Below are 56,244 nucleotides of genomic sequence, written 5' to 3'. Positions count from 1 at the left end.
GCCGCCGGCCCCGCCGGAGCCGGCCGCCGGGCCCGTGGCCGGTGCCGCCGGCGCCGAGCGCGGCCGCCGCGGCGACGAGGTGGGCCGGGAGCTCGGCCGCGAGCTGGGCCTGGGCCTCGGCCTGGTGCCGCAGCCGCGCACCACCCCGTACGGACGGTTCGGCCGACGGCTTCCGGAGCCGCCCCCGGAGCCCCCGCGGGGACGCTCCGACCCGCACGCCGCGCCGGGCCGGTAGGGTGGGCGGGCGTCGGACCGGGCGCCCGCGAGAGGGCCGTCCGGGTACCGGCCCAGCCCCCGTCGTCGCCCCGTCTCCGCGGGCGATCCCCGCCTCCGGAGAGGAACGCCCGGCCATGGCCTGCGACCTCTGGCTCGTCCCGCTGGTGGACGTGCTGAGCCAAAGCCCCGACAACCCCTTCCGGGACGACCTCGCGCTCTACAACGCGGTGCTCGCCTCGAACGGACTGCCCGAGGTGCCGGTCTACCGCTTCGTCCCGGGTATCAGCGGCACGGTCGAGCCGATAGCCGCCTTCGACTACGACGCGCTGCACTTCCTGCGCCGCGCCTACCTGTTGGGCCTCTCCGGACTGGACGTCACCCCGGTCGACGCGCTCGGCGGCGACTACGAGCAGCTGCTGGAGATGTTCGAGGCCGGCGCCGAACAGTCGCACCTGGTCTGGCACTTCGACCACGCCGGAGCGTACGTGCCGGTCGAGTTCGCGACGCCGCTGGTGGACGACACGCTGCTCGCCTCCGGCGGGCCGCTCGGCTCCAGCCACGGGCTGCTGCGCGAACTCCAGGCCGTCGCACCGCTGCTGGGCATCGATCCGCTCAACCCGCCGGGCCCGACCAGGCCGCTCGGCCCGACCGGCCTGGAGCAGCCGTTCGGGCCGCCGATCGACGACGTGCACCCCTTCGCCCGGGAGCGGCACGCCTGGGCGGGCCTGTACGCGGCGGCGACCAGGAGCGTCGCCCAGGGCTCGATGATCGTCTTCGCCTGACCCCGGCTCCCGGCCGCCGTCCCTGGTCCACGCCCTAGCGCAGCGGCCCCTCCGGCGGCCGCTGGCGCGGCATGGTGGGCCGGGTGCCCGGCGGCGGCAGCACCCGCACCTGGGCGCCCACCCCCGGCTCGCTGCGCCCGCCCCAGGCCCCGCCGGTCTGGGTGGGCAGCTGGGTCATCGAGGCGCGGAACTCCAGCATCCACTCCGAGGTCTCGGAGCGGACCATGTCCGAGACGTCCTCGCAGAACCGGCGCAGCACGCCCAGGCAGCGCTCGGCGGCCTCGCCCGCGGTGCCCTCCGTCGGGCCGAGCACCTCGCGCACGCACTCCGAGGCCCAGTCGAACTGGAAGGCCTCCAGCCGGCGTTGCAGGGCCTGCCCGGTGGAGACGTCCCGCATCCAGCCGGAGGTGAGGCCGAAGACGCGGTCGGCGGCCAGGCAGGCGGCGGAGAGCGCGAAGCCGACGTAGCCCCAGCCGGTGCCGTGCGCGAAGGCGCCGGCCAGCTCGACCAGCGGGGCGACCACCCCGCCCACCGCGAAGCCGGCCGCGCCGAACCGCAGCAGCCGCGCCCAGTGGCGCTTCCAGATGCGGTCCCGGCGGTACCACTCGATCGCCTCGACGGCCCGCTCCTCGGACCACCGGTACAGCTCCTCCAGCCGCTCGGCGGGCTCGCCCCAGTCCCCGAGCGGGAACTGTCGGGTGCTCAGATCGGCTCGGCGGCGGGTGGAGGCCCGCCGGACGACGGCGGCGGCGGGCGGGTCCTCCTCACCGATCTCCTTGCCCCAGGCACTCTCCTCGGGCTGCATTTCCGGCTGGCTCACCTGTGGGGCTCCCTGTGGCGGGCGGACTGCTGGTCTGTCGGCGCAACGGCTGACGTGGTGTCCGCCGGTGGTTCTCCAACAGCACTTCTTACCGCCAAATGGCTGACCGTGGGGGCGCTTCTCCGGTGATCGTTACCGGTTTCGGCCAACGGAGGCCGAGGTGGGCGGGTTGCGGGAGGCGGCGAGATTTCACCCGTCCGAGCGAGGCTCCGGTGACCGCCCGTCGTGACGCGGACACCCGCTGCCGAACCGGCCCCGCCGGGCTTGGAGGATCCTCCGACCCGCTGCGCGCACGGATTCTCCCGGCTGGAGGATCAGACGGGACCGGAGAGCGGTCGGAACAGGCCACCGACTACGCTGCCAGGCGTGAAGGTCCTCGTCATCGGCGGCGGCGCCCGCGAACACGCCCTGTGCCGCTCCCTGTCCCAAGATCCCGCAGTGACCGCACTGCACTGCGCCCCCGGCAACGCCGGGATCGCGCAGGTCGCGACGGTCCACCCGGTCGACCAGCTGGACGGTGCGCAGGTCGCCGCGCTGGCCGGCCGGCTCGACGCCGACCTGGTCGTGGTCGGCCCGGAGGCCCCGTTGGTGGCCGGCGTCGCGGACGCCGTCCGGGCGGCCGGCATCCCGGTGTTCGGCCCGTCCGCCGAGGCCGCCCGGCTGGAGGGCTCGAAGGCCTTCGCCAAGGACGTGATGGCCGCCGCCGCCGTCCCCACCGCCCGCTCCTACGTCTGCACCACCGCCGCCGAGGCCGCCGAGGCGCTGGACGCCTTCGGCGCCCCGTACGTGGTGAAGGACGACGGCCTGGCCGCCGGCAAGGGCGTCGTGGTCACCTCCGACCGCGAGGCCGCGCTGGCGCACGCCGCCGCGTGCGAGCGGGTGGTCATCGAGGAGTACCTGGACGGCCCCGAGGTCTCGCTGTTCGCGATCACCGACGGCACCACCGTCGTCCCGCTCCAGCCCGCCCAGGACTTCAAGCGCGCGCTGGACGGCGACGAGGGCCCCAACACCGGTGGCATGGGTGCCTACTCGCCGCTGCCGTGGGCGCCCGCCGGGCTGGTCGAGGAGGTCCTGGAGACGGTCCTCCAGCCGACCGTGGACGAGCTGCGCCGCCGCGGCACCGCGTTCTCCGGCCTGCTGTACGCGGGCCTGGCGCTCACCTCGCGCGGCACCCGGGTGATCGAGTTCAACGCCCGCTTCGGCGACCCGGAGACCCAGGTCGTGTTGGCCCGGCTGCGCACCCCGCTGGCGGGCGTGCTGCTGGCCGCCGCCAACGGCACCCTGGAGCAGCTGGAGCCGCTGCGCTGGGACGAGGGCGCGGCCGTCACCGTGGTCGTCGCCTCCGAGGGCTACCCGGCCGCCCCGCGCACCGGCGACCCGATCGAGGGCCTGGCCGAGGCGGAGGCGGACGGCACCGCGTTCGTGCTGCACGCCGGGACGAAGGCCGACGGGGACGGCCGGGTGCTGAGCGCCGGCGGCCGCGTCCTGTCGGTCACCGCGACCGGCGCCGACCTGGCCGAGGCGCGCGAGCGCGCGTACGCCGCGGTGGACCGGATCTCCCTGAAGGGCGGCCAGCACCGCACCGACATCGCGCTCAGGGCGGCCACCGCCTGAGGCGTCCGTGCCCGCCCCGCCCGCGGCCCCCGTACGAACCGCTCGTACGGGGGCCGCGGCGCGTCCCGGCCCGGTGCGGGCGGCCGCCGGCAGGCGCGAGCGAGGCTCGAACGCCCGAGCCCACCGGTCAACCCCATGGGCGCAGTGCCGCGGGCGTTTCGGGGCCGGAGGGGCGGTGGGGGCGGACGCACCGTTCGGCCGACGGATTCCAGCCCATCGGGTGACAGCACCCGCATCCGGCTGACGCAACCGGCTGCCCGGCCTTATGGTGCGCTGGATCGCGGTGCGCGGCGCCCGCGCGCCGGGGTCGCCGCCGGGTAGCGGTGCTCCCACGGGGGGATGCTGGACGGCGTCCGGTCGGGCGGTCCTCGGGTGCTTCGCACCGGACCGGCCGTCGGCGACCGGTCGGCGCCACCGGAACGTCCGGGCCGGCGTCACCGGGACGACCGGCCGGTGTCACCGGGACGAGTGGAAACCGGGGTGATCCGGAACGCCCACCCGGACCGGGGCGTCGAAAATGTCAGTAGCGCCACGCAGCATGCACTACCGGGGATCGGACACCTCCGCTTCCCGGTCGGAACTGATCGTTTCGAGTCGGCTCAGGGCCCGAAGCCGGGCGCCCGAGGGCTCCGAAGGGGGTGCCGCACCGTATGGCCGCAGTCGACAACGCGCGCGCTCACGCCCAGGCGGTCCTGCGGGTCCGAGGCCTCGCCCGGGCCGCCGCCGTCCTGCCCGCCGCCGTCGCGGTGGTCCTGCTCGCGGGCCGGTTCACCGGCCGGATCGGCGCGCCCGGGGCCGCCGACGCGACGGGCTGGGACGTCGTCCGCTGGGTGGTCTGCGCGGTCGCCGCGCTGACCCTGCTGGTGGCCGGGCTGACCGCCCGGGCCCTGCGCCGGGCCGTCCCGCCGCACACCCCGGCCGTCCCGCTGGACCGCGCCGGGGCCCCCGAGCTGTACCGGCTGATCGACGAGCTGGCGGACCGGCTGGACGTGCCCGCGCCCTCCGCCGTCGCCCTCACCCCGGACTGCGACAGCTGGCTGGAGGACGTCCCGGCGACCGGCCGGCCGTCCCCGTCCCCGTCCCCGTCCTTGCCTCCGGCGCAGGCGCCGGGCGCTGCGCGGGATCCCGCGGAGCCCGCCCCCGTCCTGGTGATCGGCTCGCCCTTCCTCTGGTGGATGCGGGCCGGCGAGCTGCGCGCCCTGCTGGCCCCCGTGGTGGCCGGCACCGCCGCCTCCGCCGACCCGGAGATCGCGGCCGCCCGCCGCTTCCTGCGCCGCCTGGACGCCTGCCTGGACTCCGGCGGCGGCGTGGCCCCCGGCCTCGGCGGCGGCACCCTGGCCGCTCCGCCCCGGCCGCCCCGGCGGGGGCCGGCGGGCCTCGCCGACCGGGTCGTGCGCCGAGTGGTCCGCCGCCTGCTCGGCGCCTGCCGGGGCCACTCCGCCGAGCTGGAGCGCTCGGTCGCGGCCTGGGCCTCCGAGCAGGCCAGGTCGGTCGACTACGGCCTGCGGATCGCCGCCCAGGAGCAGGTCGGCCTGGCCTACGCGGGCTGGGACCGGCTGCTCACCCGGGTCGCGCTGCCCGCCTGGCGGCTCGGCCGCCACCCCTCGCACCTCAACGCCGGCGTGGTCGCCGCGCTCACCGAACTGTCCCGGCGCGACCGGCTGGCCGACGGCTACGGCAGCCGGCTCGGCGACCGCCCCGCCTGCGACCTGCTGGAGGAGCCCGGAACCGTCGACCGGGCGGTCTCCCGGCTCGCCGCGGACCTCTTCTTCGGCCGCCCCGCGGCCGGCGGCTGGCACGAGCTGGAGTGGCCCGACTACCCGGCCGAGGTGGTGGACGCCGGCTGGCGGGCCGGCGCCGCAGCGCTCCAGACCGCGCTGGACCGGCTCGCCCCGCAGGCCCGCCCCGGCGCCCCGACCCTCACCCGGCTGCTCGGCCGGCTCGCCGAGGGCGACGGCGAACTGCTGGCCGCCGCGCTCACCGCCCAACTGGCCCGCACCACCGCCCCGGCCCCGCTGCTCGAACCCGACCGCAGCGGCCGCGACCTGCTGGTCGACCACGTCACCGCGATGGTCTGCTGCGCCGCCGTGGACACCGCGGGCGGCGTCCCCGGCCTGGACTGGCTGGACGGACCGGTGCTGCTGCTCCGCGGGGTGCGCCGCACCGACCTGGCCGGCCCCGTCGCCCAGGCCGTCGAGCAGGGGCAGGACGGCCCGCTGCGCGCCTGGCTGGACGCCGCCGACGTCCGCCTGGAGAAACCCGTCCGCCTCTGACGTCCCGGGCGTCCCAGGAGGGCGCTCGGGCCTGCGCTGCGCGCCCCCAAAAAGACCGGCTGCCAGGCGTCTTCGCAGGCCGGAGGCCCTGTCCGGGAGGCGCGTGAGATTGCCCGCACCAATCGCTACCGGAGGGTGACCTCGCGGCAGCACTCTGTGGTGTATTAGACCGCACGCACATCCGGGGGGCACGTGCCAACCGGGCGGAGGTGCACCTGGGAGGGGCGCGTGGGGACGGAACTCAACCGCCGCTGGGAGTCGGGGACGCACGCCTACAGCGTCTCGGACCCCTTCGGCCAGGGCCCGCTGCCCTGGCTGCGCAGCCCGGACCAGTACCTGGCCGGGGCGGAGGGCGCCGTCCCCTGGTACGTCTCGGTGGACGCCCCCGGCCAGCAGCCGCTCGCCGCGGGCACCCGCCCCAAGCCCTCGGTCGGCAGCCCGCAGGGCGCCAACGACGTGGACCAGCAGATCAAGGGCTTCGCCTCGGCCGGGGTGATCCGCCCCGGCGGCTCGGTGGACTTCCGGGTCACCGTCAACCCGCCCCGCGAGTTCACCGTGGACGTCTTCCGGATCGGCCACTACGGCGGCGACGGCGCCCGCTTCATGACCACCACCCCGCACATCGCCGGCCTCGCCCAGCCCGCCCCGCTGGTGGCGGACCGGACGGTCTCCTGCCACCACTGGTGGCACTCCTGGCGGCTCCAGATCCCGTCGCACTGGAAGCCCGGCGCCTACGTCGCCGTGCTGACCACCGCGGACATGCTGCACCGCAGCCACATCCCCTTCACCGTCCGGGACCCGGACGACCGGGCGCGCGCCGCCGAGCTGCTCCTGGTGCTCCCGGACGTGACCTGGCAGGCGTACAACCTGTTCCCCGAGGACGGGCGCACCGGCGCCAGCCTCTACCACGCCTGGGACGGCCGGGGCGGGCTGGTCGGCGAGCAGGAGGCGGCCGTCACCGTCTCCTTCGACCGCCCGCACGCCACCGCCGGGCTGCCGCTGCACGTCGGCCACGCGTACGACTTCATCCGCTGGGCCGAGCGCTTCGGCTACGACCTCTCCTACGCCACCGCCACCGACCTGCACGCCGGCCTGGTGGACCCGTCCCGGCACCGGGCGCTGGTCTTCCCCGGCCACGACGAGTACTGGTCCGAGCCGATGCGCCGGGCCGCCGAGCGGGCCCGGGACGGCGGCACCTCGCTGGTGTTCCTCTCCGCCAACACCATGTACTGGCGGGTCGAGCTGACCGCCGCCCCCTCCGGCGAGCCCAACCGGCTGCTCAACTGCCGCAAGCGCCAGAAGGTCCGGCCCGGCTCCCCGGCCGCCGGTGCGCCGGGCGCGGCCAGCGCGCTGTGGCGGGACGCCGGGGAGCCCGAGCAGCAGCTGCTCGGGGTCCAGTACTCGGGGAGGGTCGCCGCGCCCGTCCCGCTGGTCGCCCGGCACACCGCGCACTGGTTCTGGGACGGCACCGGCCTCCAGGAGGGCGAGGAGCTGCCCGGGCTGGTCGCCGGCGAGGCCGACCGCTACTACCCCAAGGTGGCGCTGCCCGAGTACGTCGAGCGGGTGCTGCTGGCCCACTCGCCCTACCAGGACCCGGCCGGCCGCACCCGCTACCAGGAGACCTCGCTCTACCGGGCGCCCAGCGGCGCGTACGTCTTCGCGGCCGGGACCTTCGCCTGGTCGCCCGCGCTGGGCCGCCCCGGCCTGACCGACGAGCGGATCCAGCGGGCCACCGCCAACCTGCTGGACCGACTCTGCAAGAACTAGCGCACGGGCGTCGTGAAAGACTGCGGGGGCAGTGACCTCCCCTTTCGCCGTGCCCCGCGCCGCGAACGACCCCTGAGGACTGAACACCTTGAGCGGATTTGTCACCAAGCCCGAGCCGGTCCAGGTACCCGGCCTGGTCCACCTGCACACCGGCAAGGTGCGCGACCTCTACCGCACCGAGGCGGGCGAGCTGGTCATGGTGGCCAGCGACCGGACGTCCGCCCACGACTGGGTGCTGCCGAACGAGATCCCCGACAAGGGCCGCATCCTCACCCAGCTCTCGCTGTGGTGGTTCGAGCGGATCGCCGACATCGTCCCCAACCACGTGCTCTCCACCGAGGTCCCGGCCGGCGCCCCGGCCGACTGGAAGGGCCGCACCCTGATCTGCCGCAGCCTGGACATGGTCCCGGTCGAGGCGGTCGCCCGCGGCTACCTGGCCGGCTCCGGCCTGGCGGAGTACCGGGAGAGCCGCACGGTCTGCGGCATCGCGCTGCCCGAGGGCCTGGAGAACAGCTCCGAGCTGCCCGCCCCGATCTACACCCCGGCGCTCAAGGCCGAGGTCGGCGAGCACGACGAGAACGTCTCCTACGAGGAGACGGCGCGCCGGATCGGTGCCGAGCTGGCCGCCCAGCTGCGCCGCACCACCCTGGACGTCTACGCCCGGGCCCGGGACATCGCCCGCGAGCGCGGCATCATCCTGGCCGACACCAAGTTCGAGTTCGGCCTGCTGGACGGCGAGCTGGTGATCGGCGACGAGGTGCTCACCCCGGACTCCTCCCGCTACTGGCCCGCCGACCAGTGGCAGCCGGGCCGCTCGCAGCCGTCCTTCGACAAGCAGCTGATCCGCGACTGGCTGGTCTCCCCGGCCTCCGGCTGGGACCGCTACGGCGAGCAGCCGCCGCCGGCGCTGCCGAGCGAGATCGTCGAGCGGACCAGGGCCACCTACATCGAGGTGTACGAGCGGCTGACCGGCACCAGCTGGGCCTGAGCCCGGCGACGGCCGCCCGCGGGCGCCACGGACCTCAGATCCAGCCGTGCTCGCGGGCGATCCGCACCGCCGCGTGCCGGTTCTCGGCGCCCAGCTTGGTGGCCGCCGAGGACAGGTAGTTGCGCACGGTGCCCTGGGAGAGCGAGGCGCGTTCGGCGATCCCGGCGATCGAGGTGCCGTCCGCGGCCAGCTCCAGCACGTCCGTCTCGCGCGGGGTCAGCGGGGTCTCCCCGGCACTGATCGCGTCGGCCGCGAGCTCCGGATCCACGTACCGGCCGCCGGAGCGCACGGTGCGGATGATGCCGGCCAGGTCCGAGGCCGAGACGGTCTTCGGCAGGAAGCCGCGCACCCCGACCTCCAGGGCCCGCTTCAGGTAGCCCGGGCGGCCGTGGCCGGTGACGATCATGCAGCGGCAGTCCGGCAGCAGCAGCCGCAGCTGGTCGGCCACCTCGATGCCGTCCCGGCCCGGCATCTGGAGGTCCAGCACCGCGACGTCCGGGCGGTGCGCCGTCGCCATCGCCAGGGCCTCCGTGCCGGAGCCGGCCTGGGCGACCACCTCGATGTCGTCCTCCAGCGAGAGCAGCGCGGCCAGCGCGCCCCGGATCAGGTGCTCGTCGTCGGCGAGCAGGACGCGCACGGGCGCGGCGTTCTCGGTCATCGGGCGGTTCTCTTCCTCGACGGGGGAGCGGGACGGTGGCTCAACGGGGGAGCGGGACGGTGGCGAGCATCCGGAAGACGCCCGCTCCGGCGGCCGGCACGGTCAGCTCGCCGTCGTGGGCGGCGAGCCGCTCGCGCAGCCCGTGCAGCCCGGTGCCGCTGCCCTGGGAGGGGAACGGGACGGCGGGCACCCCGTCATTCTCCAGCTCCAGCACGGCCCGCCCGTCCGCGGTGCGCAGCCGGATCAGGCAGCGGCCGGCCTCGCTGTGCCGCAGCACGTTGGTGGTGGCCTCGCGGATCACCCAGCCGAACACCGACTGGACCGGGGCCGGCAGCTCGTCGGCGTGCTCGCCGAGGTCGATCTCGCAGTCGATGTCGGCCGAGCGCAGCACCGCCCGGGCGCCGATCGCCTCGGCGTGCAGGTCGGCGGTGCGGTAGCCGCGGATGACGTCCCGGACCTCGCGCTGGGACTCCTGGGCGATCTTCTGCACCTCGGCCATCTGGTCGGCGGCCTCCGCGCGGCCCCGGCGGGCGAGCTGGACGGCGAGCTCGCTCTTCAGCGCGATGGTGGTGAGGTTGCGGCCCATCACGTCGTGCAGGTCGCGGGAGAAGCGCAGCCGCTCCTCGGCGACGGCCAGCCGGGACTGCGCCTCGCGGGCGGCGTCCAGCTCCCAGACCACCGAGGTCAGCCAGGCGAAGCTGCGGCAGGTCCCGCCGAGGAGGGGCAGCATGACCAGGGCGCCCAGCAGCAGTCCGGCGGTGCCGGCGACGCCGTGCCCGGCCAGCACCATCGCCGGCGCCACCAGCAGGAAGCCGCCCAGGGCGGCCAGCGCCGCCCTCGGCAGCGACAGCCCGACGGACGCCGGGCCGAAGGCCATGGCGAGCAGGAGCACCGTGATCGTGGCGGGGAAGGCCGTCCCCTGGGCGCCGTCCGCCCCGCCGGCGTCCGGCCCGAGCAGCAGGACGGCCCAGGAGCCGACCACCGCGAACGCGCCGCTGACGGCCAGCCGGCGGAGGTGGTCGGTGGGACGCCCCAGGTAGTGGTCGAGCGAGGCGCGGCAGGCCCGCAGGCCCAGCAGTGTCGAGGCGAGCGCGACCAGCAGGGTGGTCCGCACCGCCGGGAGGGAATCCTCCCGGCCGGCGTGCGCCCCGGCGACGACCAGCGTGCTCGGCAGCACCAGCAGCGGCATCGTGTAGAGCGACCAGCGGAAGTACAGCTCGGTGCGCTGGGGCTTGCTCAGGTCGGTCCAGCGCCGGAGCGGCGACCGCATTCTCAATTCCTCTGCCCCCAGTTCGACCACGATCCTGCTTTCGGCCTTCATATCAGAGGTCGGACCGGGGGCATTCCTTCGGATTGCCGCTCCATGGTCAGCGGCGGGGCTCCCAGCGGAAGTAGCGCACCGCGCCCCAGACCGCCAGGCCCAGCCAGATCGTCCCGGTCACCAGGTGCGGGCCGGCCGCGCCCCAGGAGCCGGCGAAACCGGTCGCGGCGGCCGAGCCGTCGGTGCCGAACCAGCCGACGCGGACCAGCTGGAAGGCCGGGGTGGTCGGCAGCAGGCGGCAGATGTCGGCCAGCTGCCTGGGCATGACCTCCAACGGCACGAACAGGCCGGAGCCGAGCTGCATCACCAGCATGAACGGCAGGGTGGTGATGCCCGCGCTCTCCACCGTCCTGGTGAAGGCGCTGGACAGCGCGGCCAGGGCGATCATGGTGGCCAGTGCCAGCAGCAGGCCGACCAGCATCAGCACCGGGTTGACCGGCACCGCCAGGTGCAGGCCGAGGCTGCCGCCGATACCGATCAGGGCGGCCATCAGCAGGGCGAGCGCGAGCGAGGGGACGGCGGTGCCGAGCAGGATCTCGATGTCCCGGGCCTCGCCGGTGCGCAGCCGCTTGAGGACCAGCTCGCCGCGCCGGCCGACGTAGGCGGCGGTCAGGTTGTAGTACACGACGAAGGCCAGGATCATTCCGACCGAGCCGTAGACCAGCAGCGAGTCGACGTCCAGGCCGGGGTTGGACTCGGCCTGCTGGGAGAGCGTGCTCTTCAGGGTGAAGACCAGGACCAGCGGCAGCACCAGGGCGGTGAACAGGGCCGTGCGGTTGCGCATCAGCAGGGTGGCCTCGGCCCGGCCGAGGGCGAGCAGTCGGCGGACGGCGGTGCTCCGCGGGGCGGTGGCGGTGGGGACGGCGGTGGTCATCGAGCGGATCCGATCAGGCGGCGGGCGGGGCGGTCGGCGGCGGCGGGCGCCTGCGGGGGGCTCTGGTGGGCGGCCTCGGAGGCGATCGCGAGGAAGGCCTCCTCCAGCGAGGCGCTGCGGGCGTCCAGGGCACCGAGCGCGATGCCGTGGTGGCGGGCCCAGCCGAGCAGGTCGGTGAGGACGTCCTGGAGCGCGAGGGTCTGCACGGTGACCTTGCGGCCGTCGATGCCGATCTCGGCCCCGGCCAGGACGGGCAGCGCGACCCCGGCGAAGTCGGGCAGTTCGAAGGTGATCCGGGAGGGCCGGCCGGCGATCACCTCGGCGACGGTGCCGGCGGTGACGACCCGGCCGCCGTGCATGATGGCCAGCCGGTCGGCCAGCTCCTCGGCCTCCTCCAGGTAGTGCGTGGTCAGCAGCACCGTGGTGCCCTGGGCGCGCAGCTCCCGGACCAGCCGCCAGACGGCGGCCCGCGCCTCCGGGTCGAGGCCGGTGCTGGGCTCGTCCAGGAAGAGCACCTCGGGGCGGCCGAGCAGGGCCATCGCCAGGTCCAGCCGGCGCTTCTCGCCGCCGGACAGCTGCTTGACCCGGACGTTCGCCCGGTGGCCGAGGCCGACCAGGTCCAGCGCCTCGGCGACGGGCCGGGCGCCGCTGGTCATGCCGGCCCAGGTGCGGCCGGTCTCGGCAGCGGTGAGCTCGCCGGAGAAGCCGCCCTCCTGGAGCATGATGCCGATCCGCGGGCGGACGGCGGCGCGCTCCCCGAAGGGGTCCCGGCCGAGCACCCGGACGCTGCCTCCGGTGGGGGCGGCGAGGCCCTCGATGACCTCCATGGTGGAGGTCTTGCCGGCCCCGTTGGTGCCGAGCAGGGCGAACAGCTCACCGCGGCGGACGGTCAGGTCGACGCCGCGGACGGCGTGGTACCCGGTGGTGCCGCCGCCGTAGTGGCGGTGCAGGTCGGTGACCTCGATCACGTCGTCGCTGGGGCGGGAGGGCCGGCTCGTTTCCATGCCCCAAGCCTTCCGCCGGCCGGGCCCCGCGGGCAGTGCGCGGTGTCATGACATCGCGGTGCGGACGCACGGGTCGGCGATGACAAATGTCATGGCCGATATCGCCGGGAGCCGGAACGGCAGTCGGAGCCGCAGCCGCCGTAGCCGGACTCCGAGTCCGAGCCGACTCCGGGGTGCCGGCTTCCGACGGGGAATGCCGAAGGGCCCCCTCGACGAGGGGGCCCTTCGGATCGGAGCGGACGACGAGATTCGAACTCGCGACCCTCACCTTGGCAAGGTGATGCTCTACCAACTGAGCCACGTCCGCAGGTCAAACTATTGAGTTGTGCTGTGCTCGCGCACTGCGAGCGGACGACGAGATTCGAACTCGCGACCCTCACCTTGGCAAGGTGATGCTCTACCAACTGAGCCACGTCCGCACGGTGCCTGGTGGGGCACCGGCCGCCTCTTCGGATCTCTCCGTTGCGGCGACGAGGAATACTCTACAGCATCGTTCGGGGTGGTCGCCCCACCCTTTCGGTCCGGGCGGGCGGGGCGACCGGGAGCGGGCTCCCGCGGGGCTCAGTTCGCCTCGGCGAACGCCTCGTACACGTGCTTGGGGATGCGGCCGCGGGCCGGCAGCTCCATCCCGCGGGACAGGGCCCAGGCGCGGACGGCGGCCGGGTCCGGGGTGAGGGCGGTCCGACGGAAGGACTTTCCGGTGCGGCTCTGGCGGCGGCCGGCGGCGACGAACGGAGCGAGGGCCTCCCGCAGCTTTTCCGCGTTGTCCACGGACAGGTCGATCTCGTACGACTTCCCGTCGACGCCGAAGTGGACGGTTTCCGCGGCGGCGCCGCCGTCCAGGTCGTCGGAGAGCGTGACAACTACACGCTGAGCCATGGGTGTCAATCCTCTCGGGCAATTCGGCCGCCGGTCCGAGGGGGTACCGGGGCCTGATGTGCACCAACTCGCGCAAGCACGTACGGGCGGGCCGGGCGGCTCGCCTGATACGCAGCACTTGCCGCGACAGGTGGCCCTATTCTGCACCCGAAGGGCGCCGAAATCGAAGAGTCCGGCATTCTTTTCCGGATATTCACGTCTCTTCGCGGGGATCCTTGATACCGGCGTGCGGGACGGGCGGATCTGTCCCCAAGTGCCGTATTCGGGTGTTCTCCGGAGGTCCGGGTTCCGAGTGCCGAATCCCGGGAAACCCGGTGGTGCCGGCGGGCGGTGAGGGGCCCGGATCCCTTGCGGCGTAAGGGTCTCGGGTCTACGCGCGTCGCTATGCCCGGCCAGCAATCCTGCCCGAAACCACCGGTAGTCTGGAGTTCCCCCGCCTCACCGAAGACACCACCGGGAGTGCCAGTGGCACGCGTCGTAGTCGACGTCATGCTCAAGCCGGAGATCCTCGACCCCCAGGGACAGGCGGTGCAGCGCGCACTGCCCCGTCTCGGATTCACCGGGATCGCCGACGTCCGCCAGGGCAAGCGTTTCGAGCTGGATGTGGAGGGCCCGGTCGACGACGCGGCGCTCGCCCGTATCCGCGAAGCCGCCGAGACCTTTCTCGCCAACACCGTGATCGAGGACTTCACCGTCCGGGTCGAGGAGGAGGGCAAGTGACCACCCGCGTAGGCGTCGTCACTTTCCCCGGCTCCCTCGACGACCGCGACGCCCAGCGGGCGGTCCGCCTCGCCGGCGCCGAGCCGGTCGCCCTCTGGCACCGTGACAAGGATCTCCACCAGGTCGACGCCGTCGTCCTGCCGGGCGGATTCAGTTACGGCGACTATCTGCGCTGCGGTGCCATCTCCCGCTTCTCGCCGGTGATGGAGACCGTCATCGAGCAGGCGAAGCTCGGAATGCCCGTCCTCGGTATCTGCAACGGCTTCCAGGTGCTCTGCGAATCGCACCTGCTGCCCGGGGCGCTCACCCGGAACGACTCGCTGCACTTCGTCTGCCGCGACCAGAAGCTGCGCATCGAGAACGCCGGCACCGCCTGGACCGGGGATTACGCCGAGGGCCAGGAAATCGTCGTGCCGCTGAAGAACGGCGAGGGCCGCTTCGTCGCCGACGAGCGGGTGCTGGACGAGCTGGAGGCGCAGGGCCGGGTCGTCGCCCGTTACCTGGACGTCAACCCGAACGGTTCGTACCGCGACATCGCCGGCATCACCAACGCCGCCGGAAACGTCGTCGGCCTGATGCCGCACCCGGAGCACGCCGTGGAGCCGCTCACCGGTCCGAGCACCGAGGGCCTGGGCTTCTTCACTTCCGTCCTGAAGCAGCTGGTGAACGCCTGATGAGCCTCGACACCGTCAAGAACGCCGAGCAGACCCCGGACGCCGCCCAGCCCTGGGCCGAGCTCGGCCTCAAGCAGGACGAGTACGCGCGCATCCGGGAGATCCTGGGCCGCCGCCCGACCGGCGCCGAGCTCGCCATGTACTCGGTCATGTGGTCGGAGCACTGTTCGTACAAGAGCAGCAAGGTCCACCTGAAGCAGTTCGGCGAGAAGAAGCCGGACTCGGACGCGATGCTCGTCGGCATCGGCGAGAACGCCGGCGTCGTCGACGTCGGCCAGGGCTACGCCGTCACCTTCAAGGTCGAGTCGCACAACCACCCGTCGTACATCGAGCCCTACCAGGGCGCGGCCACCGGCATCGGCGGCATCGTGCGCGACATCCTGGCGATGGGCGCCCGCCCGGTCGCCGTGATGGACCCGCTGCGCTTCGGCGCGGCCGACCACCCGGACACCCGCCGGGTGCTGCCCGGGATCGTCGCGGGCATCGGGGGCTACGGCAACTGCCTGGGCCTGCCGAACATCGGCGGCGAGGTCGTCTTCGACTCCTGCTACCAGGGCAACCCGCTGGTCAACGCGCTGTGCGTGGGCGTCATGAAGCACGAGGACATCCACCTCGCGCAGGCCTCCGGCGCCGGCAACAAGGTCATCCTGTACGGCGCCCGCACCGGCGGCGACGGCATCGGCGGCGTCTCGGTGCTCGCCTCCGAGACCTTCGACGACACCAAGCCGGCCAAGCGGCCGGCCGTCCAGGTCGGCGACCCGTTCCAGGAGAAGCTCCTGATCGAGTGCACCCTGGAGATCTTCCGGGAGAAGCTCGTCAAGGGCATCCAGGACCTCGGCGGCGCCGGCCTGTCCTGCGCCACCAGCGAGCTGGCCTCGGCCGGCTCCGGCGGCATGCGGATCGAGCTCGACGCCGTGCACCTGCGCGACCACACGCTCTCGCCGGAGGAGATCCTCATGAGCGAGTCGCAGGAGCGCATGTGCGCGATCGTGGAGCCCGACAAGGTCGACCGCTTCCTGGAGATCTGCGAGAAGTGGGACGTCATCGCCAACGTCATCGGTGAGGTGACCGACGGCGAGCGCCTGGAGATCTTCTGGCACGGCGAACTCGTGGTGGACGTCCCGCCGCGCACCGTCGCCCACGAGGGCCCGACCTACCAGCGCCCGTACGCCCGCCCGAGCTGGCAGGACGCCCTCCAGGCCGACGCCCCGACCGCCGAGCGGCTGGCCCGCCCGACCACCGGCGAGGGCCTCAAGGCCGACCTGCTGAAGGTCGCGAGCCACCCGAACCAGGCCTCCAAGTCCTGGATCACCGACCAGTACGACCGCTACGTGCTCGGCAACACCGTGCTCTCGGTCGGCGAGGACTCGGGCATGATCCGGATCGACGAGGAGACCAACCTCGGCGTCTCGGTCGCCACCGACGGCAACGGCCGCTTCGCCAAGCTGGACCCGTACACCGGCGCCCAGCTGGCCCTGGCCGAGGCGTACCGCAACGTCGCGGCCGGCGGCGCCAAGCCGCTCGCCGTCTCCGACTGCCTCAACTTCGGCTCCCCCGAGGACCCGGACGTGATGTGGCAGTTCGCCGAGGCGACCCGCGGCCTGGCCGACGCCTGCCTGGTGCTCGGCACCCCGGTCACCGGCGGCAACGTCTCGCTGTACAACCAGACCGGCGAGGTCGCCATCCACCCGACCCCGGTGGTCGCGGTGCTCGGCGTCATCGACGACGTCACCCGGCGCACCCCGCTGGCCTTCGCCGAGGAGGGGCAGCTGCTCTACCTGCTCGGCGACACGGCGGACGAGCTCGGCGGCTCGGCCTGGTCGCAGGCCGTCCACGACCACCTCGGCGGCCTGCCGCCCAAGGTGGACCTGGAGCGCGAGCGCCTGCTCGGCGAGATCCTGATCGCCGCCTCGCGCGACGGCATGATCGACGCCGCGCACGACCTGTCCGACGGCGGCCTCGGCCAGGCGCTGGTGGAGAGCTGCCTCAAGGGCGGCCACGGTGCGCGGATCGTCGTGCCGGAGGGCCAGGACCCGTTCGTCCTGCTGTTCTCGGAGTCGGCCGGCCGCGCCGTCGTGGCGGTGCCGCGCAGCGAGGAGCTCCGGTTCAACGACATGTGCACCGCGCGCGGCCTGCCGGCCACCCGGATCGGTGTCGTGGACGGCGACAGCCTGGACGTCCAGGGCCAGTTCAGCGTCTCGCTGGCGGAGCTGAAGGACGCCCACACCGGTGTCATCGAGGCCCTGCTGGCCTGACGCACGGCTCCCGAGGGGCGGACGGTTCTTTCCGAACCGTCCGCCCCTCGGCGTATGTTGGGCCCCATGCCTGCCAAGTCCCGTACCTACCAACCGCAGAAGGTCCGCGCCGCGCTGGCCGGCCAGACCGCGGCGCTGCGTGCCGCCGTGGCCGGGCTCGACGACGGGCAGCTGGACCTGCCGACCAGGCTGGGGCAGTGGCGGGTCCGCGAGCTGCTCGCCCACCTCGCCGTCCAGCTGGAGCACGTCCCGACGCACCTGGACGACCTGCCCGCCGGCCGCGCGCCGCTGGACCTGCTGGGCTGGGTGGCCCGGGTCGGCACCGTCGCGCCGCTGCTGGACGAGCAGGCCCGGGAGCGGAGCGCGGTCGGTTTCGCCGGGGACGCGGCCTCGGTGGCGGCCGCCTTCGGCCGGGCCGCGGACGCCCTGACCGCCCTGCTGGAGCGGCCCGAGGCTGCCGACCCGGCCCGCAGGTTCGAGATCCGGCTGGGCTCGATGGCCCTCCCGGACATGCTGGTGACCAGGCTGGTGGAGACGGTCGTGCACGCCGACGACCTGGCCGCCGCGCTCGGGCAGGGGGCCTTCCCGCACGACCGCCGGGCGGTGGCCGCCGTCACCCGGCTGCTGGCCGACGCCCTCGCCGACCAGGCCCCCGGCGGTGCGGTGGAGCTGCGGGTGCCGCCGTACGCGGTCGTCCAGGCGGTGCCGGGGCCCCGGCACACCCGGGGCACGCCGCCGAACGTGGTGGAGACCGACCCGCTGACCTGGATCCGGCTGGCCACCGGCCGCCTGGACTGGGCGGCGGCGGTGGAGGCGGCCGAGGTGTCCGCCTCGGGGGAGCGCAGCGACCTGCGGGGCTACCTGCCGCTGCTCGACCAGGACACGCCCTAGCTAGGGGACGGACGGCCCGCCGAGGTAGGTGCCCTGCGCCGAGTAGGGCCAGGCGTTGGGCGTGCAGCCCTGGAGGCCGTAGATCTGCTGCATCATCGCGGGGGCGGGTCTGCCCTCGCCGGGGCAGCCCTCGTGCCCGTGGCCGATCCGGTGGCCCACCTCGTGATTGACGATCAGGGCCCGGTACTCCTCCAGCGGTCCGCTGAACTGCGGTGAACCGGTGTTCCAGCGCTTGGAGTTGACGAGCACCTGGTTGCCCACGTTGCAGTTGACCTCGCCGTGGGTGTCCAGGCCGGAGGCGCCGCAGATCCGGTCCACGGTGGCCGGCGAGGCGATCTTCACGGTGAAGTCGTACGAGCCCCCGGCGACCAGCTGGAAGCCGTTCCTGCGGTCGTTGGTCCAGCCGCGCCCGTCGCCGAGGATGCCGTGGACCTGCGCGGCGGCGGCCGGGGCGTCGATGCCGATGCCGTCCTCCACCTCGACCCGGTAGCGGCGCACGGTGCCGCGCCCGACCGGCTTGGCGGTGGCGGGGGCGACGGTGAAGGTGCCCGCACCGCTGGCGGGGCCTGGGTCCGGCGCGGTGGTGGCGGGCGGGGCGGTCGCCGTCGGCGCCGCGGTGGTGGCGGGCGGCGGGGCCTGTTCGGGCGTCGGCGCCGCGGTGGCGGCCTGTTCGGCCGACGGGGCGACCCTCGCCTGGGTGGTCGGGGTGGCGGACGGGGGCGCGGCGGGGCGGTTCAGCACGACCGCGGTGACGCCCAGCGCCAGCACCGGGACCACGAGTGCCGTGAGCATGCCAGGGCCGGGCCTGCGCCGCGGCCGGCGGCGTCGGCGACCGCCCTTCCGGGGCGGTGCGGTGCGCCGGCCGACGGATCGGGCTGCGGACATGATCTTCACACTGGCACGGCGAACGGGTGAATGTCCACACACTTCGGGTGCGCTGCGGGCACCCGCCGGGGCGGACCGTTCGGGACGGCGGTTGACCCCTGCGTCTCGGGTGGCAGACTTCAGGGCATGGCGATTCACAGGAATCTTCTCGACGGTCCCGAACCGACCCTGCTCCCGGAGGAGGAGCGGCCCTACCGGATGCTGGCGGAGGAGTCGGCCTCCCCGACCCAGGTGGCGGCCGAGTTCCCGGCCTTCTGCCTGGCCTGGGCGATGCTGGCCGACGACGCCTACGCGGCGGGCCGGTACGTCGAGTCGTACGCCTACGCCCGCACCGGCTACCACCGCGGCCTGGACGCGCTGCGCCGCAACGGCTGGAAGGGCCACGGCCCCGTCCCGTGGGAGCACCGCGGCAACCGCGGCTTCCTGCGCTGCCTGGCGGCGCTCGCCCGGGCGGCCGGCGCGATCAAGGAGACCGAGGAGGAGGCCCGCTGCTGGCAGTTCCTGAAGGACAGCAGCGCGGAGGCGTACGCGGAGCTCAAGCAGTAGACACCCCCGACAGACGGGTGCCCCCGGCGGTCTCCGCCGGGGGCACCCGTCTGTCGCGCTCGGGGCGCGGGCCCCGCGGGGTCACGCGGGGCGCGGGCCTCACTTCAGGCGCTTGCCCGCCGAACGCAGCTGCTCGGCGGCCTCGACCACGCGGGCGGCCATGCCGGCCTCGGCCAGCTTGCCCCAGGTGCGCGGGTCGTAGGTGCTCTTCTTGCCGACCTCGCCGTCGACCTTCAGCACGCCGTCGTAGTTGGCGAACATGTGGCCGGCCACCGGGCGGGTGAAGGCGTACTGGGTGTCGGTGTCCAGGTTCATCTTCACCACGCCGTTCTCCAGCGCGGTGGCGATCTCCTCGGCGGTCGAGCCCGAGCCGCCGTGGAAGACGAAGTCGAACGGGTCGGTCTTGCCGTACTGCTTGCCGATCGCGTCCTGGAGCTCGCGCAGCAGCTCCGGCTTCAGCACGACGTTGCCCGGCTTGTACACGCCGTGCACGTTGCCGAAGGAGGCGGCCAGCAGGTAGCGGCCCTTCTCGCCCAGGCCCAGCGCCTCGGCGGTGCGCACGGCGTCGTTGACGGTGGTGTACAGCTCGTCGTTGATCTCGTGGGTGACGCCGTCCTCCTCGCCACCGGTCGGGGTGATCTCGACCTCAAGGATGATCTTGGCGGCGGCGGCCTGGGCCAGCAGCTCCTGGGCGATGGCCAGGTTGTCGGCGAGGGTCTCGGCCGAGCCGTCCCACATGTGCGACTGGAACAGCGGGTCCCGGCCCTTGGCCACGCGCTCGGCGGAGACCGCCAGCAGCGGGCGGACGTAGCCGTCCAGCTTGTCCTTCGGGCAGTGGTCGGTGTGCAGCGCGACGGTGACGTCGTACTTGGCGGCGACGATGTGGGCGAACTCGGCGAGCGCGACGGCGCCGGTCACCATGTCCTTGTTGTGCTGGCCGCCCAGGAACTCCGCGCCACCGGTCGAGATCTGGATGATGCCGTCGCTCTCGGCCTCGGCGAAACCACGCAGCGCGGCGTGCAGGGTCTGCGACGAGGTGACGTTGATGGCCGGGTAGGCGAACTTGCCCGCCTTGGCCCGGTCCAGCATCTCGTTGTAGACCTCGGGAGTTGCGATGGGCATGCGATCCGCTCCTGTCGGGTTGCGGCGTACGGACGGTGCTGTCCGACGCTGTGTACGCCTTCGTGACGACTCCGTGCCGGCCCGCCGACGCGCGGCGTTGCGGTGGTGGCTCTCCGGCACGTTCGCGGCGACCTGCGCGGTACGGCCATGAGGGTGGTGTGCCACCGCGGACCGGACGCCTGTGCCATCTTCCCAGACTCGTGCCCGCGGGTCAGCAGGAGCCCGCCATGCGGAACGTCGCACGGCCCGGGCGCACGGCGGGCTGCGGGCGGCCCCGACGGGGCCGGGGAGCGGCCCGGCCCGGGCGCCGTAGGCCCGTACGCCCGCTCCGTCGGCCGGGTGCGCCCGCTATCCTGCGCCCGTGGACTACAACCAGCTGGCCGTCAACCTGCTCGACGCCAAATCCCTGATCTCGTCCCTCGGCGCCATCGGGCTGATCGCGATCATCTTCGCGGAGACCGGCCTGCTGGTCGGCTTCTTCTTCCCGGGCGACTCGCTGCTGATCCTCGCGGGTGTCGCCGCCTCGAACGCCGCCTCCTCGGTGCTCGGCGACGGCGCGAAGTTGCCGATCGCCGTCCTGCTGATCGGCTGCCCGGTCGCGGCGATCGCCGGTGCCCAGCTCGGGCACCTGATCGGCGCCAAGGTCGGACCGAAGATGTTCGACAAGCCCGACTCGAAGATCTTCCGCCGGGACTACGTGGTGAAGGCGGAGGAGTACTTCAACAAGTTCGGCTCCGGCAAGGCCGTGGTGCTGGCCCGCTTCATGCCGATCATCCGCACCTTCCTGAACCCGGTCGCGGGCACCCTGGAGATGCCCGCCCGGACCTTTTTCGTCTGGAACGTGGTCGGCGGCGTGCTGTGGACCGAGTCCATGCTGCTGATCGGCTACTTCTTCGGTGACGCGCTCGCCCCGGTGATCGACAAGTACCTGATCCCGGCGGTGCTGCTGATCGTCCTGCTGTCGGTCTCGCCGATCCTGGTCGAGGTCCTGCGCGAGCGGAAGAAGAAGCGGGCCGGCGTCGGCGCCGAGGCCGTCGACGAGGTCCAGGCCGGCGGCGGCCGGCACCGGCGGGGCTGAGCGCCCGCCGCTCCGGAAGGGCGAGGGCCGGTGCTGTTTCACGTGAAACAGCACCGGCCCTCGGTCGTTCGTCGTGCCGGACGGGTCAGAGACCCAGGTCCTCCAGGGTGTACGCGGTCACGTACTCAAGGCCCTGGGCCTCGACGGCGGCCGCGCCGCCGCGCTCCACGATGACCGCGACGCCGACCACCTCGGCACCCGCCTCGCGCAGCGCCTCCACGGCGGTCAGCACCGAGCCGCCGGTGGTGGAGGTGTCCTCGACGGCCAGCACCCGGCGGCCCTTGACCTCCGGGCCCTCGATCCGGCGCTGGAGGCCGTGCGCCTTGCCGGCCTTGCGGACCACGAAGGCGTCCAGCTGCTGCCCGCGCGCGGCGGCGGCGTGCAGCATCGAGGCGGCCACCGGGTCGGCGCCCAGGGTCAGACCGCCGACGGCGTCGTACTCCAGGTGCGAGGTCGCGTCCAGCATCACCCGGCCGACCAGCGGGGCGGCCACACCGTCCAGCGTGATCCGGCGCAGGTCGACGTAGTAGTCGGCCTCCTTGCCGGAGGAGAGGGTGACCTTGCCGTGCACGACGGCCTTGTCCTTGATCTGTGCCAGCAGGGCGTCGCGGTCGTTGCTCATGAGCGTTCAGTCTAGGGCCTGGAAGCCCGGGGCCGCCCCTGCGGCCCGCCCGGCTCAGCGCCGCCGCAGCGCCCTGACCAGCACCACGGCACCGCCCAGCAGGGCCACCGAGCCGCCGATCACCCACGGCACCGCGCTGCGGCCGCCGGTGCCCGGCACCACGATCCCGCCGGCCTCCCCGCCCCAGCGGGACGCCGCCCGGGCCCGCGCGCTGCGGGCGGGCAGCGCCGGGGCGTACGGCCCGCGCGGCGGGGCGTGGTCCACCTCCTCGGCGGACCGGCCGACGATGCTGCGGCGCACCGGGCCGCCGCCCACCGGCTCGTCCTCGTAGGCGAAGAGCGGCTCGGCGGGGAGGTCCTCGGCGACGCCGTCCTGCTCGGAGCCGGACGCCTCATCGACGTCGTCCTCCTCGTCCTCGGCGGAGCCGGTGGGCAGGCCGAAGCGCTCGGCGTCGGCGTCGGAGAAGGCGATGAGGTCGGAGAGGTCGTCGTCGAGGTCGTCGCCGGGCTGGTCCTGGCGCTCCTCGATGAAGACCACGCCGGCGTCGGCCGCGGTCTCCTCGTGGTCCTTGTCCTGCTCCTGCTCCTGCTCCTTGTCCTCCTGGGGCTGCTCGCCCTCGGGGGCGGTCAGCGCGGCGGCGAACCGGTCCAGCAGGCGGCGGCCGGTGGTGTCGAGGGTCTCCGCGTCGAACTCGGTCAGCCGGCCGGTGGCACTCAGGTCGCCGGTGAAGCGGATCACCGCGGTGCCGTCCTCGGCGCCGTCGGCGGCGCTGACCCGGACGGTGGCGGTCACCTCGCCGCTGCCGCGTGCCTCCTCGCCCTCGGCGAGCACGGTCAGCACGCCCTCCCGGCCCTCGATCAGCGACAGCACGCCCTTGTACGTGATCGTGGAGCCGCCGATCCGCAGCTTCAGCCGGCCGCCGATCTCCTCGGCGGCGCCGGCCCCGACCGCGGCCGGCTCGGTGCTCAGCCCCGGCACGCTCCGGGCCAGCAGCGCCGGATCCTGCAAGGCCTGCCGCACCTGCTCGGCGGACATCGGGACGACAACCTCATGCTCCATGTCACGGAGCCTACCGACTGGGCCCCGCCCGGTCCCTACCCACCACCACCAGATTTTCCCGCCCCACCTGTTCCCTTGGCCGTCGCACCATCGCGCCCGGGGGGTGGGGGCGGCTCCCGCCGGGGTTCGGTGGGGGGCGCGCGGGGTGAGGGCGGCCGTCCCGCCCACTGTGGCTGGGGGGAGGGCGCTGCCTCCCGGGGCTTGGTGAGAGCTGAGCGGGATGAGGGTGGCCCCGCCGGGCTTCAGCGGGCCCGGGCGGGGTGAGGGCGGCTGGGGCTGAGGCTCGGCTGCCCGGGGGACGGGGTCGCTCCCCGCCGGGGTTCGGTGGGGCCCGGGCGGGGTGAGGGCGGCCGGGGGTGGGGCGGTTCGTGTGTGCCTGTTCCTCGCGCCCCGGGGAAGGGTGTGGCTCCTGCCGGGGTCTGGTGGGGCCCGTGCGGGGTGAGGGCGGCTGGGGCTGGGCTGCTCCCGGGGTGGGCGGGGTCGCGCCCCGCCGGGGTCCGGTGGGGCCCGGGCGGGGTGAGGGCGGCTGGGGCTGGGCTGCTCCCGGGGTGGGCGGGGTCGCTCCCCACCGGGGTTCAGTGGGGCCCGGGCGGGGTGAGGGCGGCCGGGGCTGGGCTGCCCCCGGGGTGGGCGGGGTCGCTCCCCGCCGGGCTTCAGCGGGGCCCGAGCAGGGTGAGGGCGGCCGGGGGATGGGCGGGGCGCAGGGCGGTGAGGCGGGCGGTGGCGGCGCGGAGGGCGTCGGCGCTGAGGGCGCGGGGCGCCGGGGCGTCGGGGGCGAGGGTGAGCGGGGGCCGTCCGGCGGCGGCGAGGAGGAAGTCCTGGGCGTCGTCCGGCGGCCCGGGGCGGCAGCTGGCGGTGGCGCTGCCCGGCACGGCGTAGGGGACGGTCTGGAGGCCCGCCGTCCGCAGGCCGGACTCGATCTGCCAGAGGCCGTCCAGGTCGCTCCCGGCGCGTACGGCGATCCGTCCGCCGGGGGAGAGCAGCCGGGTGGCGAGGCCGTAGAACTCCTGGGAGTGGAACCTGACCGGCCCGCCGTCGGCCGGGGCCGGGAGGTCGGCGAGCACCACGTCGTACGGTCCGTCCCCGCCGGAGGCGCCCGCGAGCCGCAGCCAGGCCAGCGGGTCGGCGGCGGTGGTGCGGACCCTGGGGTCGTCCAGCGAGCGGCCGCCGAGGGCGGAGAGCCCGGGGTCGGTGCGGGCGAGCCGGGGGAGGGCCGGGTCGGTGTCGACCAGCCGGACGCTGCGGACGCCCCGGTGCCGCAGCACCTCGCGCAGGGCGAGCCCGTCGCCGCCGCCGAGCAGCAGGACCCGGGCGTCCGGCCCGGCCGCCATGGCGGGGTGGACGAGGCCCTCGCTGGCCCGGTACTCGTCGGGCCCGCAGACCGCGAGCCGGCCGTCCAGGTAGAGCCGGAGCGGGCCCTCGGCGGGGCCGGTGAGCACGATCTCCTGGGAGCGGCTGCGGGTCGCGTAGCGGACCTGGTCGCCGTAGAGGGCGTGCCGGGCGGCGCGTTCGACGGCGTCCGAGCCGGCCGCGGCCGCCGCGAGCAGGCCGAGGACCAGCAGGCAGCCGGCCCAGAGCAGCCGTCGCACCCCGGGGGCGGGTTCCTCGCGGAACAGCCAGAGCACCACGGCGGCCCCGGCGACGGCGTTGACGGCGCCCGTGAGCAGCGCGCCGTCACCCGGTCCGAGCGCGGGCAGGATCAGGAACGGGAAGGCGAGGCCGCCGACCAGCGCGCCCACGTAGTCGGCGGCGAAGAGGTCGGCGACGGCCCGCCCGGCGTCCTCGCGCCGGATCCGCTGGATGAGGGTCATCAGCAGCGGGATCTCGGCGCCGATGAGGATGCCGATCAGGCAGGTGAGGCCGACCATGGCGGCCTGGTAGCGGCCGATCCAGGCCCAGCAGGAGTAGAGGGCGAGCACGGAGAGCCCGCCGGTGAGCGCGAGCGCGCACTCGACCAGGGCGAAGGCGGTGGCGGGCCGGCTGGTGAGCCGCTTGGCGAGCAGGGAGCCGAGGCCCATCGCGAACACCATGACGGAGAGCACCACGGAGGTTTGGGTGACCGTGTCCCCGAGCAGGTAGTCGCCGAGCGCCACGAGTTCGAGCTCGTAGACGAGTCCGCAGGCCGCACAGACGAACGCGGCCATCAGGACGGACAGGCGGGCGAGCCGGGGGCGGGAGCGCAGCCGGGCCCGACGGCGGGCGGGCAGGAGCGGGGCGAGGGCTCGCCCGGGCCGGGGTGGGGCGCCGTCGTCGAGGTCCACTCGCGGGCGTGCGGGCGGACCGGCCGGATGGTTGATCACGAACAAACGCTAGGGGACGTGCGGGACGGATGGCTGCGCCCATCCGACGGACAGTGGGCGGCCTCGGATTGACGAACCGTTCCTGCGTACGATTCGTAGGCTCGTGCCGGAAGACCTGTGGCCGGAGCGGGGTTCCGGTCCGGACGGGGGGCGGTCATGCCCCGGACACCACCAGCGAGGAGCGGGTGCACACCAGCTGCCCCTCCTGCGGGTAGGCGTGCCAGGTGCGCCACAGGAGCCGCTCCGGCCCGCCCTGGGTGACCAGCGCGGTGAAGGCGCTCGGATCGCCCGGGAAGACCCCGGCGAGGCCCCGGGGGTGCCCCTCGACCAGGGCCAGCAGCTCCTGGGCCCGGGCCGCGAAGTCGTGCGGCGGCAGCGCCTCGATCCGGGCGGCGAACTCGTACTCCCAGCCGCCGACCTGCTTGGCCACCCGGGCCGGCAGCGGGGTGCGGCGGCCGGGCAGACAGGCGACGGTCTCCAGGCACTGGCCGGGGCCCGCGTCGATCACCACCTGGTGGGAGGCGCCCAGCAGGCGCAGCTGGAGGGTGCCGGACGGGTCCGGGCGGCCGCCACCGTCGAGTCTCAGGTCGCGGACGGCGAGAGCGGGCAGCGGTTCGCCGCCGAGGCACCAGGCGAGGTCACCGGCGCGGGTGTCCGTGTAGGAGGTCTGCAGTGTGGTGAGCATGCTCGGCTCCGCGTTTCAGCTCCGTGCGCGCCCACCGAGCAGCAGCGAGTAGGCCTAGGCGATGGCGAGGCTGTTCGTGGCTGTGCGGCCCTGGGCGCGGCCGACCGTGGAAGGAAGGATTCCGGCTGGAGATTCAGCAGCAGAGAAGCACGAATACGTCCTGTCCGCCGGTGATTTACCCAACTTTGTCAAGCATTCACCGTTTCGAGCACATCTGCTTCCCGGCTCTGATCGAGCCCCTGTGCGAGTCTGCACAGCGCGCGCCCCTAACACCGGATCGCGCGCCGTGCGCGCCGGGTGTGCGCTGTCCGGGTGCATCACACGCCGCCGCCCTCCAGGCTCGGGGCATGGAGGGCGGCGGAGGAGTGCCCGGAGGGTCGGCCAGATTGCCGCAACGGCGGCAAACAAGCAAGCCGATCAAGGAGGTTGATGATTCATCAGAACTGGTGTCGGATCGCGGGCAGCCCTGTTCGATGGGCGTGAAAGGGGGCGTGCAGCCCCTCAAATGCGCTGTAGACGGGCGACGGCCTCCCGGAGGACCTCGTCCTTTTTGCAGAAAGTGAAGCGGACCAGGCTAAGGCCCGCCTCCTGGTCGTCGTAGAACACCGCGTTCGGGATCGCGACGACGCCGCAACGGCCGGGCAGGGCCCGGCAGAACCCGATGCCGTCCTTCTCGCCGAGCGGGGTGATGTCGGTGGTGACGAAGTAGGTGCCCTCGGGGGTGAAGGCGCGGAAGCCGGCCGCGGTGAGGCCGTCGACCAGCAGGTCCCGCTTGCGCAGCAGGTCGGCGCGGAGCGTGTCGAAGTACGCGTCGGGCAGCCGCAGGGCCTCCGCGACGGCGTACTGGAAGGGCCCGGCGCTGACGTAGGTGAGGTACTGCTTCGCGGTGCGCACGGCCGCGACCAGTTCCGGAGTCGCGGTGACCCAGCCGACCTTCCAGCCGGTGAAGGAGAAGGTCTTGCCGGCGGAGGAGATGGTGACGGTGCGCTCGCGCATGCCGGGCAGGGCGGCGATCGGGCGGTGGACGGTGCCGAACACCAGGTGCTCGTAGACCTCGTCGGTGACGACCAGCAGGTCGTGCTCGATGGCGAGTTCGGCGACGGCGGCGAGCTCCCCGGCGGTGAGGACGGTGCCGGTCGGGTTGTGCGGGGTGTTGACCAGCAGCAGCCGGGTGCGCGGGGTGATCAGCGAGCGCAGTTCGTCGAGGTCGGGGCGGAAGGACGGGGCACGCAGGGTGAGCGGGACCCGCCGGGCGCCGGCCATGGCGATGCAGGCGGCGTAGGAGTCGTAGAAGGGCTCGAAGGCGATCACCTCGTCGCCGGGCTCCAGCAGGGCCAGCAGGGCGGCGGCGATGGCCTCGGTGGCGCCGGCGGTGACCAGGACCTCGGTGTCGGGGTCGTAGGAGAGGCCGTGGAAGCGCCGCTGGTGCTCGGCGACGGCCTGCCGCAGCTCGGGGACGCCGGGGCCGGGCGGGTACTGGTTGCCGCGGCCCTCGCGCAGCGCCCGTACGGCCGCCTCGCGGACCTCCTCGGGCCCGTCGGTGTCCGGGAAGCCCTGGCCGAGGTTGATCGAGCCGGTGGCCGTGGCCAGGGCGGACATCTCGGCGAAGATCGTCGTACCCATCCCGGCCAGTCGGCGGTTCAGCAGTGGCCTGGTACCCATCGGTGGCTCCTCACGGCTCGTCGTGAGGGCCATCCTCCGACGGCCGGTGAGCGGGGGACAAGGACGCGCACCCGCTGCCCGTCCCGGGAGCCGGGCGCTGGACGGGAACGGGAACGGGAACGGCCCGCCGCCCGCGCGGAGGCGGTGGCGGGCCGGACCGGTGTGCCGGGGCGGGATCAGGCCTCGTCGGTGCCCTCGGTGCCCTGGCCGTCCTCGCCCTCGATCTCGTTCTGGAGGCCGAGGCGCTCGACGATCCACTGCTCGAAGCCGACCGCGGCCTGGGTCCAGTTGGCGGTGGTGGTGACGAAGTAGTCCAGGTTGACGCCGGTGCCGACGATCATCTGGGCCTCGCCGATCAGGCGGACCACGCCGTCCTCGTGGGTGTGGGTGTACACCTTGGGCCAGAGGGTCTCGCGGTTCCACTCGTCGATCAGGTCGAGCACCTCGCCCTTCTTCTCCAGCGGGTACGCGCGGTCGTAGAAGGCGCGCACCGCGAAGAGCTCCTTCTGCTCGCCACGGAACATGTAGTAGACGCGGAAGCCCTCCCAGGGGGCGGTGAGGTCGCCCTCCTCGTCCACGACGTGCTTGAGCTGCATCTGGTCCAGCAGCTGGGTGACCAGGGCCTGGTCCGGGACGACGATCGGCGGCGGGCCGGCCGGTCGCCCGCCCTGGCCGCCGGGCTGGCCGCCCTGGGGAACGCCGAAGGACGGGATGGACGACGGGTCGATGCTCATGGGGGTCCTCTTCCTCAGTGCACGTGGTGGCCGGCAATGAGAGGCCGCCCTTTCCACCTCCCATCCTGCCTCATTCGGGGCTCCGCTCACAGGGGCGGCCGAGGGTGCGTCGATCTTCGTCCGGTGCTCTCCCCACCGTCCTCCGGGGGCCTCGGCGGAGGTCGGGCGGCCGGCGGTCACGGAGGGTGCGCGGGGGCGGGGGTGCGGGCCGACGGACGGGGCGCGCGTGGGGCAGGTCATGCGTCCGGCGTACCGGTTCGGCTGCCGTCGCGGCCGGATGCGGTTAGCGTGCGACGGACTCCGCCTCGCTCAAGTCCCGTACTAAACCGGGTAGTTGAGCTGCCTGGGGTGGGCTGTCCGGAACGAGCGGCGGAGGGAGCGGTGACGGGGACGGCGTGGCGCTCGGGAGCAGCTGGGCGAGGCGACCGGCCTGAGCGTGCGCTCGATCCGGGGCCTGGAGCGGGGGGTGTCCTGCCCGCGGGTGTCCACGCTGCGGCTGTTGACCCGCACCTGGGACCTGCCGGACGCCCAGGCGGCCGAGCTGCACCGGCAGGCGCCAGTGCGGCTGGCGGCGGAGCGACGCCGACGGGCCGCCCCCGCCGCCGGAGCGGAGGGGACGGCCCGTGCGCCGGGCGCCGGGGGTGCTACTTCTCCAGCGGCCCCCGGCCGCGGACGGTGAGGCGCTCGCCCGTCTCGTCCCGATCGACCACGACGGTGTCCCCGTCGTGCACCGCCCCCGACAGGATCGCCCGGGCCAGCTGGTCGCCGATCGCGGACTGCACCAGCCGGCGCAGCGGGCGGGCGCCGTACGCCGGGTCGTAGCCGGTGAGCGCCAGCCAGTCGCGGGCGGCCGCGGAGACCTCCAGGGTGAGCCGCCGTTCCTCCAGCCGCTCGCCCAGGCGGGCCACCTGGAGGTCGACGATCCGGCTCAGCTCGGCGGTGCCCAGCGGCTCGAAGACCACGATGTCGTCCAGCCGGTTGAGGAACTCCGGCTTGAACGCGGACCGGACGGTGCCCAGCACCAGCTCCCGCTTCTCCGCGTCCGGGGTGGTCGGGTCGACCAGGTACTGGCTGCCCAGGTTGGAGGTGAGGATCAGGATGGCGTTGCGGAAGTCCACCGTGCGGCCCTGGCCGTCGGTGAGCCGGCCGTCGTCCAGCACCTGGAGCAGGACGTCGAAGACCTCCGGGTGCGCCTTCTCCACCTCGTCCAGCAGCACCACGCTGTACGGGCGGCGGCGGACCGCCTCGGTGAGCTGGCCGCCCTCCTCGTAGCCGACGTACCCGGGCGGGGCACCGACCAGGCGGGACACCGAGTGCTTCTCGCCGTACTCGCTCATGTCGATCCGGACCATCGCCCGCTCGTCGTCGAACAGGAAGTCGGCCAGGGCCTTGGCGAGTTCGGTCTTCCCGACGCCCGTCGGGCCGAGGAAGAGGAAGGAGCCGGTCGGGCGGTCCGGGTCGGCGATGCCGGAACGGGTGCGCCGCACCGCGTCCGAGACGGCCTGCACGGCCTCCTGCTGGCCGATCAGGCGGCGGCCCAACTCCTCCTCCATGCGCAGGAGTTTGGCGCTCTCGCCCTCCAGCAGCCGGCCGGCCGGGATGCCCGTCCAGGAGGCGACCACGTCGGCCACGTCGTCCGGTCCGACCTCCTCCTTGACCATCGAGGCGGAGGCGTCCTCGTCCGCCGCGCGCTCCTGGGCGTCGCCGAGCTCCTTCTCGGCGGCCGGGATCTCGGCGTACATCAGCTTGGAGGCCCGCTCGAAGTCCCCGTCGCGCTGGGCGCGCTCCAGGGCCCCGTGCAGGTCGTCCAGCCGCTCCTTGAGCTCGCCGACCCGGTTGAGGCTCTTCTTCTCCTGCTCCCAGCGCGCCGTCAGCACGCTCAACTGCTCGTTGCGGTCGGCCAGGTCGCGCCGCAGCCGGGCCAGCCGGTCCACCGAGGCAGGGTCCGACTCCTTCTCCAGGGCCAGCTCCTCCATCCGCAGCCGGTCCACCGAGCGCTGGAGCTCGTCGATCTCGACCGGGGAGGAGTCGATCTCCATGCGCAGCCGGGAGGCCGCCTCGTCCACCAGGTCGATCGCCTTGTCGGGCAGGAACCGGGAGGTGATGTAGCGGTTGGACAGGGTGGCCGCGGCGACCAGGGCGGCGTCCGAGATCTGCACCTTGTGGTGCGCCTCGTACCGGCCCTTGAGGCCGCGCAGGATGGCGATCGAGTCCTCCACGCTGGGCTCGCCGACCAGCACCTGCTGGAAGCGGCGCTCCAGGGCCGGGTCCTTCTCGATCCGCTCGCGGTACTCGTCCAGCGTGGTGGCGCCGACCATCCGCAGCTCGCCGCGGGCCAGCATCGGCTTGAGCATGTTGCCCGCGTCCATCGCGGAGTCGCCGCCGGCGCCCGCGCCGACCATGGTGTGCAGCTCGTCGATGAAGGTGACGACCTGGCCGTCGGAGGCCTTGATGTCGTTCAGGACGGCCTTCAGCCGCTCCTCGAACTCGCCGCGGAACTTGGCGCCGGCGACCATCGCGCCGAGGTCCAGCGCGACCAGCCGCTTGCCGCGCAGCGACTCCGGCACGTCGCCGGCCACGATGCGCTGGGCCAGGCCCTCGACGACGGCCGTCTTGCCGACGCCGGGCTCGCCGATCAGCACCGGGTTGTTCTTCGTCCGGCGGGAGAGCACCTGGACCACCCGGCGGATCTCGTGGTCGCGGCCGATCACCGGGTCGAGCTTGCCGTCCCGGGCGGCCTGGGTGAGGTCGGTGCCGTACTTCTCCAGGGCCTTGTAGGTGCCCTCCGGGTCCGGCGAGGTGACCCGGCCGCTGCCCCGGACGTCCTTGAACGCGGCGAGCAGCGCCTTCGGGGTGGCGCCCTGCTGCACCAGCAGCTCGGCGGCCAGGCCGCCCTCGGCAGCCAGGCCGACCATCAGGTGCTCGGTGGAGACGTACTGGTCGTCCAGGTCGCTCGCGCGCTTGCCGGCCTCGGTGAGCACCGCGACGGTGTCCCGGGCGAGCTGCGGGGCGGAGACCGTCGAGCCGGTGGCGCTGGGCAGCGCGGCCGCCTGGCGGCGGGCCTCGGCGGCGACCCGGGAGACGTCGGCGCCGACCGCCTCCAGCAGGGGCCGGGCGATGCCCTCGGGCTGCTCCAGCAGGGCGATCAGGATGTGCACCGGCCTGACGTCCGGGTTGCCGGCCGCGCCCGCCTGCCGGATCGCGGTGGCCAGGGCGTCCTGGGTCTTGGTGGTGAACTTGCTGGCGTCCACTGCTGGGGGGCCTCCTCGTCGTCCTTCACTGCCGCTGCCGGGTGCTGCTCGCCCCGGCCACTGCGTACCACTGCTCGTGCCGCTGCCACTGCTCGTACCGCTGTGACAGGTACAGCATGCACTAAGTTGAGTCTATTCCGCTCAACCTTTTTCCGCTGCCCCCGTGCCCCGACTTCTCGGTGAACGTTCGGCGGGCGCCCGGGTCAGCCCCAGCAGCACCCGGGCCGGCCCGGTCGGCCGCTGCCCGGTGGGCCAGACCGCGCGCAGCGGCCGGCGCAGGTCCAGCTCCTGCGCCAGCGGCACCTCGACCAGCCGCCGGGTGGCCAGCTCCTCCGCCACCGCCAACCCGCTCAGGCAGACCGGCCCCGCCCCGGTCATCGCCGCCGCCTTCAGCGCGGTGGACGAGGCCAGCTCCATCCGCGGCCGCGCCGCGCCCCCGTACGGCCGCAGGGCCGCCTCCAGCACCTCCCGGGTGCCCGAGCCGGGCTCGCGCAGCACCAGCGGGGTCGCCGCCAGCTCGGCCCCGCTCAGCGGGGCGCGGCGGCGCGCCCACGGGTGCCCGGGGGCCACCACGACCACCAGCCGGTCCGCCGCCACCACCGCGCCGGCCAGCCCGGGCGGGGTGGACGGGCCCTCCACGAAGCCGAGGTCGGCGTCCCCGGCCAGGACGTGCCCGGCGACCTCGGCCGAGTTCGCCGTCCGCAGGGTCACCGCCGTTCCCGGGCTGGCCTCCGACAGGCCCAGCAGCCAGCCGGGCATCAGGTACTCGGCGACGGTCAGGCTGGCGACCACCCTCAGCTTGGCGTCCCGCCGCTCGCGCAGCGCGTCGATCCCGGCGTCCAGCGCCTGCGCGGCCTCCACCACCTGCCGGGCCCACTCGACGACCAGCCGGCCCGCCTCCGTCGGCCGGCTGCCGCGGGGCGAGCGGTCCAGCAGTGCGACGCCGATCTGCCGCTCCATGCCCTTGATCCGGGCGCTGGCGGTCGGCTGGCTGACGCCCAGCTCGGCCGCCGCCCGTCCGACGCTGCCCAGCCGGGCCACCGCGAGCAGCAGTTCCAGGGCGCCGAGTTCGGGGACGCGCGGGGAGAGGGCCATAGGCCCAGGCTATGCCCCCATAGGAGCCGCGGCGCTACCGGCCGCCGGGCCCCCGGGCGACGGTGGGAGCATGTCCACTCCGGCCGGTACCCGCCCGCTCGCCCGCCCCGCCGCCTGCCCCCGGCCCGACGTCGCCGCCCGCCCCCGGCCCGACCTCGCCCAGCTGGGCCCCAACTGGTACGCGGCCGTGATGGGCACCGCGATCCTGGCGAACGGCGCCGCCGTCCTGCCGGTGCGGCCGCCCGGGCTGACCGCCCTCGGCGAGGTGCTGTGGGCCCTGTCGCTGGCCGCCCTGCTGGTGCTCGCCGGGGCCCGGCTGGTCCACCTGACCCGGCACCGCGAGGCGGCCCGCGCCCAGCTGCTGGACAACCCGGCCACCGCGGTCTTCTACGGCTGCCCGCCGATGGCGCTGCTCGCGGTCGGGCTGGGCACCCTGCTGCTCGGCTCCCGGGTGATCGGCACCGGCCCGGCGGTCGCCCTGGACGCGGTGCTCTGGGGCGTCGGCACGGTGTACGCGCTGGCCGTGGCCGGCGGCATCCCGTACCTGATGATCACCCGGCACCGGGTCTCCGCGCTGGAGGCCAACCCGAGCTGGCTGCTGCCGGTGGTCGCCCCGCTGGTCGCCTCCGCCTGCGGCCCGGCGCTCGTCCCGCACCTGCCGGCCGGGGCGCCCCAGCAGGCCATGCTGTACGGCTGCTGGGCGCTGTTCGGGATCGGCCTGCCGGCCACCCTGGTGCTGCTGCCCGTGGTGTTCACCGGCCTGTTCCACAGCAGGCTGCCCACCCTGGCGCTCACCCCGACGCTCTTCCTGGTGCTCGGCCCGCTCGGCCAGTCCGTCACCGCCCTCCACCAGCTCGCCGACGCCGCCCGGCCGGTGCTGCCCGCGCTGGCGCCCGCCATGGCCGCCCTCGCCGAGCTGTACGGCGTGGCGGTGATCGGCGTCGCCGTGCTGTGGCTGGCCGTCGCCCTCGCCGCCAACCTGCGGGCCCGGCGGGCCGGGATGCCGTTCGCGATGACCTGGTGGGCGTACACCTTCCCGATCGGCACCTGCGTCACCGGCGCCTCCGCGCTCGCCCGGCACACCGGCTTCGCGGGCTTCAGCGCACTGGCCGCCGCCCTGTACCTGCTGCTGGCGCTCGGCTGGGTGCTCGCCGCGGGCGGCACCGCGGCCGGGCTGGCCCGGGGGCGGCTGCTGGCCCGCTGAGGCTGCCTCCCGGACGCGGTGGCGGGCCCGGACGCGGTGGCGGTCCCGGACGCGGTGGCGCCCCCGGGCCCGTGCCCGCCCGGCGCGCGGCCGGGAGCACCGGGGGATGCAGGAACACGCACCTGCGACAGGACCGCGCGCCCCGGCCGGCGCCGGTGACCGGTGCCGCCGATCCCCCGGCACCGCGGCTCCCACCGGAATCCGACCCACCGCCCGGAACGCCGCCGCCGCACCGGGATGCAGATAGCTGCAATTGCGCGAACATGCACTCGGGCGGCACTTGTTCACCGGACGTCACACTGTGAGGGTGGAGGCACGCCAAGTCGTCCGGGCAACCGCAGCCTGAGGTGGCGACCCGCTCTTCGATACTGACCGCAGGTGCGACACCCCGCGCCGGTGGAACGGGGGGGAAGAGCGTCGGCCGGGACCATGTGTGGTGATGGCTCCCCGGTCGGACCCGTCGAGGCGTTGCTGCTCCGCCTCGACGGGAGCGCCTCGGTCTTGGCGTGACGACGGCGGCCCCCGGACGACCCGGTGTGCGACGGCACCCGGCCCGGGGGCCCGCCGTCCCACCCGGTACCGTGACCGCCTGACCCAGGATCACGCACGGGCGGCACCAGGGGAGAGGGCGTCCGGCAGGGGGGAGCGCGACGTGACGGCGGAACCGGCGGCCACCCCGCACCAGGGAGCCCCGGGCGAGGAGCCCGACGAGGCCGCCCGGCAGCTCTACCTGGCCATCATCGCCCAGGGCGGCCGCGTGCCCACCGGCGAGGTCCAGGACGTCGACCGGGCCGCGCTCGACCAGCTCATCGACATCGGCCTGCTGATGGTCAACCGGATGGACCGCTGCTACACGGCGGTCAGCCCGCGCTCGGTCAGCGACCGCCTCGGCGCCGAACTGCGCAGCGAGGCCACCCGGCTGCTGGTCCGCGCGGAGAACCTCCCGGGCGCCCTGGACGGCCTCACCCGGGCCTACGACGCGATGCCCCGCCCCACCGACCGGGCCGGCGGCGCCGTCCACGTCGAGGGGCACGTCCACATCCGCCAGCGGATCTCCCAACTGGCCTCCGACTGCCGCTCCGAGGTCCTCACCGCGCAGCCCGGCCACCGGCCCGCCGACACCCTCCAGGTCGCCCTCCTCCAGGACGTCCAGCTGCTCCAGCGCGGCTGCTCGCTGCGCACCATCTACCAGCCGGTCGCCCTCGCCGACCCGCCCGCCCTCGCCTACGCCGAGGAGGTCATCCGGCACGGCTCGCTGATCCGGGTGCTCGACGAGCCGTTCCAGCGGCTGATCGTCTTCGACCGGTCCGTCGCCGTGGTCTCCGCCAACGACGACAACAGCACCGCCGCCTTCATCACCGACCCGGCCACCATCACCTACCTGGTCGGCGCCTTCGAACGCGACTGGGCCCGCGCCGACACCGCCGAGGCCGCCGCGCTCGGCCAGACGCCCGCGCGCACCATCCCCGACCGGGTCGGCCGGCTGCTCGCCCGCGGCCTCACCCAGCGCGCCGTCGCCACCCGGCTGGGCCTGAGCGAGCGCACCGTCGCCGCCCACATCTCCCGGCTGCGCGACCGCTACGGCGCCCAGACCCTCTTCCAGCTCGGCTGGCTGATGCGGGGTGCCCGCGATGACCGATGAGCCCGGCCCGGCCGAGCGGGCGCTCTACCTCGCCGCCGTCCGCGGCGGCGGCCGGCTGCACCCCGAGGACCTCGCCCCCGCCGACCGCCCCGCCCTGGCCGCCCTCGTCGCCCGCGGCCTGCTCACCCCCACCGCCACCGGCTGGACGGCCGTCAGCCCGCGCGCCGTCGGCGACCGGATCGGCGTCGAACTGCGCACCCGCGCCGTCCGGTTGCTGCGCCACGCCGAGCGGCTCCCGAGCACCCTCGGACCGCTGGCCCGCGCCTACGACGAGGCCCGCCACCCGGTCGGCGGCCCGGCGCCCGCCCGCTCCGCGGCCCTCGCCCTCGGGGCCGGCGCGGTCGACGCCGCCGTGGCCCGCGGACGGGTCAGTGAGCTCGTCTCCGAGTGCCGGGAGGAGGTCCTGGCCGCCCAGCCCGGACCGCGTCCGCTCGAAGGCCTGCGGATGGCCCTCGCCCAAGACCTCTCGCTGCTCCGCCGCGGCTGCTCGCTGCGCACCCTCTACCAGCCGGTCACCCTCGCCGACCCCGCCGTGCAGGGCCAGGTCGCGCTGCGCACCGGCCAGGGCGCCCAGGTCCGGGGGCTCGCCGAGCCGTACGAGCGGTTGCTGGTCTTCGACCGCGCGGTGGCCGTCATCCCCGCCGCCGGGAACCGCGACCGGGCCGTCTTCCTGACCGACCCGACCACCGTCGCCTACCTGGTCGCCCAGTTCGAACGCGACTGGGCCCGCGCCACCCCGGCCGGGCGCCACCGCGACCCGCCCTCCGCCACCACCGTCCGGATCGGCCGGCTGCTCGCCCGCGGCCTCACCCAGCGCGCCGTCGCCACCCGGCTCGGCGTGAGCGAGCGCACCGTGGCCGCCCACATCTCCCGGCTGCGCGACCGCTACGGTGCCCAGACCCTCTTCCACCTCGGCTGGCGGCTGCGGGAGGAGCACCATGACTGACCTCGGATCCGCCCTGCCAGACGACACCGCCCGCGCCCTCCACCCGGCCGCCCTGCGCGAGGGCGGTCGGGTGCGGGCCGCCGAGTTGCGGGCGCAGGACGGCCCCGCGCTCCGACGGCTGGTGGAACCCGGCCCGCCGGTACCGCGGTTGCAGGACGGCGCGGGTCGGCCGCAGGGCGGACACCGGGCGGACCGGGTGCGCGGACCCGCCGCCGCAGCGCCCGGCTGCTCGCCGAGGCCGAGCCCCCGCCCAGCCGGCGGGCGGCCGCACCAGCCGGCTGCGGGAGTCGTAGGACGCAAGGGCGCTGTCCCGGTCGGGGGGCGGACGAAGGGAGTGCGCGATGTCCGAGCCGGGTCTGCCCGATGCTGCCGCGCGGGGGTCCTACCGGGAGGTCCTGAAGGAGGGCGGCCGTCTCCACGGCGGAGAGGTGCGTCCGCAGGACGAGCCGACGGTCAGGCAGCCGGCGGACCCGGGGCTGCTGGTGCCGCGCCCGCGGACGGCTGCTCCACGGCGGTCGACCCGAGGGCCGTGGGAGAACGGCCGGGCACCGGACGACGGGAGGAGGGCGGTCGCCTGCCCGCCAGGGCGGCGCTCGTCCCCGGACTGCCGGAGGACCTCACCCGGGCCTGCCACGAGGCCCCGCGTCGGACGGAACGCGCGGGCGGCGTCCGGGCGGTGGCCGGCGCAGGTGGTGGTCCGGGTGGCCCCGGCGGAGGGTCCGGCCCGGGCCGGCCGCCCACGAGGAGGTCGGCCGGCTGCCGGCGCGTGGCCTCACGCAGCGGGCGATCGCCGGCCGGGGCTGAGCGAGCGCACGGTGGCCGGTCGGATCGCCCGGCTGCGGGAGCCGTACGACGCGAAGACGCTGTTCCGTTCGGGCCGGCGGATGCGGGGAGCCGGGGCGGGGAGACCCGTGGCCGGCCGCTGTTCAGCCGGTGGCGGCGCCGGTCGGCCAGTAGCCGGGGACGGCGGGCTGCTGCCGGGGGACGTTGAACTGCTCACCGGGGGCGGTCCAGAAGCCCTCGCGCAGGGAGAGCGCCATGCCGGCCCAGTCGAGCGCGGTCTCCACCGTGTGGTTGAGGGCCTCCTGCGACCAGGTGTCGTCGAAGACCAGCGGCAGGACGGGGGCGACCTGCTCGATGGTGGCGATCAGCGGGTTGTGGGTGATGGCCTCGTCGACCAGGAGGACGATCGGCTTGCGCAGCGCCGACGCCCAGCCGAGCTCCAGGCTCACGCCGGCCGAGAGGGGGGCACCGACGTAGGCGAACACCAGGTCAGCCGACTGGAGGGCGCGGAAGTCGGACGGGACGCGGGGCTCCGGCGCGCGGCCGGAGATGGTCCAGGCGTCGCTGTGGTGCGCGCTGTACACGGCGGCACCGCTGCGGAGGAGGGTGGTGCGGAGCGTGGTCAGCCGCGTCCGGCTGGCGAGCGTCACCACGCTGTCGGCCGGCCCGGTCAGTCGCATCAGCGGGGCGGCCAGGAACACACGTGCACGCCGACCCTCAGGGGCCTGGCTGTCGTGGTGACGCAGGTAGGGCTCGGTCATGTCGACTCCGGGGAAAGGCCGACCGGGTTGGGAAGTGGTGCCGGCAGGCGCTGAGAGTGGTTGTTGCTTCAAGTGGTCCGGTGCCCCGTTTTGTGGTGAAATTGACAGTACAGCAACAGAATTGTCGCCTGGTGCCGGACTATCGGGGGCGAACTGATCGTCTATCAGTGGCCGTGGTCGAGTCCAGGTTCCGGCCCTGTCATCTGGATGCCTGGCAGGGAGATGACGGCCTCTGTGGCGCCAGGGCGTGACATCCGAACTCCGCGTGCGGCATCATGTGGACGCCAGTGCGATAGGTACGGCATGCAGAGGTTCGGAAAGGAGAAGGCAGTTGTCCCGTATGTCCAGGCTTGTGCACAAGGTTGCGCTCTCGGTCGCCGTCGTGGTTGCAGTCGTGGTCGGTGCCTCTGTCGTCTCGGGCGGGGGCGAGTCGAAGCCGGATGCGAAGGCGGGGGCGTCGCAGGCTCTGCTGATGACCCAGACCCTTGCCGACGACATAAACTGGGGCTGACCGCAGTCGGGGCGAATGGTGGGGAATTCCCTGTGCTGTTCTGATCCTACCCGGTCGGCGCTGCGCCGGAATTACTGTTCCGGCCTCTGCTGGGAGGCGCGGCCGAGCATGTAGCCGAGCTGGAAGAGCGAGTCCACGTTGTACTCCTCCCTCATTTCGGCGATGTGCCGTGCGAGTGTGCGCTCGCTGATCCCCAGCCTGCGGGCGATGACCCGGTGGTTGGTGCCCGAGAGCAGCAGGTCGATAATGGTCTGCCGCAGCCTGGGGATCACCTCCTGGGGGATCGTGGTGGCGCCGTCGAATTCCAGGGCGCGGGTCCAGTGCCTTTCGAAGACCTCTTCTATGAGGAAATTGATGACGCCCGGGTCGTGGATGAAGGCGGCCAACTCGTCGCCGCCGACGGGGATGATCGCGAGCCGTCGGTCGATGATGATGAGACGGGCATAGGGCTCGTCCAGGGTGCGGAACTGGTAGCCCTCCCTGGTCAGCCGTGCGACGAACTCGCGAGTCGGCTGGTGGTACCGGGTGCTCGCGTTGTAGATGCTTCGCATCGTGGCGCCCTGATGCAGGCTCTTGAGATCGCGCTCCAGGCCGGCTGCGAGCAGCTCGGGGGGGCGCGGGCCGCCGGGCTGCATGGCCAGGCCCTCGATAATCCCCGCCGCGGTGGACTGCTGCAGGCGCTGGTTGATGTGCGCCTTGCCCCGCACGTATTCGATCGGACCGCCTTCCTGGTCCGAGCTGTGGAATTCCTCGGCCAGGTCGCCGAGTTCGAGGGGCAGTGAGATGGCACGCGAAAGCAGATCGAGCGCCTGCCGTTGCCAGGACGAGCTCAGGTTGAAGGACAGTTGCGCCGGATCGACTGCTATCAGCAGGCCCGGGGATTCACCGTCGGGTATCAGCAGGCCGAGGTCCGTCAGTTCGCAGAGGGCTGCGTTGTCGCCCCACTTGGGATTCTCCAGCTTGCCGCCGTTGTGAACGGCCTTGAGATAGAGCGACCGTGCATCCGAAGACAGCATTCGTGATCCAGCGGTCGCGGGGCCCGGCTGTTCCCGCCCACTCATCTTCGGCTCCCTGCCATCACCGAGAAATAGTCACCGATACGGTCGAGTGCATCGACCCTTCGAATTCGGGTGTGGTCGGTCGGCCGCCGCTGACCTTGCCACGCTTCGGTCCAGCACTCTCTCATACCCCCACCGGCCGCCGGCACCCCCCGGGAGGAGGGGCCGACGGCCGGTGGAGGCACGGTCAGCGCTTGGGGCGCCAGACGACGAGGGCGCTGGACTGCGGGGTGGGGGGCTGGTACGGGACGAGGTCGCGGCGGTAGGAGGCGTGGACGGCGGCCTCGCGCTGCTGGAGCGCGGCGGCGGCGCCCTCCAGGGAGTCGACCAGCTCCGCGACGCGGGACTGGAGGGCGGCGACCTGGTTCTCCAGCTCGATGATCCGCTTGATGCCCGCCAGGTTGATGCCCTCGTCCTGGGAGAGCCGCTGGACCTCGCGCAGCTGCTGGATGTCCCGTGCGGAGTAGCGGCGCCCGCGGCCGGCCGTGCGGTCGGGGCAGACCAGGCCGAGACGGTCGTACTGGCGCAGGGTCTGCGGGTGCAGCCCGGACAGCTCGGCGGCCACGGAGATGACGTACACCGGGGTGTCCTCGGTGAGGACGTACGGCGGCGCGGCCGCGGCGGCCCGCCGGGTGCGGCGGGCGCCGGCGCCGGGCAGGCCCTCGCCGAGGCCGGGGCCGATCGGGGCGTCGGGATCGATCGGGTTCATCGGGGACATCTGGTCGTCACGCTCCCTTCGCCGCCCGGAACAGGGCGGCGCGCGGATCGTCGGAGGCGGTGGCCTCGCGGTACTGCTCCAGGGCGTTCAGCGCGTCGCCGGTGACGTGCTGCGGCACCACGACCTCGACGGTGACGAGGAGGTCGCCGCGGGTGCCGTCCTTGCGGGTGGCGCCCTTGCCGCGGGCGCGCATGGTGAGGCCGTTGGCGCTGCCCGGGGGCAGCTTGAGCTTCACGGCCGGCCCGTTCAGCGTGGGCACCTCGATGGTGGCGCCGAGCGTGGCCTCGGGGAAGGTGACCGGGACGGTGACGGTGAGGTTGTCGCCCTTGCGCCCGAAGACCGGGTGCGGGTCGACGTGCACGGTGACGTAGAGGTCGCCGGGCTGCCCGCCCCGCTCGCCCTGGGCGCCCTTGCCCTTGAGCCGGATGCGCTGGTCGGCCTGGACGCCGGCCGGGATCCGGACCTGCATGGTGCGGGCCGAGCTGGCCCGGCCGCTGCCGTGGCAGTCGGGGCACGGGTCGTCGACGATCATGCCCCGGCCGCGGCAGTCCTTGCACGGCTCGGAGAGCGCGAAGGCGCCCTGGCCGCGGCTGACGGTGCCCGCGCCGACGCAGGTCGGGCAGACCCGCGGGGTGGTGCCGGACTTGGCGCCGGTGCCGTTGCAGCTGCGGCAGGGGGCCTGGCTGGTCATCCGCAGCGGGACGGTCGCGCCGTCCACCGCCTCCTCGAAGGAGAGCGTCACCTCGGTCTCGACGTCCGCGCCCCGCCGGGGCTGGGCCTGCCGGGCACCGCCGCGGTTGAAGAGGCCGCCGAAGACGTCGCCGATGCCGCCGCTGCCGCCGCCCTGGCTGCCGCTGAAGAGGTCGCCGAAGTCGAAGCTGTAGCTGCCGGTGCCGCCGCCCGCGCCGCCGGGCCGGAAGCCGCCGTTGGCGAAGAGGCTGCGGGCCTCGTCGTACTCCTTGCGGCGCTTCTCGTCGGAGAGGACGTCGTACGCCTCGGAGATGTCCTTGAACCGCTCCTCGGCCTTGGCGTCACCCTTGTTGGCGTCGGGGTGGAACTCGCGCGCGAGCTTGCGGTACGTCTTCTTGATCTCGGTGGCGGTGGCGTCCTTGGGCACGCCGAGGACCTTGTAGTAGTCCTTCTCGACAAAGTCCTTGCCACTCATGGCTTCCGCCACCTCCCGATGTCCATCGTCACTGAGCTGTCAACAGCCTCCGAGCGAACGGCTGCTGACAGAGCGCTGCGGAGCCGGCCGCCGTACTGGCCGGCGTACGACTCCGCAGCGCACTGGGTGTCAGCTGTCACAGGTTGTCAGCTGTCCGAGCCACCGTCGGACTTGTCCGCGTCGGCGGACTTGGCCTCGGCGTCCGGGGACGCCTGGCTGCCGGGCTGGGGCTCGGCGACGGCCACCATCGCCGGGCGGATGATCCGCTCGCCGATGCGGTAGCCGGGCTGGAGGATCTGCACGCAGGTGTCCTCGGTGACGTCCGAGGAGTAGCTGTGCATCAGCGCCTCGTGCATGGTCGGGTCGAAGGGCTCGCCCTCCTTGCCGAACTGCTGCAGGCCCAGCTTGGCGACGACCGTCTCCAGGGACTCGGCGACGGACTTGAAGCCGCCCGTGACCTCGCCGTGCTCGCGGGCGCGGCCGATGTCGTCCAGGACCGGGATCAGCGACTCCAGGATGTTGGAGACGGCGATCTCGCGGACGGTCAGCCGGTCGCGCTCGACCCGCTTGCGGTAGTTCTGGTACTCCGCCTGGAGGCGCTGGAGGTCACCGGTGCGCTCGGCGAGCTCGCGCTTGGCGGCGGCGAGCTCCTCCGGTCCGGACTCCCCGGAGCCGGCCGCGGCGGCCTCCTCGGCAGCCTTGACCACGGCCTCTTCGGCGGCGGAGTCGTCGCCGGGCTTGCCGCCCTGCGGCTTGTCCGTCATGCCGCACCGCCCTTGGGCTTCTCGTCGTCCACGATCTCGGCGTCGACGACGTCGTCGTCCTTGGCCTGGGCGGAGTCACCGGAGGGGGCGGCACCGGCGGCGTCGGCGTTGGCGTACAGCGCCTGGCCGAGCTTCTGCGCGGTGGTGGAGACCTTCTCCGAGGCCTCGCGGATCTTCGCGATGTCCTCGCCCTTCAGGGCCTCCTTGAGCTCGCCGACGGCGGTCTCGACCTCGGTCTTGACGTCGCCCGGCAGCTTGTCGGCGTTGTCGGCGATGAACTTCTCGGTCGAGTAGACGAGCTGCTCGGCGGAGTTGCGCGTCTCCACGGCCTCGCGGCGCTTGTGGTCGTCCTCGGCGTACTGCTCGGCCTCGCGGCGCATGCGGTCGACCTCGTCCTTCGGCAGCGAGGAGCCGCCGGTGACGGTCATCTTCTGCTCCTTGCCGGTGCCGAGGTCCTTGGCACCGACGTGCATGATGCCGTTGGCGTCGATGTCGAAGGTGACCTCGATCTGCGGCAGGCCGCGCGGCGCCGGCGGCAGGCCGGTCAGCTCGAACATGCCGAGCTTCTTGTTGTACGCGGCGATCTCGCGCTCGCCCTGGTAGACCTGGATCTGCACGGACGGCTGGTTGTCCTCGGCCGTGGTGAAGATCTCCGAGCGCTTGGTCGGGATCGTGGTGTTGCGCTCGATCAGCTTGGTCATGATGCCGCCCTTGGTCTCGATGCCGAGGGACAGCGGGGTGACGTCCAGCAGGAGGACGTCCTTGACCTCGCCCTTCAGGACACCGGCCTGGAGCGCGGCGCCGATGGCGACGACCTCGTCCGGGTTGACGCCCTTGTTGGCGTCCTGGCCGCCGGTCAGCTCCTTGACGAGCTCGGCGACGGCCGGCATGCGGGTCGAGCCGCCGACGAGGACGACGTGGTCGATCTCGGAGAGCGAGATGCCGGCGTCCTTGATGACGTTGTGGAACGGGACCTTGCAGCGCTCCAGCAGGTCCGCGGTCAGCTGCTGGAACTGGGCCCGGGTGAGCTTCTCGTCCAGGTGCAGCGGGCCCTCGGCGGAGGCCGTGATGTACGGCAGGTTGATCGAGGTCTCGGAGGACGAGGACAGCTCGATCTTGGCCTTCTCGGCGGCCTCGCGCAGACGCTGGAGGGCCATCTTGTCCTTGGACAGGTCGACGCCGTGGCCGGCCTGGAAGACCTTGACCAGGTGGTCGACGACGCGCTGGTCCCAGTCGTCGCCACCGAGGTGGTTGTCACCGTTGGTGGCCTTCACCTCGACGACCCCGTCGCCGATCTCCAGCAGGGAGACGTCGAAGGTGCCGCCGCCGAGGTCGAAGACCAGGATGGTCTGGTCGTCCTTGTCGAGGCCGTACGCGAGGGCGGCCGCCGTCGGCTCGTTGACGATGCGCAGGACGTTCAGGCCCGCGATCTCGCCGGCCTCCTTGGTGGCCTGGCGCTCGGAGTCGTTGAAGTACGCCGGGACGGTGATGACGGCGTCGGTGACGGTCTCGCCCAGGTACGCCTCGGCGTCCCGCTTCAGCTTCTGCAGCACGAAGGCCGAGATCTGCTGGGGGTTGAAGTCCTTGCCGTCGATGTTGATCTTCCACCCGGTGCCCATGTGGCGCTTCACCGAGCGGATGGTGCGGTCGACGTTGGTGACCGCCTGGCGCTTGGCCACCTCGCCGACCAGGACCTCGCCGTTCTTCGCGAAGGCGACGACGGACGGCGTGGTCCGAGCGCCCTCGGCGTTCGTGATGACGGTGGGCTCGCCACCCTCCAGAACGCTGACGACCGAGTTCGTCGTACCGAGGTCGATGCCGACCGCGCGTGCCATCGTAGATACCTCCACGGAAGAGTTGAGCTTTACGGACTCAAGGATGCACGACCTGGTGGGTGGCGTCAACAGGTATGAGTGCGAGCCGCTCAACTTTGCTGATCCGCCCCGTGGCGGGCCAGCCCCGCCGGCGGCCGCCACGCCGGGGGTGCGGCGTGCCCACGTGACTGCCGCCATAGCTTGGGAACCTTCTGGATAACTGTTGGGCACCGGTAATGTCCGGGCCGTCGGCCCGGCAAGTTACCGACCAGTACACTCAGTTCAGAAGACCCAGGTCCCGAACACCCGGTTCCCGAAGACCGTGGAACCGCAGAGCCTGCTCAACCGCAAAGCCGCAGGAGACGGAGAGCCGATGCAGCTAGCAGCGATCGTCATCTCGCTGGTCACGTTCGTGATCGGCACCGCGCTCGCCGCCCGTGCGGCGCTGTACATCTACAAGGTCGTCCGCACGGGTGCGGACGACCCGACCCGCTTCGGGCAGCCCGCCCAGCGGGCGAAGACCCTCGCGACCGAGTTCGTCGGCCACACCCGGATGAACAAGTGGGGGATCGTCGGCATCGCCCACTGGTTCGTCGCGGTCGGCTTCTTCAGCCTGGTGCTGACCATCGTCAACGCCTTCGGCCAGCTCTTCGACGCCGAGTTCGCGCTGCCGGTCATCGGCCACTGGATGGTCTGGCAGCTGTTCGTCGAGCTGATCGGCACCCTGACCACGCTGGGCATCCTGGTCCTGATCGTGGTCCGGCTGCTGAGCCTGCCGTCGAAGTCGGGCCGCAAGTCCCGGTTCGCCGGCTCGATCGCCTGGCAGGCCTTCTACGTCGAGTACACGATCCTCGGCATCGGCCTGTGCATCCTGATGCTGCGCGCGCTGGAGGGCGCCCTCAACGGCGTCGACTCCTACGGGCCGGAGCACCTGGTCTCGTACCCGCTGGTCTCGGCGCTGAGCGGCCTGTCGCACGGCACGCTGGAGAACCTGGTCTACCTGTTCGCGATGCTGAAGATCTGCATCTCGTTCGCGTGGGCGACGACCATCGGCCTCAACCCCTCGATGGGCGTGGCCTGGCACCGCTTCCTCGGCTTCTTCAACATCTACTTCAAGCGCGAGGAGGACGGCGGCACCGCGCTCGGCGCCCTCCGTCCGATGACCAGCAACGGCCGGCCGATCGACTTCGAGGACCCGGCCGAGGACGCCGTGTTCGGCGTCTCCCAGGTCGAGCACTTCTCCTGGAAGGGCATCCTCGACTTCTCCACCTGCACCGAGTGCGGCCGCTGCCAGTCGCAGTGCCCGGCCTGGAACACCGGCAAGCCGCTCTCGCCCAAGCTGCTGATCATGAGCCTGCGCGAGCACGCCTACGGCAAGGCGCCGTACCTGCTGGCCGGCGGCGGCAAGGACATGGAGGGCGAGGAGAGGGCCACCGCCGAGCAGCTCAAGGACGTCCCGGCGGCCGCGCTGGCCGAGGCCGAGCGCCCGCTGGTCGGCACCGCCGAGGAGAACGGCGTCATCGACCCGGACGTGCTGTGGTCCTGCACCACCTGCGGCGCCTGCGTCGAGCAGTGCCCGGTGGACATCGAGCACATCGACCACATCGTCGACATGCGCCGCTACCAGGTGATGATCGAGTCCTCGTTCCCGACCGAGGCCGGGACGATGCTCAAGAACCTGGAGAACAAGGGCAACCCGTGGGGCCTGGCCACCAAGGCCCGCCTGGACTGGGTCAAGGAGCTCAAGAAGGAGACCGGCATCGAGGTGCCGGTGATCGGCGAGGACATCGACCCCGCCGAGGTCGAGTACCTCTACTGGGTCGGCTGCGCCGGCGCCCTGGAGGACCGCGCCAAGAAGACCACCAAGGCCTTCGCCGAGCTGCTGCACACCGCCGGCGTGCGGTTCGCGATCCTCGGCAAGGAGGAGTCCTGCACCGGTGACTCCGCCCGCCGCCTGGGCAACGAGTTCCTCTTCCAGATGCTCGGCGCGCAGAACGTGGAGACGCTGAACGCGGCCCTGGAGGACGCCCCGGTCAAGCGGATCGTGGCCACCTGCCCGCACTGCTTCAACACCATCGCCAACGAGTACCCGCAGCTGGGCGGCCACTTCGAGGTCATCCACCACACCCAGCTGCTGCAGCACCTCATCGACGAGGGCAAGCTCGTCCCGGTCCACCCGGTCGAGGGCCTGATCACCTACCACGACCCCTGCTACCTGGGCCGCCACAACAAGGTCTACACGCCGCCGCGCGAGATCATGGACAAGGTCCCCGGCCTGCGCCAGCAGGAGATGCACCGGCACAAGGAGCGCGGCTTCTGCTGCGGCGCCGGCGGTGCCCGTATGTGGATGGAGGAGCGCATCGGCAAGCGGATCAACACCGAGCGCGTGGACGAGGCGCTGTCGCTCGACCCGGACATCGTCTCCACCGCCTGCCCGTTCTGCCTGGTGATGCTCTCCGACTCCGTCAACGGCAAGAAGAACGAGGGCGCGGCCAAGGAGCACCTGAAGGTGGTCGACGTGGCCCAGCTGCTGCTCGACTCGGTGAAGGCGCTCCCGCCGGCCGACAACGAGGAGCAGCCCGCGACGGTGGGCGCCTGACGGCCGCCGCGCGCCGCGTGCCGCGGCCCGGGGGGGCGACGCCCCGGGGCCGCGGCACGGCCCGCTGTTCGACAGTTCTGCTACAACTGCCCGACCCGGTGGACGCCGTGAACGCGCCCGCCGGGCCGGGCTTTCGGCCGTCCCGGGCGGCCCGCGGAGGTACCGCGGGAGTACGGGGAGTGACGGCAATCGCACAGGCGCCGGACGGGCATTCGGTCGGAAGCAAATACAGTAGGCCCGGACCGGCTCCGCGCCGGGCGACCCGCTCCGGACGCAAGCCCCGGGCGGGTGGCGACCCGCGCCGACCGGACGGCCGGGGCCAGACCGACCACGAGGTGTCGGCCCGCCGGGCCGGGGCCGCTCAGACACAAGGGGAACAGCGCAGACCATGACCGAGGCGATCATGCTGGTCGGTGGTAAGGGCACGCGACTGCGTCCGCTGACCACCCACACCCCCAAGCCGATGCTGCCGGTGGCAGGCGTCCCGTTCATCGCGCACCAGTTGGCCCGCGCGGCCGCCGCCGGCGTCACCCGCGTCGTGCTGGCCACCTCGTACCTGGCCGAGGTGTTCGAGGACCACTTCCAGGACGGCACCCCGTACGGCATCGAGCTCGTCTACCTGACCGAGCGCGAGCCGCTGGGCACCGGCGGGGCCATCCGCAACGCCGCCTCCGGGCTGACCTGCGGCCCGGACGAGCCGGTCCTGGTCTTCAACGGGGACATCCTCTCCGGCGTCGACATCGCCGCCCTGCGCGACGGCCACGTGGCCGCCGGGGCCGACGTCACCCTGCACCTCACCCGGGTCGAGGACCCGCGCGCCTTCGGCCTCGTCCCGACCGACGCGGACGGGCGGGTGCTGGAGTTCCTGGAGAAGCCGGAGACCCCGGAGCAGATCGTCACCGACCAGATCAACGCCGGCTGCTACGTCTTCACCCGCTCGGTGATCGACCGCATCCCGGCCGGCCGCGAGGTCTCCGTCGAGCGCGAGACCTTCCCCGAGCTGCTGGCCACCGGTGCGCTGCTGCGCGGCGTGGTCGACACCTCGTACTGGCTGGACCTGGGCACCCCGGCGGCCTTCGTCCGGGGCTCCGCCGACCTGGTGCTCGGCAAGGTCGACTCCCCGGCCGTCCCCGGCCCGACCGGCGACGCCCTGCTGCTGCCCGGCGCGACCGTCCACCCGGGCGCGGTGCTCAGCGGCGGCAGCGTCGTCGCCGAGGACGCGGTCATCGAGGCAGGCGCGATCGTCGAGGGCAGCGTGATCCTGCCGGGCGCGGCGATCGGCCCGGACACCCTGGTCAAGGACTCGATCGTGGGCGCGTTCGCCACTGTCGGCGCCCGCTCGGCGCTGGACGGCGCGGTGATCGGCGACGGCGCGATCGTGGAGTCGGACAACGAGCTGCCGAACGGCATCCGGATCGCCTGCGGCACCCTGCTGCCGGTCGGCGCCGTGCGCACCTCGGCCGGCCCGGGCGGCTGCCCGGCCGGCACCAGCGCGGCGGCGGCGGTGCACGGGCCGTCCGTCGGCGCGCAGCGGTAGCGCCTGCCGGCTCCGGCCCCGCGGGTTTTCGGCCCCGTTCGTCTCAGCCTCGCTGCAAACCGGCCCCGGCTCCGTCCGGGGCCGACGCGGGCCGGGCCGGGCGGGTACCTTCGGACCGTGGCTGGTAATCGATACGACAGCGGTCAGGGCGCGAACCGTCCGCACGGCGGATGGCCGGCCCCTCCGCCGCCGGCGCCCGGGGGGCCCGGGGGGACGGACGGGCCGGAGTACTTCACGGCCCCGCACGCGGCGGCGCCCGGCGGCACGCCCGGCGGTGCCGGGCACCCGGCGGGGGACGGGTACGACCCGTACGCGGCGGACCGCCCCGGCAACACCAGGGCCTTCCCGACCGGCGACCCGTACGCGCCCGGCGGCCCGTACGGGCAGCAGCCGCAGCCGCCGTACGGGCCGGGGGACGGCTACCGGCCGGACCAGGGGTACGACCGGGGCTACGGCCACGGGCCGCAGCCGTACGGCCAGGGCTACGGGCCGGACCAGGGTCAGGGCTACGACCAGGGCCAGGGCTACGACGGGGCCTACGACCAGGGGGCCTACGACCAGGGCCAGGGCCACGAGCCGCAGCCGTACGGCCAGGACAACGTCGCCGTCTACCGGGCCGGCGGCCAGTCCGCCCCGCACGTCGCCGGGCCCCGGCCGCACTGGCGCGAGCTGTTCACCGGCCTTTTCCGCTCCCCGACCGCGATCTTCGACCGCACCCGCGACCACCAGGTCTGGCTGCCCGCGCTCACCGTCTCGCTGCTGTACGGCGCGCTCGCGGTGCTCGGCATCGGGCTGACCCACGACGACATCGTCAACTCGACCTTCACCGTGGCGCTGACCGGCATCCTCGCCGCCGCCGTCGGCTTCACCGTGGCCGGCGCGCTCTTCGGCGGGGTCACCTACGCGATGGCCCGCCAGCTGGGCGGCGACGGCCCGTGGAAGGCGACCGTCGGCCTGGCCGCGCTGATCGGCTGGCTCACCGACACACCCCGGCTGCTGCTCGACCTGGTGCTGCCCTCCGGCAGCGCCGTCGTCCAGGTGGTCGGCTGGGCCACCTGGATGCTCTGCGCGTACCTGCTGACCAGCATGGTCCGGCGGCTGCACGACCTGCCCTGGGGCAAGGCCGCGGCCGCCTCGGCGATACAGCTGGTCGCGCTGCTCGTGCTGATCAAGCTGCCGACACTGGGCTGAGGGCCCCGGCGGGCGAAGGGCAGAATGGGGGCGGGCCGCGGCCGGGTGCCGGGCCCGCCCCCGTCGTCGACCCTCGTCACCCCTCACCCCCATCCCTCACCCCTCACCCCACCCTCACCTTCGTCCTCACCGGAGCCAGGAATGACCCTCCCCACCACCCACGTCAGCTTCCCGGCCGGGGCGGTGACCGGCGAGTCCCCGGTGCTCGCGGTGCACCCGCTGGCCGACGGCCGGTACGCCGTCGTCACCGAGGCGACGCCGTTCCACCCGCTCGACCACACCTGGCCCGACCAGCCCGCCGACCTCGGCACCCTGACCGTGGACGGCACCGAGCTGGCCGTCGTCGACTGCCTGACCGGCGCCGTCGGGCCGGACGGCGGGGAACTGCTGGTCGGCGCGGACATCCCGGTCCGGCGCGGGGACGAGGACTGGGCCTGGCTGGTCCTGCACGTCCTGGACACCGACCCGGGCGACCTCGTCGGCCGCACCGCGGTCCTCGCCGTCGACGCCGAGCGCCGTGCCGCCCTCAGCGCCTCGCACAGCGGCTGCCACCTGCTCGCCCTCGCCCTGAACGCCGCGCTCGCCCCGCGCTGGCGCAAGGACCCGGGCCGCTCGGACGCCTTCGGGCACCCGGACTTCGACAGCCTCGCCATGGCGAGCTCGGTGATGGACACCGCGGCCAGCACCGACACCTACCGGCTCGGCAAGTCGCTGAAGAAGAAGGGCTTCACGGTGGACGCCACCGAGGAGTTCCCCGCCCTGGCCGACGCCCTGCCCGCCCTCACCGAGGCCGTCAACGCCCGGCTCGCGGCCTGGGTCGCCGCCGACGCCCCGGTCCGCATCGAGGTGCCCGGCCCCGAGCTCACCGCCCGCCGCCAGTGGCACTGCGAGCTGCCCGAGGGCGGCGCGCAGATCTTCTGCGGCGGCACCCACCTGCACCACCTCGGCGAGCTGGCCGAGCTGCGCACCGAGCTGCGGCTGTCCGAGGACGGCACCGAGCTGGTCGCCGTCACCAGCCCCAAGCGGGCCTGAGAACGCCGCGGGCGGCCGCCCCCGTCCGGGTATTCCCGGCGGGGGCGGCCGCCCGTCGTGCGTGCGGCTCAGGGGCTCTTAGGCTCCGGCTCGGCGGTTTCTCGGCGCTGCTGCCTCAGACCTCGCTGCGGTGGAAGTTCAGGTACGAGCGGGACGGCGTCGGGCCGCGCTGGCCCTGGTAGCGCGAGCCGTAGCGCGCCGAGCCGTACGGGTGCTCCGAGGGCGAGGAGAGCCGGAACAGGCACAGCTGCCCGATCTTCATGCCCGGGTACAGCTTGATCGGCAGCGTCGCGACGTTCGACAGCTCCAGCGTCACGTGGCCGCTGAAGCCGGGGTCGATGAAGCCGGCCGTGGAGTGGGTGAGCAGGCCCAGCCGGCCCAGGCTCGACTTGCCCTCCAGCCGGGACGCGACGTCCTCGGGCAGCGTGATGACCTCGTACGTCGAGGCCAGCACGAACTCGCCGGGGTGCAGGATGAACGCCTCGTCGCCCTCCGGCTCGACCAGCCGGGTCAGGTCCGGCTGCTCCTCGGAGGGGTCGATGTGCGGGTACTTGTGGTTCTCGAACACGCGGAAGAAGCGGTCGAGGCGCACGTCGATACTCGACGGCTGGATCATCGCCGGGTCGAACGGGTCGATGACGACCCGGCCCCGGTCGATTTCGGTCCGGATGTCCTTGTCAGAGAGCAGCACGCTTCGAGGTTACGTGCAAGAAAGGGCCCCGGACGAATCCGCCCGGGGCCCGCTGCGTCCTTCCGCGATCGTCAGGCCAGGAACTCGGCGGCCTCCAACCGCATCGCCCGCGCCAGTTGCGGCTCCGACAGCTCCCGCACGTCGGCCAGCACCGAACTCCGCAGCCGCCCGCACTGCGGGCAGCGGATCAACCGCCCGGGGCCGAGCCGGCCCGGACCGAGGTTCTGCATCGGGAACGTGGTGGTGCTGAACAGGTGCCCCTCGGCACAACGAACGACGGCGCGCTGCTCCATCGATCCCCTTCCCATCCCTAACCCAGTACTCACCCGTACTCGCCGCCCCGGCGGCCGAGCCCCGGGACAGCGTCACATTAGGGGATGTTCCGGACATTCCTCACCATGGCTCGCCGCCTCGGCTCCCACCCGCCGGAGCACTCGCACGCGGCCCAAACAGTACGCCCCCACACCCGCCCCACCCCGCTGCGCCACGTCCACCGGCCCCCTGTGCAACCACCGTCCCGGATGGGGTACAGTGACACTGGATCGAGCGGTCTCTGACGGCTGATCAGGCGGGCGTAGTTTAATGGTAGAACATGAGCTTCCCAAGCTTAGAGCGCGAGTTCGATTCTCGTCGCCCGCTCCAGTAGTAAAGGCCCAGGTCAATGACCTGGGCCTTTCGCATTGTCCAGGCCAATCCGGCCCCGCCGTGCCAGATCCGGGCCAGAGGTCGGGGAGGGCACCAGCGTCGTCGGCCTCTCCGGCTCGCTGATCACTCTCGACACAGGGCTTGGCCGCAGGACCGAACGCCTGGGCCCGCTGTCGGAACGTGGTGACGGTCTTCTGGCGGTTGCGGTTGCGGTCGCCGGCGGTAACGCCGACCGTGCGCCAGCCGCCGCCGTCGGGGAGGTTGCCGAGCTTCCCGAGGTCGACGCGGACGAGTTCGCCCGGGCGCTCGCGCTCGTAGCGGCGTACGACCTCTCCGGTGGGCCGGTCGAGCCAGGCCAGGCGGTTCAGGCCGTGCCCGATCAGGATCCGGTGCACCGTCGAGGCCCGGGATGACGGGGAACGGGCCGATCTGCGCGGGTCCGAGCTTGCGCTCGCGGCGTATGCCGCAGGCCCGGGCCTCGACGGCGGCCGCAGTGCGGTGCGGGTGGTGCGCGGGCGGCTGGAGCGGGCCGGCAGGCCTGCTTCGCCTTCGGCCCCCGGCACCGCATCGCGGTGGGACACGAAGACCTCCGTGTGTGGTGGAGCCCAGACACCTCCACCACACCGGAGGTCTTCGCCGTGGTCAAGCCCGACCACCGTCGACAACGCTCACGGTCGATACGACTAGAGCGTGAGCAGGGCCCGGCGTGCCAGAGCGGTGCCCCGCAACGGCCTGAGGGCGAGGCGGAGCAGAGCCAGGGCGTTGTCGTCCCCGGCGATCCGGTTGGCGCTCAACTCGCCGCACGGCAGGCACTGGTGGATGAGCATCCACTCGCCGTCGGCACGGACCGACAGGCTCAGCGCCGCCATCCGGCCGCCGCAGCCGGCCGCCCGGTCGCCCGGAGTCCGGCCGTCGACGTGGCGGCTGGCCAGGCAGTTCGGGCAGTGGTTGCGGTGGGCGGTGCCGGGCGCGTCCAGCGGGACGTCCAGTCGGCAGTCCACACAGCGGAAGGCGTTCGCCCGGTGACCGCCCTGCCCGTGCAGGACGTCCTTGTACCGCTGCGGGCGGCGGCTCCGGCGGCCCTGGCCGGGCGTGTTGCCGTGTCGTGGCACGGTTGTCCTCCCTCCTCCGCGCGCGGGTCAGAGCGTCCCGAACGCTTCGAGCGGGAACGGTGGCTGGGCCAGCGGCCGGACGGCCATCCGCATCAGGACGAGCTGGTTGTCGTCCGTGCAGACCGGGGTGGAAGTCAGCTCGTCGCAGCGCACGCACCGGTGGACGACCGTCCAGTCGCCGGTGCGCAGCACGGCGATGGCGATCGGCGACATTCGGCCCAGGCAGTCGCTCGGACCGCCCTCGACGTGGTCGAGGAGGTGCCGTGACTGTAGACAGGACGGGCAGTGGTTGCGCCGCGTGCCGTCGGCGGCGTAGGTGGAGACGGTCAGACCGCACCAGGCGCAGGCGAAGGTGGAGGTCTTCAGACTGGGGGGAGTGCTGGAGGTGTTGGACACCCGGGGTGCTCCTTGCTGGGGATTCTGCGATGGCAGCAAGAGCAGGCCGAGTGGCCTCGATGGCTCGTCGGATCGACGGCACGTCAGCTCGACGTGTGGGGCAGGACGCGGTCGTCAGGCGGCGTGGTGAGGCGCACTCGGCGCGAGGCGGGACATCAAGACACCCTCTCCGGTCGGGCGGTGGCCCGGGTCGAACGGTACGGATACGGAACGGCGTCAGCGTAACCACGCCGATCGCACGGACGCCAACGAATATCCGGGCCCCTTCACCGCCCTCGGCGCCGGGCCGGGGACACGGCCGCGCAAGGTGTCCGCATACAGATGGCCAACGTGCCGCGGGCGGCGACGGTCGATGGCGGGTGCACCCTCGATCAGCGTGGCCCTGGGCGGAGCCTTCGCCGATGATCCGATGATGGATGGTTGCTCCCCGAGCCGGCTGGGTGAGGGTGCGGTTTCGCCGTGGGCGTCGACGTCGCCGGCACGGCGGGGCAGCGCCCGCAAGGTCCTGAGCGTCACCGCCCCGTGCCCGATGCCCCCGTCCGCATCGCCGGCCCCCGCCACGACGGACCGGTCAGGGTGCCGCGTCCCCCGCCCCGGGCCGGCCGGGGCGGGGGTGGTGTGCGGGCGGTCAGCGGCGGGTGGCGAGTTCTTCCAGGGCGGCCACCGCGGCGGCCGGGGTGGGCAGGGCGGCGTTCTCCGCCCGGAGGCGCAAGGCGGCGTCGCGCAGGGCGGTGTCGGTGAGGAGGCGGGTGAGCAGCGCGGTGTCGACGGCCTCGGAGGTGGAGCTGAGGGCGGCGCCGGTGGCGGTGAGGGCCTGCGCGTTGACGAAGTGGTCGGCGCCCTGGGGGAGCAGCAGCTGGGGCAGGCCGGCCTGGAGCGCGGTCAGCATGGTGCCCGAACCGCCGTGGTGGATCAGCGTGTCGGCGCGGCTGAGCAGCTCGTTGAGCGGGACCCAGGGCAGGCCGCGGACGTTCGGGGGCAGGGTGCCGAGCGGGGCCAGGTCGGCGCCGCCGACCGCGAGCAGGAAGTCGGCGTCGACCTCGGCCGCCGCCTCGACCAGGCGGACCACCGAACGGACGCCGTCGAGCTCGGCGAGCACGGTGCCCAGGGTGACGACGGCCCGGGGGCGCTCGGGCTTGCGGAGGAACTCCGCCGGGACGATGCCGCCGCCGTTGTACGGGACGTAGCGGGTCGGCAGGCCGTCCGGGTCGCCGCCGAGCGGGCCGAGGTTGAGCACCGCGGTGATCTCCGGCGCCGGGACCTCGTACTCCTCGTACAGGTCGGCCGCGTGCGAGGCCACCAGCTCGGCCATCGGGCGGCCGGGGCTGGCGCCGAAGTTGTGGACCACCGCCGGGATCTTCAGCAGGGCGGCGACCAGCGGGGGAGCGACGTGGAAGGAGTCGTGGACGAGCAGGTCGGCGCCCCAGTCGGTGGCGGCCGCCAGCAGGTCCGCGGTGCCGGGGCGGGAGGCGTGCGCGAACATCGCGGCCGCCATGTCGAAGATCTCTTCCTGGGTCCTGCTCTGGTTGACGTACTCGACCTTGCCGCCGAGCCGCTCCTCGATGGTCTCCCGCAGGCTGCGGCCGTCACCGATCTCGACGACCGGGAAGCCGGCGGAGCGGATCAGGTCGAGCGGCCGGCCGCTGGCGAACAGGACCTCGTGCCCGACGGCGCGCAGCGCCTGGGCGGTGGGCACCATCGGGAAGAGGTGGCCGGCCGAGGCAGGACCGGTGAAGAGTATGCGCATGGTCTTCTCCTTGCGGGTGTCTCTGACAAAGCAGTCTGATCCCGGAAGTTGACGTTCAGTCAATTTGATTTCGATCACCATGCGCGGTAATCGGCCGTTCTGCTGCGGGCCTTGCCTTGCGCGCGGTGGTGTGCTCCGCGCGCCGCCGCCCGCGCCCTCCCGGCGGAGGGCGACGTGAGGGAACGGTGGGGACGGGCCCGGGCGGGGAACTGCCCGCAGCCGCCCGCCGTCCAAGCAGTGACGGAACGCCGGCCCGGGTTGGACGCCGGGGGAGGACGGAGGGCCCTGTGCACTCAGGTGGTGCCGAACTGAACGTCGGGTGCCAGGGCGGCGGTCCCGGTGGCAGGCCGGTCGCGCGCTTCCGGCGGCCGGCGTCCGTACCGGGAGCGGAGGCGGCGGTGACGGTCGATCAACTCGACGCCGCTGAACGCTGCGAGACGCTGCTCCAGGACACCCTGGACGCCGTCAGCCCGGCGCCGGTCTGGCAGGGGGCGCCCGCGCGGGCGGGGGCGCGGCTGCCGCTGCCGGGGCGCGAGCCGGACCTGCTCTGGTACGTCACCCGGGGCCGGGACCTGCTCACCGTCGTCTCACTGCCCCGACGGGCGGTGCTGGTGGACGTGGTGGAGCGGCACTGGCGGCGCCGCGGCTGGACGATCACCTCGCTGAACGCCGGCCGGGACCGCCCCTGGGTCGCCGCGGCCACCCCGGACGGCTACCGGCTGGCGCTGCGCTTCGGGGAGGCGGGCGAGGCCGGGCTGACCGCGAACTCGCCGGGCGTGGCCCGCTCGGAGCGGGGGCCGGTGCTCTCCGGGAGTGTCGACCGCTGTGCGCCGCCGCTGCCGTACGTCCGCTGCCCCTACTGGAGCGCGCTGGCCTAGGAGACGCGGGGCCGGGATCTGCGGGGCCGGCCGGGATCTGCGGGGTCAGAACCCAGGGGTCAGGGTGCGCGGGGCCCGGGTGCGCTGGTCCGGGGTGCGTCCGGTACCGGACCGGGGGAGGCGTGGGGGGGGGGGGCCCCCCCCCCCCCCCCCCCCCCCCCCCCCCCCGCGGGGGGGGGGGGGGGGGCCCCCCCCCCCCCCCCGGGGCCCACGCCCCCGCGACGGATCAGATCAGGCCCTGGGCCAGCATCGCATCCGCGACCAGCTCGAAGCCG

The 56,244-nt window shown here is 73.7% G+C and carries 48 protein-coding genes, 3 tRNA genes and 2 pseudogenes (1 of these 53 running past the window's edge); 23 read left to right on the top strand and 30 right to left on the bottom strand.

Annotated features, from left to right (window positions below):
* Together ACH5AR_RS07800 and ACH5AR_RS07795 are read left to right on the top strand one after the other, a co-directional pair.
* On the top strand, positions 1 to 235 hold the 3' end of the coding sequence (locus ACH5AR_RS07800) for a GntR family transcriptional regulator (RefSeq protein ID WP_396300473.1). 776 nt of this gene lie to the left of the window's left edge; 235 of the gene's 1,011 nt are visible here — the last part of the coding sequence; the start codon falls outside the window, past its left edge; it ends in the stop codon at positions 233 to 235.
* Positions 236 to 350: 115 nt separating this feature from the next.
* Positions 351 to 998: a hypothetical protein gene (locus tag ACH5AR_RS07795; RefSeq protein ID WP_396300472.1), complete on the top strand. Its 648-nt coding sequence runs from the start codon at positions 351 to 353 to the stop codon at positions 996 to 998.
* Positions 999 to 1,032: 34 nt separating this feature from the next.
* Here the strand turns inward: ACH5AR_RS07795 and ACH5AR_RS07790 are convergent, their stop codons facing one another.
* The gene (locus ACH5AR_RS07790; protein ID WP_396300471.1) at positions 1,033 to 1,818 is read right to left on the bottom strand and encodes an SLATT domain-containing protein; all 786 of its coding nucleotides are present in this window, start codon (positions 1,816 to 1,818) and stop codon (positions 1,033 to 1,035) included.
* Positions 1,819 to 2,184: 366 nt separating this feature from the next.
* On the opposite strand from ACH5AR_RS07790, the gene purD reads away from it, so the two are divergent.
* From purD to ACH5AR_RS07770, 4 genes are all read left to right on the top strand, one after another.
* Entirely contained in the window at positions 2,185 to 3,432 is a 1,248-nt protein-coding gene (gene purD, locus ACH5AR_RS07785) for a phosphoribosylamine--glycine ligase (protein WP_396300470.1), read from the top strand.
* Positions 3,433 to 4,082: 650 nt separating this feature from the next.
* Complete coding sequence (locus tag ACH5AR_RS07780; RefSeq protein WP_396300469.1) at positions 4,083 to 5,705, top strand: hypothetical protein; 1,623 nt, start codon at positions 4,083 to 4,085, stop codon at positions 5,703 to 5,705.
* A gap of 228 nt (positions 5,706 to 5,933) precedes the next feature.
* A complete protein-coding gene (locus ACH5AR_RS07775; RefSeq protein ID WP_396300468.1) occupies positions 5,934 to 7,472 on the top strand; it encodes a N,N-dimethylformamidase beta subunit family domain-containing protein in 1,539 nt (512 codons plus the stop codon).
* Positions 7,473 to 7,560: 88 nt separating this feature from the next.
* Complete coding sequence (locus ACH5AR_RS07770) at positions 7,561 to 8,460, top strand: phosphoribosylaminoimidazolesuccinocarboxamide synthase (protein ID WP_396300467.1); 900 nt, start codon at positions 7,561 to 7,563, stop codon at positions 8,458 to 8,460.
* A gap of 34 nt (positions 8,461 to 8,494) precedes the next feature.
* Here ACH5AR_RS07770 and ACH5AR_RS07765 read toward each other — a convergent pair whose 3' ends face one another.
* From ACH5AR_RS07765 to ACH5AR_RS07735, 7 genes are all read right to left on the bottom strand, one after another.
* Positions 8,495 to 9,118 (bottom strand): response regulator, encoded by a 624-nt coding sequence (locus ACH5AR_RS07765; RefSeq protein ID WP_396300466.1) that lies wholly within the window; start codon positions 9,116 to 9,118, stop codon positions 8,495 to 8,497.
* Between the two features lie 40 nt (positions 9,119 to 9,158).
* Complete coding sequence (locus tag ACH5AR_RS07760; RefSeq protein WP_396300465.1) at positions 9,159 to 10,388, bottom strand: sensor histidine kinase; 1,230 nt, start codon at positions 10,386 to 10,388, stop codon at positions 9,159 to 9,161.
* A 97-nt stretch (positions 10,389 to 10,485) separates the two neighbouring features.
* Positions 10,486 to 11,313, bottom strand: coding sequence for an ABC transporter permease (locus ACH5AR_RS07755; RefSeq protein WP_396300464.1), 828 nt, complete (start codon positions 11,311 to 11,313; stop codon positions 10,486 to 10,488).
* Positions 11,310 to 12,317 (bottom strand): ABC transporter ATP-binding protein, encoded by a 1,008-nt coding sequence (locus tag ACH5AR_RS07750; RefSeq protein WP_396300463.1) that lies wholly within the window; start codon positions 12,315 to 12,317, stop codon positions 11,310 to 11,312. The genes ACH5AR_RS07755 and ACH5AR_RS07750 overlap by 4 nt, the downstream gene beginning before the upstream one ends.
* Before the next feature lie 234 nt (positions 12,318 to 12,551).
* Positions 12,552 to 12,624: transfer RNA gene (locus ACH5AR_RS07745), tRNA-Gly, on the bottom strand.
* A gap of 39 nt (positions 12,625 to 12,663) precedes the next feature.
* A tRNA-Gly gene (locus ACH5AR_RS07740) sits at positions 12,664 to 12,736 on the bottom strand.
* Positions 12,737 to 12,878: 142 nt separating this feature from the next.
* Positions 12,879 to 13,196 (bottom strand): Lsr2 family protein, encoded by a 318-nt coding sequence (locus ACH5AR_RS07735; RefSeq protein WP_030056585.1) that lies wholly within the window; start codon positions 13,194 to 13,196, stop codon positions 12,879 to 12,881.
* Between the two features lie 465 nt (positions 13,197 to 13,661).
* Here ACH5AR_RS07735 and purS point away from each other — a divergent pair, with 465 nt between their 5' ends.
* From purS to ACH5AR_RS07715, 4 genes are all read left to right on the top strand, one after another.
* Positions 13,662 to 13,916 carry a phosphoribosylformylglycinamidine synthase subunit PurS gene (gene purS, locus ACH5AR_RS07730; RefSeq protein WP_049654013.1) on the top strand — a complete coding sequence of 85 codons (255 nt, stop codon included), beginning with the start codon at positions 13,662 to 13,664 and terminating at the stop codon, positions 13,914 to 13,916.
* Positions 13,913 to 14,590 carry a phosphoribosylformylglycinamidine synthase subunit PurQ gene (gene purQ / locus ACH5AR_RS07725; protein WP_396300462.1) on the top strand — a complete coding sequence of 226 codons (678 nt, stop codon included), beginning with the start codon at positions 13,913 to 13,915 and terminating at the stop codon, positions 14,588 to 14,590. Before purS ends, purQ begins: the two co-directional genes overlap by 4 nt.
* Positions 14,590 to 16,845, top strand: a complete 2,256-nt coding sequence (gene purL, locus ACH5AR_RS07720; RefSeq protein WP_396300461.1) for a phosphoribosylformylglycinamidine synthase subunit PurL — start codon at positions 14,590 to 14,592, stop codon at positions 16,843 to 16,845. The genes purQ and purL overlap by 1 nt, the downstream gene beginning before the upstream one ends.
* Positions 16,846 to 16,911: 66 nt before the next feature.
* Positions 16,912 to 17,736, top strand: coding sequence for a sterol carrier family protein (locus ACH5AR_RS07715; RefSeq protein WP_396300460.1), 825 nt, complete (start codon positions 16,912 to 16,914; stop codon positions 17,734 to 17,736).
* Here ACH5AR_RS07715 and ACH5AR_RS07710 read toward each other — a convergent pair whose 3' ends face one another.
* Positions 17,737 to 18,621, bottom strand: coding sequence for a DUF3152 domain-containing protein (locus ACH5AR_RS07710; RefSeq protein ID WP_396300459.1), 885 nt, complete (start codon positions 18,619 to 18,621; stop codon positions 17,737 to 17,739). It lies immediately after the preceding gene.
* Positions 18,622 to 18,747: 126 nt separating this feature from the next.
* Between ACH5AR_RS07710 and ACH5AR_RS07705 the strand changes: the two genes are divergently transcribed.
* Positions 18,748 to 19,167 (top strand): DUF3151 domain-containing protein, encoded by a 420-nt coding sequence (locus ACH5AR_RS07705; protein WP_224284780.1) that lies wholly within the window; start codon positions 18,748 to 18,750, stop codon positions 19,165 to 19,167.
* A 99-nt stretch (positions 19,168 to 19,266) separates the two neighbouring features.
* On the opposite strand, the gene fbaA is transcribed toward ACH5AR_RS07705, so the two are convergent.
* Positions 19,267 to 20,289, bottom strand: a complete 1,023-nt coding sequence (fbaA, locus tag ACH5AR_RS07700; protein ID WP_396300458.1) for a class II fructose-bisphosphate aldolase — start codon at positions 20,287 to 20,289, stop codon at positions 19,267 to 19,269.
* 361 nt (positions 20,290 to 20,650) lie between these two features.
* Here fbaA and ACH5AR_RS07695 point away from each other — a divergent pair, with 361 nt between their 5' ends.
* A complete protein-coding gene (locus ACH5AR_RS07695) occupies positions 20,651 to 21,367 on the top strand; it encodes a DedA family protein (protein ID WP_396300457.1) in 717 nt (238 codons plus the stop codon).
* Positions 21,368 to 21,452: 85 nt separating this feature from the next.
* Here ACH5AR_RS07695 and pyrE read toward each other — a convergent pair whose 3' ends face one another.
* From pyrE to ACH5AR_RS07665, 6 genes are all read right to left on the bottom strand, one after another.
* Positions 21,453 to 21,989 carry an orotate phosphoribosyltransferase gene (pyrE, locus tag ACH5AR_RS07690; RefSeq protein WP_396300456.1) on the bottom strand — a complete coding sequence of 179 codons (537 nt, stop codon included), beginning with the start codon at positions 21,987 to 21,989 and terminating at the stop codon, positions 21,453 to 21,455.
* A gap of 54 nt (positions 21,990 to 22,043) precedes the next feature.
* Complete coding sequence (locus ACH5AR_RS07685) at positions 22,044 to 23,048, bottom strand: CoxG family protein (protein ID WP_396300455.1); 1,005 nt, start codon at positions 23,046 to 23,048, stop codon at positions 22,044 to 22,046.
* A 653-nt stretch (positions 23,049 to 23,701) separates the two neighbouring features.
* A complete protein-coding gene (locus ACH5AR_RS07680; RefSeq protein ID WP_396300454.1) occupies positions 23,702 to 25,348 on the bottom strand; it encodes a polyamine aminopropyltransferase in 1,647 nt (548 codons plus the stop codon).
* Positions 25,349 to 25,502: 154 nt separating this feature from the next.
* Entirely contained in the window at positions 25,503 to 26,033 is a 531-nt protein-coding gene (locus ACH5AR_RS07675; protein ID WP_396300453.1) for a DUF2617 family protein, read from the bottom strand.
* Positions 26,034 to 26,534: 501 nt separating this feature from the next.
* Complete coding sequence (locus ACH5AR_RS07670; RefSeq protein ID WP_396300452.1) at positions 26,535 to 27,695, bottom strand: pyridoxal phosphate-dependent aminotransferase; 1,161 nt, start codon at positions 27,693 to 27,695, stop codon at positions 26,535 to 26,537.
* Between the two features lie 176 nt (positions 27,696 to 27,871).
* Positions 27,872 to 28,429: a YbjN domain-containing protein gene (locus tag ACH5AR_RS07665; protein ID WP_396300451.1), complete on the bottom strand. Its 558-nt coding sequence runs from the start codon at positions 28,427 to 28,429 to the stop codon at positions 27,872 to 27,874.
* Positions 28,430 to 28,841: 412 nt separating this feature from the next.
* Here ACH5AR_RS07665 and ACH5AR_RS07660 point away from each other — a divergent pair, with 412 nt between their 5' ends.
* Positions 28,842 to 29,108 carry a hypothetical protein gene (locus ACH5AR_RS07660; protein ID WP_396300725.1) on the top strand — a complete coding sequence of 89 codons (267 nt, stop codon included), beginning with the start codon at positions 28,842 to 28,844 and terminating at the stop codon, positions 29,106 to 29,108.
* Here the strand turns inward: ACH5AR_RS07660 and clpB are convergent.
* Both clpB and ACH5AR_RS07650 read right to left on the bottom strand, forming a co-directional pair.
* Positions 29,074 to 31,680 carry an ATP-dependent chaperone ClpB gene (clpB, locus tag ACH5AR_RS07655; RefSeq protein WP_396300450.1) on the bottom strand — a complete coding sequence of 869 codons (2,607 nt, stop codon included), beginning with the start codon at positions 31,678 to 31,680 and terminating at the stop codon, positions 29,074 to 29,076. The two genes, ACH5AR_RS07660 and clpB, sit on opposite strands and share 35 nt — an antisense overlap.
* 141 nt (positions 31,681 to 31,821) lie before the next feature.
* Positions 31,822 to 32,775, bottom strand: coding sequence for a LysR family transcriptional regulator (locus ACH5AR_RS07650; RefSeq protein WP_396300449.1), 954 nt, complete (start codon positions 32,773 to 32,775; stop codon positions 31,822 to 31,824).
* Positions 32,776 to 32,845: 70 nt separating this feature from the next.
* Between ACH5AR_RS07650 and ACH5AR_RS07645 the strand changes: the two genes are divergently transcribed.
* The 3 genes from ACH5AR_RS07645 to ACH5AR_RS07635 all read left to right on the top strand — a co-directional run bounded on the left by ACH5AR_RS07645 (position 32,846) and on the right by ACH5AR_RS07635 (position 36,567).
* Entirely contained in the window at positions 32,846 to 33,979 is a 1,134-nt protein-coding gene (locus tag ACH5AR_RS07645) for a TDT family transporter (protein ID WP_396300448.1), read from the top strand.
* Positions 33,980 to 34,631: 652 nt separating this feature from the next.
* Positions 34,632 to 35,621, top strand: a complete 990-nt coding sequence (locus ACH5AR_RS07640; RefSeq protein WP_396300447.1) for a LuxR C-terminal-related transcriptional regulator — start codon at positions 34,632 to 34,634, stop codon at positions 35,619 to 35,621.
* On the top strand, positions 35,611 to 36,567 hold the full coding sequence (locus ACH5AR_RS07635) for a LuxR C-terminal-related transcriptional regulator (RefSeq protein WP_396300446.1): 957 nt from the start codon (positions 35,611 to 35,613) through the stop codon (positions 36,565 to 36,567). Before ACH5AR_RS07640 ends, ACH5AR_RS07635 begins: the two co-directional genes overlap by 11 nt.
* Before the next feature lie 926 nt (positions 36,568 to 37,493).
* On the opposite strand, the gene ACH5AR_RS07630 is transcribed toward ACH5AR_RS07635, so the two are convergent.
* The gene (locus ACH5AR_RS07630) at positions 37,494 to 38,111 is read right to left on the bottom strand and encodes a hypothetical protein (protein WP_143204511.1); all 618 of its coding nucleotides are present in this window, start codon (positions 38,109 to 38,111) and stop codon (positions 37,494 to 37,496) included.
* 340 nt (positions 38,112 to 38,451) lie between these two features.
* Between ACH5AR_RS07630 and ACH5AR_RS07625 the strand changes: the two genes are divergently transcribed.
* The gene (locus tag ACH5AR_RS07625; protein ID WP_396300445.1) at positions 38,452 to 38,622 is read left to right on the top strand and encodes a hypothetical protein; all 171 of its coding nucleotides are present in this window, start codon (positions 38,452 to 38,454) and stop codon (positions 38,620 to 38,622) included.
* A 71-nt stretch (positions 38,623 to 38,693) separates the two neighbouring features.
* Here the strand turns inward: ACH5AR_RS07625 and ACH5AR_RS07620 are convergent, their stop codons facing one another.
* The 5 genes from ACH5AR_RS07620 to dnaK all read right to left on the bottom strand — a co-directional run bounded on the left by ACH5AR_RS07620 (position 38,694) and on the right by dnaK (position 44,162).
* On the bottom strand, positions 38,694 to 39,638 hold the full coding sequence (locus tag ACH5AR_RS07620; protein WP_396300444.1) for a hypothetical protein: 945 nt from the start codon (positions 39,636 to 39,638) through the stop codon (positions 38,694 to 38,696).
* 229 nt (positions 39,639 to 39,867) lie between these two features.
* Positions 39,868 to 40,389, bottom strand: coding sequence for a heat shock protein transcriptional repressor HspR (locus ACH5AR_RS07615; RefSeq protein ID WP_396300443.1), 522 nt, complete (start codon positions 40,387 to 40,389; stop codon positions 39,868 to 39,870).
* 16 nt (positions 40,390 to 40,405) lie between these two features.
* Positions 40,406 to 41,563 carry a molecular chaperone DnaJ gene (gene dnaJ, locus ACH5AR_RS07610; RefSeq protein ID WP_396300442.1) on the bottom strand — a complete coding sequence of 386 codons (1,158 nt, stop codon included), beginning with the start codon at positions 41,561 to 41,563 and terminating at the stop codon, positions 40,406 to 40,408.
* Positions 41,564 to 41,709: 146 nt separating this feature from the next.
* Complete coding sequence (gene grpE / locus ACH5AR_RS07605) at positions 41,710 to 42,327, bottom strand: nucleotide exchange factor GrpE (RefSeq protein WP_396300441.1); 618 nt, start codon at positions 42,325 to 42,327, stop codon at positions 41,710 to 41,712.
* Entirely contained in the window at positions 42,324 to 44,162 is a 1,839-nt protein-coding gene (gene dnaK, locus ACH5AR_RS07600) for a molecular chaperone DnaK (protein ID WP_396300440.1), read from the bottom strand. The genes grpE and dnaK overlap by 4 nt, the downstream gene beginning before the upstream one ends.
* Positions 44,163 to 44,514: 352 nt before the next feature.
* Here dnaK and ACH5AR_RS07595 point away from each other — a divergent pair, with 352 nt between their 5' ends.
* From ACH5AR_RS07595 to ACH5AR_RS07580, 4 genes and pseudogenes are all read left to right on the top strand, one after another.
* Positions 44,515 to 46,740, top strand: coding sequence for a (Fe-S)-binding protein (locus tag ACH5AR_RS07595; protein WP_396300439.1), 2,226 nt, complete (start codon positions 44,515 to 44,517; stop codon positions 46,738 to 46,740).
* Positions 46,741 to 47,128: 388 nt separating this feature from the next.
* Positions 47,129 to 48,202: pseudogene (locus ACH5AR_RS07590) on the top strand (sugar phosphate nucleotidyltransferase); the annotation flags it as partial.
* A 192-nt stretch (positions 48,203 to 48,394) separates the two neighbouring features.
* Positions 48,395 to 49,468 (top strand): YIP1 family protein, encoded by a 1,074-nt coding sequence (locus ACH5AR_RS07585; RefSeq protein WP_396300438.1) that lies wholly within the window; start codon positions 48,395 to 48,397, stop codon positions 49,466 to 49,468.
* Between the two features lie 141 nt (positions 49,469 to 49,609).
* Positions 49,610 to 50,500, top strand: a complete 891-nt coding sequence (locus ACH5AR_RS07580) for a metal-dependent hydrolase (RefSeq protein ID WP_396300437.1) — start codon at positions 49,610 to 49,612, stop codon at positions 50,498 to 50,500.
* Positions 50,501 to 50,615: 115 nt separating this feature from the next.
* Here the strand turns inward: ACH5AR_RS07580 and dcd are convergent, their stop codons facing one another.
* Complete coding sequence (gene dcd / locus ACH5AR_RS07575; protein ID WP_396300436.1) at positions 50,616 to 51,191, bottom strand: dCTP deaminase; 576 nt, start codon at positions 51,189 to 51,191, stop codon at positions 50,616 to 50,618.
* Between the two features lie 71 nt (positions 51,192 to 51,262).
* Positions 51,263 to 51,484, bottom strand: a complete 222-nt coding sequence (locus ACH5AR_RS07570; RefSeq protein WP_174315667.1) for a hypothetical protein — start codon at positions 51,482 to 51,484, stop codon at positions 51,263 to 51,265.
* 275 nt (positions 51,485 to 51,759) lie between these two features.
* Here ACH5AR_RS07570 and ACH5AR_RS07565 point away from each other — a divergent pair.
* Positions 51,760 to 51,833 (top strand) — tRNA-Gly (locus tag ACH5AR_RS07565).
* A 238-nt stretch (positions 51,834 to 52,071) separates the two neighbouring features.
* Here ACH5AR_RS07565 and ACH5AR_RS07560 read toward each other — a convergent pair.
* The 4 genes and pseudogenes from ACH5AR_RS07560 to ACH5AR_RS07545 form a co-directional block, all read right to left on the bottom strand.
* Positions 52,072 to 52,390, bottom strand: a pseudogene (locus ACH5AR_RS07560) (IS481 family transposase); the annotation flags it as partial.
* 129 nt (positions 52,391 to 52,519) lie between these two features.
* Complete coding sequence (locus tag ACH5AR_RS07555; protein ID WP_396300435.1) at positions 52,520 to 52,948, bottom strand: RNHCP domain-containing protein; 429 nt, start codon at positions 52,946 to 52,948, stop codon at positions 52,520 to 52,522.
* A 27-nt stretch (positions 52,949 to 52,975) separates the two neighbouring features.
* Positions 52,976 to 53,344, bottom strand: a complete 369-nt coding sequence (locus ACH5AR_RS07550) for an RNHCP domain-containing protein (protein ID WP_396300434.1) — start codon at positions 53,342 to 53,344, stop codon at positions 52,976 to 52,978.
* 628 nt (positions 53,345 to 53,972) lie between these two features.
* Positions 53,973 to 55,091, bottom strand: a complete 1,119-nt coding sequence (locus ACH5AR_RS07545) for a glycosyltransferase (RefSeq protein ID WP_396300433.1) — start codon at positions 55,089 to 55,091, stop codon at positions 53,973 to 53,975.
* Positions 55,092 to 55,489: 398 nt separating this feature from the next.
* Here ACH5AR_RS07545 and ACH5AR_RS07540 point away from each other — a divergent pair, with 398 nt between their 5' ends.
* The gene (locus ACH5AR_RS07540; protein WP_396300432.1) at positions 55,490 to 55,969 is read left to right on the top strand and encodes a hypothetical protein; all 480 of its coding nucleotides are present in this window, start codon (positions 55,490 to 55,492) and stop codon (positions 55,967 to 55,969) included.
* Positions 55,970 to 56,244: the final 275 nt, after the last annotated feature.

Source organism: Kitasatospora sp. NPDC018619 (genome assembly GCF_044391605.1).
In the GTDB taxonomy this organism is placed as follows: domain Bacteria; phylum Actinomycetota; class Actinomycetes; order Streptomycetales; family Streptomycetaceae; genus Kitasatospora.
This window is presented reverse-complemented; position numbering and strand designations above follow the sequence as displayed.

Coding starts and splice junctions, on each gene's coding strand:
- ACH5AR_RS07795 (WP_396300472.1), top strand. CDS start 351: ATGGCCTGCGACCTCTGGCTCGTCCCGCTGGTGGACGTGCTGAGCCAA.
- ACH5AR_RS07780 (WP_396300469.1), top strand. CDS start 4,083: ATGGCCGCAGTCGACAACGCGCGCGCTCACGCCCAGGCGGTCCTGCGG.
- ACH5AR_RS07765 (WP_396300466.1), bottom strand. CDS start 9,118: ATGACCGAGAACGCCGCGCCCGTGCGCGTCCTGCTCGCCGACGACGAG.
- ACH5AR_RS07760 (WP_396300465.1), bottom strand. CDS start 10,388: ATGCGGTCGCCGCTCCGGCGCTGGACCGACCTGAGCAAGCCCCAGCGC.
- ACH5AR_RS07755 (WP_396300464.1), bottom strand. CDS start 11,313: ATGACCACCGCCGTCCCCACCGCCACCGCCCCGCGGAGCACCGCCGTC.
- ACH5AR_RS07750 (WP_396300463.1), bottom strand. CDS start 12,317: ATGGAAACGAGCCGGCCCTCCCGCCCCAGCGACGACGTGATCGAGGTC.
- ACH5AR_RS07735 (WP_030056585.1), bottom strand. CDS start 13,196: ATGGCTCAGCGTGTAGTTGTCACGCTCTCCGACGACCTGGACGGCGGC.
- purL (WP_396300461.1), top strand. CDS start 14,590: ATGAGCCTCGACACCGTCAAGAACGCCGAGCAGACCCCGGACGCCGCC.
- ACH5AR_RS07715 (WP_396300460.1), top strand. CDS start 16,912: ATGCCTGCCAAGTCCCGTACCTACCAACCGCAGAAGGTCCGCGCCGCG.
- ACH5AR_RS07710 (WP_396300459.1), bottom strand. CDS start 18,621: ATGTCCGCAGCCCGATCCGTCGGCCGGCGCACCGCACCGCCCCGGAAG.
- ACH5AR_RS07705 (WP_224284780.1), top strand. CDS start 18,748: ATGGCGATTCACAGGAATCTTCTCGACGGTCCCGAACCGACCCTGCTC.
- fbaA (WP_396300458.1), bottom strand. CDS start 20,289: ATGCCCATCGCAACTCCCGAGGTCTACAACGAGATGCTGGACCGGGCC.
- pyrE (WP_396300456.1), bottom strand. CDS start 21,989: ATGAGCAACGACCGCGACGCCCTGCTGGCACAGATCAAGGACAAGGCC.
- ACH5AR_RS07685 (WP_396300455.1), bottom strand. CDS start 23,048: ATGGAGCATGAGGTTGTCGTCCCGATGTCCGCCGAGCAGGTGCGGCAG.
- ACH5AR_RS07675 (WP_396300453.1), bottom strand. CDS start 26,033: ATGCTCACCACACTGCAGACCTCCTACACGGACACCCGCGCCGGTGAC.
- ACH5AR_RS07670 (WP_396300452.1), bottom strand. CDS start 27,695: ATGGGTACCAGGCCACTGCTGAACCGCCGACTGGCCGGGATGGGTACG.
- ACH5AR_RS07665 (WP_396300451.1), bottom strand. CDS start 28,429: ATGAGCATCGACCCGTCGTCCATCCCGTCCTTCGGCGTTCCCCAGGGC.
- ACH5AR_RS07650 (WP_396300449.1), bottom strand. CDS start 32,775: ATGGCCCTCTCCCCGCGCGTCCCCGAACTCGGCGCCCTGGAACTGCTG.
- ACH5AR_RS07645 (WP_396300448.1), top strand. CDS start 32,846: ATGTCCACTCCGGCCGGTACCCGCCCGCTCGCCCGCCCCGCCGCCTGC.
- ACH5AR_RS07635 (WP_396300446.1), top strand. CDS start 35,611: ATGACCGATGAGCCCGGCCCGGCCGAGCGGGCGCTCTACCTCGCCGCC.
- ACH5AR_RS07630 (WP_143204511.1), bottom strand. CDS start 38,111: ATGACCGAGCCCTACCTGCGTCACCACGACAGCCAGGCCCCTGAGGGT.
- ACH5AR_RS07625 (WP_396300445.1), top strand. CDS start 38,452: ATGTCCAGGCTTGTGCACAAGGTTGCGCTCTCGGTCGCCGTCGTGGTT.
- ACH5AR_RS07620 (WP_396300444.1), bottom strand. CDS start 39,638: ATGCTGTCTTCGGATGCACGGTCGCTCTATCTCAAGGCCGTTCACAAC.
- ACH5AR_RS07615 (WP_396300443.1), bottom strand. CDS start 40,389: ATGAACCCGATCGATCCCGACGCCCCGATCGGCCCCGGCCTCGGCGAG.
- dnaJ (WP_396300442.1), bottom strand. CDS start 41,563: ATGAGTGGCAAGGACTTTGTCGAGAAGGACTACTACAAGGTCCTCGGC.
- grpE (WP_396300441.1), bottom strand. CDS start 42,327: ATGACGGACAAGCCGCAGGGCGGCAAGCCCGGCGACGACTCCGCCGCC.
- dnaK (WP_396300440.1), bottom strand. CDS start 44,162: ATGGCACGCGCGGTCGGCATCGACCTCGGTACGACGAACTCGGTCGTC.
- ACH5AR_RS07595 (WP_396300439.1), top strand. CDS start 44,515: ATGCAGCTAGCAGCGATCGTCATCTCGCTGGTCACGTTCGTGATCGGC.
- ACH5AR_RS07580 (WP_396300437.1), top strand. CDS start 49,610: ATGACCCTCCCCACCACCCACGTCAGCTTCCCGGCCGGGGCGGTGACC.
- ACH5AR_RS07570 (WP_174315667.1), bottom strand. CDS start 51,484: ATGGAGCAGCGCGCCGTCGTTCGTTGTGCCGAGGGGCACCTGTTCAGC.
- ACH5AR_RS07545 (WP_396300433.1), bottom strand. CDS start 55,091: ATGCGCATACTCTTCACCGGTCCTGCCTCGGCCGGCCACCTCTTCCCG.